44 protein-coding genes and 1 other RNA gene (2 of these 45 cut by a window edge) are annotated in these 57,671 nt (G+C 70.7%); 19 read left to right on the forward strand and 26 right to left on the reverse strand.

Annotated features, from left to right (window positions below; translation table 11 throughout):
- A protein-coding gene (locus ACFY16_RS03185; protein WP_390645337.1) for a DUF3039 domain-containing protein crosses the window boundary here: on the reverse strand, window positions 1-2 show a 2-nt sliver of it. Its footprint begins 271 nt before the window's first position; just 2 of its 273 coding nucleotides fall inside the window; its start codon straddles the left edge of the window (only 2 of its three bases are visible, at window positions 1-2); the stop codon falls past the left edge of the window.
- Between the two features lie 29 nt (window positions 3-31).
- Complete coding sequence (locus ACFY16_RS03190; RefSeq protein WP_390645338.1) at window positions 32-604, reverse strand: YqgE/AlgH family protein; 573 nt, start codon at window positions 602-604, stop codon at window positions 32-34.
- A 249-nt stretch (window positions 605-853) separates the two neighbouring features.
- On the opposite strand from ACFY16_RS03190, the gene murA reads away from it, so the two are divergent.
- On the forward strand, window positions 854-2,194 hold the full coding sequence (murA, locus tag ACFY16_RS03195) for a UDP-N-acetylglucosamine 1-carboxyvinyltransferase (protein ID WP_390645339.1): 1,341 nt from the start codon (window positions 854-856) through the stop codon (window positions 2,192-2,194).
- Window positions 2,195-2,307: 113 nt separating this feature from the next.
- Here the strand turns inward: murA and ACFY16_RS03200 are convergent, their stop codons facing one another.
- The 14 genes from ACFY16_RS03200 to ACFY16_RS03265 all read right to left on the reverse strand — a co-directional run bounded on the left by ACFY16_RS03200 (window position 2,308) and on the right by ACFY16_RS03265 (window position 20,090).
- Complete coding sequence (locus tag ACFY16_RS03200; RefSeq protein ID WP_004000874.1) at window positions 2,308-2,589, reverse strand: HU family DNA-binding protein; 282 nt, start codon at window positions 2,587-2,589, stop codon at window positions 2,308-2,310.
- A 355-nt stretch (window positions 2,590-2,944) separates the two neighbouring features.
- Window positions 2,945-4,363 (reverse strand): NAD-dependent malic enzyme, encoded by a 1,419-nt coding sequence (locus ACFY16_RS03205; RefSeq protein WP_390645340.1) that lies wholly within the window; start codon window positions 4,361-4,363, stop codon window positions 2,945-2,947.
- A gap of 407 nt (window positions 4,364-4,770) precedes the next feature.
- On the reverse strand, window positions 4,771-7,119 hold the full coding sequence (locus ACFY16_RS03210; RefSeq protein ID WP_390645341.1) for a HelD family protein: 2,349 nt from the start codon (window positions 7,117-7,119) through the stop codon (window positions 4,771-4,773).
- Window positions 7,120-7,191: 72 nt separating this feature from the next.
- Window positions 7,192-7,998, reverse strand: a complete 807-nt coding sequence (locus tag ACFY16_RS03215) for an anti-sigma factor family protein (RefSeq protein ID WP_390645342.1) — start codon at window positions 7,996-7,998, stop codon at window positions 7,192-7,194.
- A complete protein-coding gene (locus ACFY16_RS03220; protein ID WP_010039908.1) occupies window positions 7,998-8,519 on the reverse strand; it encodes a sigma-70 family RNA polymerase sigma factor in 522 nt (173 codons plus the stop codon). The genes ACFY16_RS03215 and ACFY16_RS03220 overlap by 1 nt, the downstream gene beginning before the upstream one ends.
- Before the next feature lie 329 nt (window positions 8,520-8,848).
- Window positions 8,849-9,466 (reverse strand): CGNR zinc finger domain-containing protein, encoded by a 618-nt coding sequence (locus tag ACFY16_RS03225; protein ID WP_390645343.1) that lies wholly within the window; start codon window positions 9,464-9,466, stop codon window positions 8,849-8,851.
- 224 nt (window positions 9,467-9,690) lie between these two features.
- Window positions 9,691-10,842, reverse strand: a complete 1,152-nt coding sequence (locus ACFY16_RS03230; protein ID WP_390645344.1) for a uroporphyrinogen-III synthase — start codon at window positions 10,840-10,842, stop codon at window positions 9,691-9,693.
- Window positions 10,843-10,942: 100 nt separating this feature from the next.
- A complete protein-coding gene (locus ACFY16_RS03235) occupies window positions 10,943-12,322 on the reverse strand; it encodes a nitrate/nitrite transporter (protein WP_390645345.1) in 1,380 nt (459 codons plus the stop codon).
- A 309-nt stretch (window positions 12,323-12,631) separates the two neighbouring features.
- Window positions 12,632-13,678, reverse strand: coding sequence for a hypothetical protein (locus ACFY16_RS03240; RefSeq protein ID WP_390645346.1), 1,047 nt, complete (start codon window positions 13,676-13,678; stop codon window positions 12,632-12,634).
- Window positions 13,666-14,322, reverse strand: coding sequence for a hypothetical protein (locus ACFY16_RS03245; RefSeq protein WP_390645347.1), 657 nt, complete (start codon window positions 14,320-14,322; stop codon window positions 13,666-13,668). The genes ACFY16_RS03240 and ACFY16_RS03245 overlap by 13 nt, the downstream gene beginning before the upstream one ends.
- Window positions 14,323-14,434: 112 nt before the next feature.
- Complete coding sequence (locus ACFY16_RS03250; protein ID WP_390645348.1) at window positions 14,435-15,733, reverse strand: acyltransferase; 1,299 nt, start codon at window positions 15,731-15,733, stop codon at window positions 14,435-14,437.
- Window positions 15,730-17,913: a glycosyltransferase gene (locus ACFY16_RS03255; RefSeq protein ID WP_390645349.1), complete on the reverse strand. Its 2,184-nt coding sequence runs from the start codon at window positions 17,911-17,913 to the stop codon at window positions 15,730-15,732. Before ACFY16_RS03255 ends, ACFY16_RS03250 begins: the two co-directional genes overlap by 4 nt.
- Window positions 17,913-18,743, reverse strand: coding sequence for a hypothetical protein (locus ACFY16_RS03260; RefSeq protein WP_390645350.1), 831 nt, complete (start codon window positions 18,741-18,743; stop codon window positions 17,913-17,915). Before ACFY16_RS03260 ends, ACFY16_RS03255 begins: the two co-directional genes overlap by 1 nt.
- A 375-nt stretch (window positions 18,744-19,118) precedes the next feature.
- Window positions 19,119-20,090: a LysR family transcriptional regulator gene (locus ACFY16_RS03265; RefSeq protein ID WP_390645351.1), complete on the reverse strand. Its 972-nt coding sequence runs from the start codon at window positions 20,088-20,090 to the stop codon at window positions 19,119-19,121.
- A gap of 230 nt (window positions 20,091-20,320) precedes the next feature.
- Here ACFY16_RS03265 and ACFY16_RS03270 point away from each other — a divergent pair, with 230 nt between their 5' ends.
- From ACFY16_RS03270 to ACFY16_RS03290, 5 genes are read left to right on the forward strand one after another with little or no spacing between them, the layout of a single operon-like run.
- Complete coding sequence (locus ACFY16_RS03270) at window positions 20,321-21,613, forward strand: ABC transporter substrate-binding protein (protein ID WP_390645352.1); 1,293 nt, start codon at window positions 20,321-20,323, stop codon at window positions 21,611-21,613.
- The gene (locus ACFY16_RS03275; RefSeq protein WP_390645353.1) at window positions 21,610-22,578 is read left to right on the forward strand and encodes a carbohydrate ABC transporter permease; all 969 of its coding nucleotides are present in this window, start codon (window positions 21,610-21,612) and stop codon (window positions 22,576-22,578) included. Before ACFY16_RS03270 ends, ACFY16_RS03275 begins: the two co-directional genes overlap by 4 nt.
- Window positions 22,575-23,399 carry a carbohydrate ABC transporter permease gene (locus ACFY16_RS03280; protein ID WP_390645354.1) on the forward strand — a complete coding sequence of 275 codons (825 nt, stop codon included), beginning with the start codon at window positions 22,575-22,577 and terminating at the stop codon, window positions 23,397-23,399. The genes ACFY16_RS03275 and ACFY16_RS03280 overlap by 4 nt, the downstream gene beginning before the upstream one ends.
- A 10-nt stretch (window positions 23,400-23,409) precedes the next feature.
- On the forward strand, window positions 23,410-25,659 hold the full coding sequence (yicI, locus tag ACFY16_RS03285) for an alpha-xylosidase (RefSeq protein WP_390645355.1): 2,250 nt from the start codon (window positions 23,410-23,412) through the stop codon (window positions 25,657-25,659).
- On the forward strand, window positions 25,659-26,669 hold the full coding sequence (locus ACFY16_RS03290; protein WP_390645356.1) for a LacI family DNA-binding transcriptional regulator: 1,011 nt from the start codon (window positions 25,659-25,661) through the stop codon (window positions 26,667-26,669). The genes yicI and ACFY16_RS03290 overlap by 1 nt, the downstream gene beginning before the upstream one ends.
- Window positions 26,670-26,876: 207 nt before the next feature.
- Here the strand turns inward: ACFY16_RS03290 and ssrA are convergent.
- The 5 genes from ssrA to ftsE form a co-directional block, all read right to left on the reverse strand.
- Window positions 26,877-27,271: a transfer-messenger RNA gene (ssrA, locus tag ACFY16_RS03295) on the reverse strand.
- Between the two features lie 119 nt (window positions 27,272-27,390).
- Window positions 27,391-27,933, reverse strand: coding sequence for an SsrA-binding protein SmpB (gene smpB / locus ACFY16_RS03300; protein ID WP_351150346.1), 543 nt, complete (start codon window positions 27,931-27,933; stop codon window positions 27,391-27,393).
- Between the two features lie 68 nt (window positions 27,934-28,001).
- Window positions 28,002-29,216 (reverse strand): S41 family peptidase, encoded by a 1,215-nt coding sequence (locus ACFY16_RS03305; RefSeq protein ID WP_390645357.1) that lies wholly within the window; start codon window positions 29,214-29,216, stop codon window positions 28,002-28,004.
- A 67-nt stretch (window positions 29,217-29,283) separates the two neighbouring features.
- Window positions 29,284-30,204, reverse strand: coding sequence for a permease-like cell division protein FtsX (ftsX, locus tag ACFY16_RS03310; RefSeq protein ID WP_390645358.1), 921 nt, complete (start codon window positions 30,202-30,204; stop codon window positions 29,284-29,286).
- 36 nt (window positions 30,205-30,240) lie between these two features.
- Window positions 30,241-30,930, reverse strand: coding sequence for a cell division ATP-binding protein FtsE (ftsE, locus tag ACFY16_RS03315; RefSeq protein WP_130436517.1), 690 nt, complete (start codon window positions 30,928-30,930; stop codon window positions 30,241-30,243).
- A gap of 245 nt (window positions 30,931-31,175) precedes the next feature.
- Here ftsE and ACFY16_RS03320 point away from each other — a divergent pair, with 245 nt between their 5' ends.
- Window positions 31,176-31,367: a hypothetical protein gene (locus tag ACFY16_RS03320; protein ID WP_390645359.1), complete on the forward strand. Its 192-nt coding sequence runs from the start codon at window positions 31,176-31,178 to the stop codon at window positions 31,365-31,367.
- A gap of 86 nt (window positions 31,368-31,453) precedes the next feature.
- Here ACFY16_RS03320 and ACFY16_RS03325 read toward each other — a convergent pair whose 3' ends face one another.
- From ACFY16_RS03325 to ACFY16_RS03340, 4 genes are all read right to left on the reverse strand, one after another.
- Window positions 31,454-32,254, reverse strand: a complete 801-nt coding sequence (locus ACFY16_RS03325) for a hypothetical protein (RefSeq protein WP_390645360.1) — start codon at window positions 32,252-32,254, stop codon at window positions 31,454-31,456.
- Window positions 32,255-32,555: 301 nt separating this feature from the next.
- Window positions 32,556-33,662, reverse strand: a complete 1,107-nt coding sequence (gene prfB / locus ACFY16_RS03330) for a peptide chain release factor 2 (RefSeq protein WP_390645361.1) — start codon at window positions 33,660-33,662, stop codon at window positions 32,556-32,558.
- 105 nt (window positions 33,663-33,767) lie between these two features.
- Window positions 33,768-35,012, reverse strand: a complete 1,245-nt coding sequence (locus tag ACFY16_RS03335; protein WP_390645362.1) for a serine/threonine-protein kinase — start codon at window positions 35,010-35,012, stop codon at window positions 33,768-33,770.
- Between the two features lie 134 nt (window positions 35,013-35,146).
- Window positions 35,147-36,832 (reverse strand): protein kinase, encoded by a 1,686-nt coding sequence (locus ACFY16_RS03340; protein ID WP_390645363.1) that lies wholly within the window; start codon window positions 36,830-36,832, stop codon window positions 35,147-35,149.
- Between the two features lie 419 nt (window positions 36,833-37,251).
- Between ACFY16_RS03340 and ACFY16_RS03345 the strand changes: the two genes are divergently transcribed.
- The 9 genes from ACFY16_RS03345 (at window position 37,252) to ACFY16_RS03385 (ending at window position 54,828) form a co-directional block, all read left to right on the forward strand.
- Window positions 37,252-40,863, forward strand: coding sequence for an FHA domain-containing protein (locus ACFY16_RS03345; protein ID WP_390646085.1), 3,612 nt, complete (start codon window positions 37,252-37,254; stop codon window positions 40,861-40,863).
- Between the two features lie 272 nt (window positions 40,864-41,135).
- Window positions 41,136-42,530: an ABC transporter substrate-binding protein gene (locus ACFY16_RS03350; RefSeq protein WP_390645364.1), complete on the forward strand. Its 1,395-nt coding sequence runs from the start codon at window positions 41,136-41,138 to the stop codon at window positions 42,528-42,530.
- Between the two features lie 7 nt (window positions 42,531-42,537).
- Entirely contained in the window at window positions 42,538-43,881 is a 1,344-nt protein-coding gene (locus ACFY16_RS03355) for a carbohydrate ABC transporter permease (RefSeq protein WP_390645365.1), read from the forward strand.
- A complete protein-coding gene (locus ACFY16_RS03360; RefSeq protein ID WP_390645366.1) occupies window positions 43,878-44,786 on the forward strand; it encodes a carbohydrate ABC transporter permease in 909 nt (302 codons plus the stop codon). Before ACFY16_RS03355 ends, ACFY16_RS03360 begins: the two co-directional genes overlap by 4 nt.
- 213 nt (window positions 44,787-44,999) lie before the next feature.
- Entirely contained in the window at window positions 45,000-47,261 is a 2,262-nt protein-coding gene (locus ACFY16_RS03365) for a CDP-glycerol glycerophosphotransferase family protein (protein ID WP_390645367.1), read from the forward strand.
- Window positions 47,262-47,417: 156 nt separating this feature from the next.
- Window positions 47,418-49,616 (forward strand): CDP-glycerol glycerophosphotransferase family protein, encoded by a 2,199-nt coding sequence (locus ACFY16_RS03370; protein WP_390645368.1) that lies wholly within the window; start codon window positions 47,418-47,420, stop codon window positions 49,614-49,616.
- 7 nt (window positions 49,617-49,623) lie between these two features.
- Window positions 49,624-51,894, forward strand: a complete 2,271-nt coding sequence (locus ACFY16_RS03375; RefSeq protein ID WP_390645369.1) for a CDP-glycerol glycerophosphotransferase family protein — start codon at window positions 49,624-49,626, stop codon at window positions 51,892-51,894.
- Window positions 51,891-53,165: a hypothetical protein gene (locus ACFY16_RS03380; protein WP_390645370.1), complete on the forward strand. Its 1,275-nt coding sequence runs from the start codon at window positions 51,891-51,893 to the stop codon at window positions 53,163-53,165. Before ACFY16_RS03375 ends, ACFY16_RS03380 begins: the two co-directional genes overlap by 4 nt.
- A gap of 79 nt (window positions 53,166-53,244) precedes the next feature.
- A complete protein-coding gene (locus ACFY16_RS03385; RefSeq protein ID WP_390645371.1) occupies window positions 53,245-54,828 on the forward strand; it encodes a hypothetical protein in 1,584 nt (527 codons plus the stop codon).
- Between the two features lie 28 nt (window positions 54,829-54,856).
- Here the strand turns inward: ACFY16_RS03385 and ACFY16_RS03390 are convergent, their stop codons facing one another.
- Window positions 54,857-55,270: an organic hydroperoxide resistance protein gene (locus tag ACFY16_RS03390; protein WP_390645372.1), complete on the reverse strand. Its 414-nt coding sequence runs from the start codon at window positions 55,268-55,270 to the stop codon at window positions 54,857-54,859.
- A gap of 121 nt (window positions 55,271-55,391) precedes the next feature.
- Here ACFY16_RS03390 and ACFY16_RS03395 point away from each other — a divergent pair, with 121 nt between their 5' ends.
- The 3 genes from ACFY16_RS03395 to ACFY16_RS03405 form a co-directional block, all read left to right on the forward strand.
- On the forward strand, window positions 55,392-55,892 hold the full coding sequence (locus tag ACFY16_RS03395) for a MarR family winged helix-turn-helix transcriptional regulator (RefSeq protein WP_390645373.1): 501 nt from the start codon (window positions 55,392-55,394) through the stop codon (window positions 55,890-55,892).
- A gap of 171 nt (window positions 55,893-56,063) precedes the next feature.
- Window positions 56,064-57,365, forward strand: a complete 1,302-nt coding sequence (locus ACFY16_RS03400) for a glycosyltransferase family 87 protein (protein WP_390645374.1) — start codon at window positions 56,064-56,066, stop codon at window positions 57,363-57,365.
- Window positions 57,299-57,671, forward strand: partial view of a glycosyltransferase family 2 protein gene (locus ACFY16_RS03405; protein WP_390645375.1) — the start only. Its footprint extends 1,247 nt past the window's final position; only the first 373 of its 1,620 coding nucleotides appear in the window; it begins with the start codon at window positions 57,299-57,301; its stop codon lies off the right edge, out of view. Before ACFY16_RS03400 ends, ACFY16_RS03405 begins: the two co-directional genes overlap by 67 nt.

Below are 57,671 nucleotides of genomic sequence, written 5' to 3' on the forward strand. Positions count from 1 at the left end.
ATATCGCCAAGGGTACTGAAGCTCACACACATCAGTTGAGCGAAGGGTCGTCCGGATACGTGGCCACCATCGCCAGTTCACTGCGCTGGCGGCGCAGGACCTCACGCCAGAGTCTCTCGGGGGACGGGGAGGAGACATCACCCGGTTCGGACTCGACGACGTACCACGCGCCCTCGACCAGTTCGTCCTCCAACTGGCCGGGGCCCCAGCCGGCGTAACCGGCGAAGATCCGCAGGGAACCGAGGGCGGAGGCGAGCAGCTCCGGCGGGGCCTCCAGGTCCACGAGCCCGATCGCGCCGTGCACCCGGCGCCAGCCCAGCGGTGCCCGTTCGGACGAGCCGCCGCCCGGGATCACCGCGACGCCCAGCGCCGAGTCGAGGGAGACCGGCCCGCCCTGGAAGACCACGCCGGGCTCGCCGGTCAGATCCGCCCAGCCCTCCAGGATGTCGCGCACGCCCACCGGCGTAGGACGGTTGAGGACGACACCGAGGGAGCCCTCCTCGTCGTGGTCGAGAAGGAGCACCACCGCACGGTCGAAGTTCGGGTCCGCCAGGGCGGGCGTTGCCACGAGCAGCCGCCCTGTGAGCGAGGACACCTCGGTCATGCCAGACATGATCCCGCATCTGCCCGCCATGTGGGGAGCCAATCAGGCACGGGAGTGAAGGCGGCTCAGGGCGCACGGGCGCACCCCACGCGCATCCCCGCTTCGGTGACCCCATGTGTCCGATTGGGAACGGTTCGTGTTGTGACACAGCTATGACGTTGCTGGGCGGCACTTGGGCTTACGGGAGAGGGGTACGCGGCGATTACTCTGTCTCATCTCCCCTGCCCAACTCATCGGAACGCGAGATACATGACCGTCAACGACGATGTCCTGCTTGTCCACGGCGGAACCCCGCTGGAGGGCGAGATCCGTGTCCGCGGTGCGAAGAACCTCGTACCGAAGGCCATGGTCGCCGCCCTGCTGGGCAGCGCGCCAAGCCGGCTGCGCAACGTTCCCGACATCCGTGACGTGCGGGTCGTACGCGGTCTGCTCCAGCTGCACGGGGTGACGGTCCGTCCGGGTGAGGAGCCGGGCGAGCTGGTGATGGACCCGTCGCACGTGGAGAGCGCGAACGTCGCCGACATCGATGCCCACGCGGGTTCGAGCCGTATCCCGATCCTGTTCTGCGGCCCGCTGCTGCACCGCCTGGGCCACGCGTTCATCCCCGGCCTCGGCGGCTGCGACATCGGCGGCCGGCCCATCGACTTCCACTTCGAGGTGCTGCGGCAGTTCGGCGCGCGGATCGAGAAGCGGGCGGACGGTCAGTACCTGGAGGCACCGACGCGGCTGCGCGGCACGAAGATCCGGCTGCCGTACCCGTCCGTGGGCGCGACCGAGCAGGTGCTGTTGACGGCGGTCCTCGCGGAGGGCGTCACCGAGCTCTCGAACGCGGCGGTCGAGCCGGAGATCGAGGACCTGATCTGCGTCCTGCAGAAAATGGGCGCGATCATCGCGATGGACACCGACCGCACGATCCGCATCACCGGTGTCGACTCGCTCGGCGGCTACACCCACGCGGCCCTCCCGGACCGCCTGGAGGCCGCCTCGTGGGCGTCCGCGGCGCTGGCGACCGAGGGGAACATCTACGTCCGCGGCGCCCAGCAGCGCTCGATGATGACGTTCCTGAACACCTACCGGAAGGTGGGCGGTGCCTTCGAGATCGACGACGAGGGCATCCGCTTCTGGCACCCGGGCGGCCAGTTGAAGTCCATCGCCCTCGAAACGGACGTGCACCCGGGCTTCCAGACGGACTGGCAGCAGCCCCTGGTGGTCGCCCTGACCCAGGCCACGGGCCTGTCCATCATCCACGAGACGGTCTACGAGTCCCGTCTGGGCTTCACGTCCGCCCTCAACCAGATGGGCGCCCACATCCAGCTCTACCGCGAGTGCCTCGGCGGCTCCGACTGCCGCTTCGGCCAGCGCAACTTCCTGCACTCCGCGGTCGTGTCCGGCCCCACGAAGCTCCAGGGCGCCGACCTGGTCATCCCCGACCTCCGCGGCGGTTTCTCGTACCTCATCGCCGCCCTGGCCGCCCAGGGCACGTCCCGCGTCCACGGCATCGACCTGATCAACCGGGGCTACGAGAACTTCATGGAGAAGCTGGTGGAGCTGGGCGCGAAGGTGGAGCTGCCGGGCAAGGCGCTCGGTTAGCACCGGCAGCCGTAGCAGCCGTACACACGACGATGGGGCGGCCCCCGGTGAGGGGGGCCGCCCCATTGGCGTCGCTCGAGTCTCGTACGTCGTCCCGCGACGTACGCGGGGGCTTACTTGCCCTTGGCGGCTTCCTTGAGCTTGCTGCCCGCGGAGACCTTCACGCTGTAGCCGGCCGGGATCTGGATCGGGTCGCCGGTCTGCGGGTTGCGCGCGGTGCGAGCGGCACGGTGGGTGCGCTCGAAGGTCAGGAAGCCGGGGATGGTGACCTTCTCGTCGCCCTTGGAGACGATGTCGCCGACGACCTCGGCGAACGCGGCCAGCACGGCGTCGGCGTCCTTGCGGGTCACCTCGGCGCGGTCGGCCAGCGCGGCCACCAGCTCACTGCGGTTCATGTTGTTACTCCCGTGTTCTTCTTGCCGTTGAGGCGTGCCACGCGGCGGAGCCGCATATTGGGCACAGCGAAGTCGATGCTGCCAGGGGCCTCGGACAGTCCCCGGACCGGGTCCGTCCTCAGACCCTCGCGCCCAGAGACGCATCCTGCCCCCACCTGCGGCGGGAAAGCCAATCCGGCACCCGCAGGAGTCGTGAGAACACCCTTGGGAGTCACACGAAAAGAGGGGCCCGAGCCCGGCCGTCACGATAGAGGGCTGCCGGGTGCCCAGGTTCCGCGACGCGCCGGGGTGAAACCCGACCGTGGCAATCGTCACAGCGCCCGCACAGCGACCGGGTTTCCCGCACTCCCCGAGCCTACGAGGCCGATGCTCCCGCGGCCTTCGCCGCGTCCCGCACCGCACCCGCGACCGCGCCCGCGACCTTGTCGTTGAACACGCTCGGGATGATGTAGTTCGGGTTCAGCTCGTCCTCGGTCACCACGTCGGCGAGGGCCTTCGCGGCGGCCAGCATCATCTCCGTGTTGACGGTCCGGGACTGCGCGTCCAGCAGGCCGCGGAAGACACCCGGGAAGACCAGCACGTTGTTGATCTGGTTGGGGAAGTCGGAGCGGCCGGTGGCCACAACTGCCGCGGTCTGGCGGGCGATTGCGGGGTCCACCTCGGGGTCCGGGTTCGCGAGCGCGAACACGATCGCACCGTCGGCCATGGCGGCCACGTCGTCGCCGTCGAGGACGTTCGGGGCGGAGACGCCGATGAAGACGTCCGCGCCGCGCACGGCCTCCTTCAGCGTGCCGGTGAGGCCCTCGGGGTTGGTGTTGTCGGCGATCCAGCGCAGCGCCGAGTCCGGGGCGGCGTCCACCAGGTCGGCGCGGTCGGCGTGCACGACGCCGTGGATGTCGGCGACGACGGCGTTCTTCACGCCGGCCGCGAGCAGCAGCTTGAGGATGGCCGTGCCGGCCGCGCCGGCGCCGGACATGACGACGCGCACGTCGCCGATGCCCTTGGCCACGACACGCAGGGCGTTCGTCAGGGAGGCGAGGACGACGATCGCGGTGCCGTGCTGGTCGTCGTGGAAGACGGGGATGTCGAGGGCCTCACGCAGCCGGGCCTCGATCTCGAAGCAGCGGGGGGCGGAGATGTCCTCGAGGTTGATGCCGGCGAAGCCCGGGGCGATCGCCTTGACGATCTCGACGATCGCGTCGGTGTCCTGGGTGTCCAGGCACAGCGGCCAGGCGTCGATGCCGGCGAAGCGCTTGAAGAGGGCCGCCTTGCCCTCCATGACCGGCAGCGCGGCCTTCGGGCCGATGTTGCCCAGGCCCAGCACGGCCGAGCCGTCCGTCACGACCGCAACGGAGTTGCGCTTGATGGTGAGGCGGCGCGCGTCCTCGGGGTTCTCCGCGATCGCCATGCACACGCGGGCCACACCCGGCGTGTAGATCATGGACAGGTCGTCACGGTTGCGGATGGGGTGCTTGGACTGCATCTCGATCTTGCCGCCGAGGTGCATGAGGAACGTACGGTCCGAGACCTTGCCGAGGGTGACGCCCTCGATGCCGCGGAGCTTCTCGACGATCTCGTCGGCGTGCGCGGTCGAGGTGGCCGCGATCGTGACGTCGATCTGGAGCTTCTCGTGCCCGGATGCGGTGACGTCGAGGCCGGTCACCGAGCCTCCGGAGGACTCCACGACGTTGGTGAGCTGCGAGACGGCGGTTCCGCTCGCGGGCACCTCCAGCCGGATCGTCATCGAGTAGGAGACGCTGGGCGCCGTTGCCATGGCCGACTTCCTCTGCTTTCACCGGTTTCGCTGCGTTTCGCTGTGTGTAGCAGCGTTGTGCCGTCCGATCGTCGCACCTACCCCCGAGTACGCGGTAGCCACCCCGGATTGCGAACGTTTTGTTCGTAGGCGGGTATCGAGTTTCGGAAAACGTCTTTCACCATACGAGAGACGATCAGGCAAAGGAAGAGGCCCACGTCACACGGTGACGTGGGCCTCTTCGACGTTCATGACACCGACCCGCCATGCTCGCCTCGCGGCAAGTGGTCGCTCGTGGCGACGAAGGTTGGGCCCGGGGGCTTGGATCGAGCCGGTGTCACACCCAGGCTAACAAACAGATCCCGCGAGACCATTCCCGCCCGGAGAGTTCACAGGAAACCGTTCCGGAAACCGTGGCTTCACCGGGGTCAGTCCCTGAGGAGGTCGGGCACCCCCGTCGCGTCCGGCTCGTCCCGCTCGGCCGCGACCACCGTCAGCTGCTGGGTGGCCCGGGTCAGTGCGACGTACAGCACGCGCAGCCCCGCCGGTGACTCGTCCGCGATCTCCGCGGGCGACACGACGACCGTCGCGTCGTACTCCAGGCCCTTGGCCTCCAGGCTGCCGAGCGCCACCACACGGTCACCGAGTCCGGCGAGCCAGCGCCTGGCCTCCTCGCGGCGGTTCATGGCGACGACGACGCCGATCGTGCCGTCGACCCGGTCGAGGAGCCGGGCGGCCTCCGCACGGACGGTCCCGGCGAGCGAGCCCCGTTCGCCGGCGCCGCCCGCCTTGCCCGTACTGACGAAACGCGGCTCCACGCCCGTGGAACGGACGGCGGACGGGGACACGGAGCCCGGCATGGCGAGCGCGAGCACCTTGGCCGCCAGTTCGGCGATCTCGGCCGGGTTGCGGTAGTTCACCGTCAGCTGGAAGCGGCGGCGCGGACGGCTGCCCAGGGCCTCGTCGCGGGACTCGGCCGCCTCGTCGGGGTCGGACCACGACGACTGGGCCGGGTCGCCGACGATCGTCCAGGTGGCGTGCCGGCCGCGCCGGCCCACCATGCGCCACTGCATCGGCGTCAGGTCCTGCGCCTCGTCGACGATGACGTGCGCGTACTCGACGCGCTCCTGCGCCAGCCGCTCGGCCCGCTCGCGCTGCGACTCCTCGCGTACCGGCATCAGCTCCTCGAGACCGGTGAGCTGGTCGAGCGGGTCCAGCTCGCGCCGCTTCCGGGGGCGGGCCGGGGCGCCGAGGATGGCCTGGAGCTCGTCCAGCATGGCCACGTCGTGCACGGACAGGCCGTCCCGTCGGAGCGAGCGGGCGACCCTGCGTGCCTCGCCGGGGTTGAGGATCCGCCGGGACCAGCGCCCGAGCCGCCGCTCGTCGGCCATCGCCGCCAGCACGGCCCGCGGAGCCAGCTCGGGCCACCAGGCGTCGAGGAACTCGATGAAGCTGTCCTCGGAGGTGACGTCCTCGTCGAAGGAGGAGCGCAGCTCGGCGGCCAGCTCGGGGTCCGTGTGCCGGCCGGCCGCGCCGGACTGCTCCCACAGGGCGTCGAGCAGCAGCTTGCGGGCGCGCGGGCGCAGCAGGTTGACGGGTGCGGTGCCGCCGAGTGCGTTGTGCCGGATGCGGTCCAGCTGCCCGGCCTCCAGCTCGAGGCGGCGGCCGAAGGCGACGACGCGGAGACGGGTGGGCGAGTCGTTCGACTCCAGTGCCCCCCGCGCCGCCTTCCGCAGCACCTTCAGCATCCGGTAGGAGCCCTTGGCGCGGGCCACCGCCGGGGAGTCGTACAGGGTGGCCTCCGCGCCGTCGACCAGGGAGCCGATCGCGCGGATGGCGACCTGGCCCTCCTCGCCGAGGGACGGCAGGACGCCCTCGGTGTACGCGACCAGCAGCGGCGTGGGCGAGACGATCAGGATGCCGCCCGCGTACCGGCGCCGGTCCTGGTAGAGGAGGTAGGCCGCCCGGTGCAGGGCGACGGCCGTCTTGCCGGTGCCGGGGCCGCCCTCGACGTACGTCACGGAGGCGGCGGGGGCGCGGATCACCAGGTCCTGCTCGGCCTGGATGGAGGCGACGATGTCCCGCATGGTGTGGCTGCGGGCCTGGCCGAGGGCGGCCATCAGGGCGCCGTCGCCGATGACGGGCAGCTCCCGCCCGTCCAGCGACGCCTTCAGCTCGGGGCGCATCAGGTCGTCCTCGACGCCGAGGACGCGGCGGCCCTTGGAGCGGATGACCCGGCGGCGCACGACCCGGCCGGGGTCGACCGGGGTGGAACGGTAGAACGGCGCGGCCGCGGGAGCCCGCCAGTCGATGACCAGCGGGGAGTAGTCCTGGTCGAGGACGCCGATGCGGCCGATGTGGAGGGTCTCGGCGATGTCGGCCGTGTTGTCCTCGCGCACGGCCCCCTCGGCGGGTTCGACGGCGGTGTACGCGCCGTCGGGGCCCTTCTTGCCGTCCTTGCCGAGGAGCAGGTCGATACGACCGAAGAGGAAGTCCTCGAACTCGTTGTTCAGCCGGTTGAGGTGGACCCCCGCCCGGAAGACCTGCGCGTCCCGCTCGGCGAGCGCGCCGGGCGTGCCGACATGGCCGCGCTGGGCCGCGTCGTGCATGAGGAACTCGGCCTCATGGATCTTCTCCTCGAGCCTGCGGTACACCCGGTCCAGGTGTTCCTGCTCGATGCTGATCTCCCGGTCCCGTACGGAGTCTTGCACTGCGTCGTTTCGCACTGCGTCGTGAACCGAACCGACCGCGGTTTCCTGTTGAGCCTGAGCGGCCACCGGGCCCCCTTCTGACGTGCTGGGCAGCCGTCAACCGTACGCGAAGGGGGCCCGCCCGGGAAGCGACAGGTCCTAGGAGTCGACCTCCACCAACCGCTTCCCGTCGAAGGTCATGACTTCGAAGTGGTCGATCTCGTTGGGGGTGAAGGCGGCGCCGCCGTGGACGTAGAGCGGGTTCTTCGCCTCTTCGGTCTTGGCGTTGGGCAGGCCGTAGCCCCAGTTCGGCACGGACCAGGAGGTGACGGTCTCGCGCTCGCCGTTCTTGCCGACGGCGATGAGCGAGCACTTCTCCGGGCCGGTGACGTTCTTGAGCTGGAGGACGGCGTGGGTGCCCCAGTCCTTCTTCTCCATGGCCACGGTCGCGGTGACGTGCGTCGCCGGGTCCGTGGCGGACTTCTTGTCGGTCATGGTCTGGAAGGCGGTCTGCGCGGGGCCGGCCGCCATGTTGCCGCTGTCGTCCGAGCCGCCGGTCGTCGCGAGCACCGTCAGCGGGCCACCGATGATCAGCGCGGCCGCGGCCGCCACCAGGTAGAACCCGCGCCGGCGCTTGACGGCGCGGCGCTCGGAGACCTCGTCGACGAGCTTCTCCGCCAGCCGTGGGCTGGGCTTGGCGGACAGGGACTCACCGATCGCGGGTGTGCCGGAGCCCGGCAGGTCCGCGAGCGCGGCCAGCATCGGCTCCATCCCGGCGAGCTCGTCGAGCTGCTGGGCGCACCATTCACAGGTTGCGAGATGGGATTCAAAAGCGGTCGCCTCGGCGTCGTCGAGAATCCCGAGGGCGTAGGCGCCGACGGTCTCGTGCTCGTTCGGGGCCGGTGATCCCTGCATGGGGCCAGACATACCCGAACCACCCGTTCCGAACCCCCCGTAAACGCTCATCACGCCGTCACCCCCCGCTCCTCCAGTGCCAGCTTCATCGACCGCAGGGCGTAGAACACCCGGGAGCGCACCGTGCCGCTCGGGATGCCCAGCGTCTCGGCCGCCTCATTGACCGTACGCCCCTTGAAATACGTCTCGACGAGGACCTCCCGGTGAGCGGGGGTCAGGTCGTCCAGCGCGTCCGAAAGCGTCATCAACCAAAGCGCCTTGTCGATCTCGTCCTCCGCGGGGATGACCTCCAGCGGCGACGGATCGACCTCCTGCGGCCGGGCCTGCCGGCTGCGGTGGCCGTCGATGACGATGCGGCGTGCGACCGTCACCAGCCAGGGGCGTACCGATCCGGTCGCCCGGTTGAGCTGACCGGCGTTCTTCCAGGCACGGATGAGCGTCTCCTGCACGACGTCCTCGGCACGCTGCCGATCTCCGGCGACCAGCCGCAAGACATACGCAAGCAAGGGTCCGGCGTGCTCTCGGTAGAGAGCGCGCATCAGCTCCTCGTCAGGTTCCGAGGGCTGGGACATGCGATGTCGGGCCCTCGATCCACGTTCATTGGCCACGACGGAATCCTTGCGCACGCCCACCTCCGGTGTCCGGGGGTTCCCCCAGTCGGTCGCTCGTGCACGGGTACGGACGCGGGTCGCGTGATGTTCAAAGCGAGGCGACAGATTTCTTGAGCGTGACATGACGTGCCGGACATGGGCACACATTCTCACCGCACGATCTTTACATTTCCGTCACATCGACAAGATCGCTTCGGGTGCCCCTGTGGCACCGAGGGCAAACGGAGTGTTGTCGAAATCACTTCGACAATGTTTCGCCGCTTCCCTCACAGAAGCCGCGAAGCAGACACCTAGACTTGGCTGAGGGCCACGCGACGACGGTGCCGGGCCACCCTTTCGCGGTTCCCGCAGACCTCGCTGGAGCACCAGCGCCTCCGGCGCCCCCGGGATGTATCCAGATAGACGATCGGGCAGTTGTCCCCCTCGCACTGCCGCAGACCCGCCCGTGCGACAGGGTCCGTGAGCAGTTCCACGCAGTCCCGGGCGACGGCCGCGAGCAGCGCGGCGCACTCCGGCGGACCGTCCAACTCCCGTACGAGCCTGCCGTCCTCGCCGCGGATCGCGCGCGGGACGGGTGGCGCGGTACGGGCGAACTCGTTGACGCGGGCCAGGGCCAGGTCGTGGGGTCGCGCGTCGGTACTGCCGTACGGGCGGACCTGGGCGGCGAGGTGGCCCCGCACCAACCGTCCCGTCTGCGCGCGCAGTTCCCGGAATCCGGTGAGCCACGACGCGTCGGCGTGCGTGAGCGGGGTGCCCGGCGGGACCAGCCCGGACCGGGTGATCCAGGCGCACAACGGGGCGAGGGAATCGAGCCGTTCCCCGGGGTGGGTGGTCGCCAGGAGATCCAGGCAGATCCGCCCGGCGTCGAACCGCGTCTCGTACGGGGCCGTGGCCGTACCCAGTGCCATGTGCCTGTCACCGCCTAGGGGTTGCCCCGGTGGGATGCAGTAGGGAGGTCTGCGGGGAAGGTGTGCGGAAAGGTCTGTGCGGAAGGGCTGGAGAACCGTTCCCTCCCACAGTGCCTGCCCGCTCGCGCGGCCGGAACCCCTTGTACCGCCTCTCGGCGTTTCAGGCCGAAGCGGGGGCCCGGGGGCGGTCGGCCCCGGGCCCCGCAACAGCGCAGGGTGTCTTGCTACGCGTCGGCGTACTTCGCGTCCGCCGCCGGGTCCAGGGCCAGCCGGTATCCCCGCTTGACCACTGTCTGGATCAGCTTCGGCGCGCCCAGGGCCGTACGGAGGCGGGCCATCGCCGTCTCCACCGCGTGTTCGTCGCGGCCCGCGCCGGGCAGCGCGCGCAGGAGTTCGGCACGGGCGACCACCCAGCCGGGGCGCCGGGACAGTGCGCGCAGGAGGGACATACCGGCCGGCGGTACGGGCTTGAGGTCGCCGTCCACCAGCACCGCGTGCCCGCGGATCTCCACCCGGTGCCCGGCGACCGGCAACGATCGCGCCCGCCCGGGCAGTTCCTGGCAGAGCAGCTGGACGAGGGGACCGAGCCGGAAGCGTTCGGGCTGGACCGTGTCGACGCCATGGGCCTGCAGCGGCAGCGCGGTGACCGGGCCGACACAGGTCGGCAGCACGTCGTGGTGGAAGGCGGCGAGCAGCTCGGGCAGCAGACCGCGGTCCTCGGCGCGGGACAGCAGGGACACGGCGGCCGGGGCGCTGGTGAAGGTGACCGCGTCCAGTCCGCGCGAGACGGTGGCGTCCAGCAGCCGGTCCAGGGGCGCGATGTCCTCCGGCGGCATCCAGCGGTACACGGGGACACCCACCACCTCGGCGCCCGCGGCCCGCAACGCCTCCACGAACCCCGGCAGCGGCTCGCCGTGCAGCTGTACGGCGATACGGCGGCCCTCGACCCCCTCCTCCAGGAGCCGGTCGAGCACCTCCGCCATGGACTCGCTGGACGGCGACCACTCCTCGGTCAGCCCGGCGGCCCTTATGGCGCCCTTGACCTTGGGCCCGCGTGCCAGCAGTTCCACCTCGCGCAGCCGGTCGAGCAGGATCTCGCCGAGCCCCCAGCCGTCGGCGGCCTCGACCCAGCCGCGGAAGCCGATGGCGGTGGTGGCCACCACGATGTCCGGCGCCTGGTCGATCAGCTGCTTCGTCGCCGCCAGCAGCTCACCGTCGTCGGCGAGCGGCACGATGCGCAGCGCCGGCGCGTGCAGCACGGCGGCCCCGCGGCGCTGGAGCAGCGCTCCGAGCTCGTCGGCCCGCCGCGCGGCCGTCACGCCCACGGTGAACCCCGCGAGGGGACCGGGGACCGGTCGTTGCTCTTCGTCGTACATAGACTCTCGTCCCGCGCTGGAGTGGTTGCACCTACATGCCAACCGAGCCTGTCAACGGTGCGTGACAGGCTCGGTTCGGCTTCATGTCGCCAGTGTTACGTCACACCTCGGCGTAGCTGAGCTGCGGCTTCGTCTCGGAGGCAGCCTCTGCCCGGACCTGGGTGGCCGGGCGGCGAAGGTATACGGCCCAGGTCACCACGAAGCACAGCCCGTAGAAGGCGAGGAAGGCGACGAAAGCGCCGGTGCCGGAACCGTAGGACAGGAAGGACTGCCGGAAGGCGAGGTTGATGGCGACGCCGCCGAGCGCGCCGACCGCGCCGATGAGCCCCATGGAGGCCCCGGAGAGCCGCCGTCCGTAACGAGCGGCGTCCTCGCCCTCCAGTCCCTTGGCGAGGGCCTTGGTGTGGAAGATGCCGGGGATCATCTTGTACGTCGACCCGTTGCCGAGCCCGGTGAGCACGAACAGTACGACGAACACGGAGACGAACAGCGGCAGCGACTTCTGCATGGAGGCGACGACGAGGACCGCGGTGGCCGCCGCCATGCCGACGTAGTTGTAGAGGGTGATCTTCGCGCCGCCGTACCGGTCGGCGAGCCAGCCGCCCACGGGCCGGATCAGCGAGCCGAGCAGCGGGCCGATGAAGGTGAGGTACGCCGCCTGCAGGGGCGTACGCCCGAACTGGTTGGTCAGCACCTGACCGAAGGCGAAGCTGTAGCCGATGAACGAGCCGAAGGTGCCGATGTAGAGGAAGGACATGATCCAGGTGTGCGCGTCCTTCGCGGCGTCGATCGCGGCGCCGGTGTCGTTCTTCACGGACGCGAGGTTGTCCATGTAGATCGCGGCGAGCGAGGCGGCGACGACGATGAGCGGGATGTAGATCCCGAGCAGCACGCGCGGACCACCACTGGCGCCGATGACCGCGAGCGCCACGAGCTGGATGACCGGCACGCCGATGTTGCCGCCGCCGGCGTTGAGCCCGAGGGCCCACCCCTTCTTCCTCAGGGGGAAGAAGGCGTTGATGTTGGTCATGCTGGAGGCGAAGTTGCCGCCGCCGACGCCGGCGAGCAGACCGATGAGGAGGAAGGTGGAGAACGAGGTCCCCGGCTTCATCACGGTGAACGCGGCGATGGTGGGGATGAGGAGGAGGCTGGCCGAGATGATCGTCCAGTTCCGGCCGCCGAACACCGCCACGGCGAAGGTGTAGGGCACCCGCACCACGGCCCCCACCAGCGTGACCATGGATGTCAGCATGAACTTGTCGGCCGGGGTCAGCCCGTACTCCGGACCCATGAAGAGCACCAGCACGGACCACAGGGTCCAGATCGAGAAGCCGATGTGCTCGGAGAGGACGGAGAAGAGCAGGTTCCTGCGGGCGACCTTCTCTCCGGTCTCCTGCCAGAAGGCCTCGTCCTCCGGATCCCAGTGTTCGATCCAGCGGCCTCCCCTGCTCGCTGCGGGGGCTGTGCTAGGGGCTGTCATGACGCCTCCACGGTGCTCCGGGACTCAGGTGCTTCTTCGGGGTGACGAGCGGTGATAAGTCCCGAAGGTAGGGAGGGCGCGTTTCCGGCCTGTGGCTGTGGGTGACCGGAAGGGAACTTTGCTCTCACCCTGGGAGGAGGCCGGATGAGAGGTCGCCGCCGGATGAGAGGTCGCCGCCGGATGAGAGGTCGCCGCCGGATGAGAGGTCGGCTCACTCCACCCACACCAGGATGTCCCGCCCGCCGTCGTCCCATTTGACGGCGCACACCAAGGCGCCGGTGCGGTCGGCGTCGGACGGGAGGTGAGCTCTCAGCGGTTGACGGCCTGGATCTCCTGGACGACGACGTCCTGATCGGCGCCGAAGGTGCCGTCGGGGAGGTCGCCGCCGGTGTTGCCGGAGCCCTCCCAGTGGATCTTCCAGGTGACGGTGGCCTTGAGGTGGTACGAGCCGTTCCCGGAGGACCGCAGGTACTTCACCCCGCAAGGCGGGTCCTGGTTCGCCTTGCCGCCGGCGTACGGCTCGCCGATCTGCCCGTCGCTGATCGCGCAGACCCCGGACGCCGGATACGTCACCGCGTCCGTCGTACCGGGCTCGATCTTCAGCGAGACCGGTTCGGCGGTCGTGGTCGCGGAGATGCCGAGCACCGGGACGCTGGCGGTGACGGAAACGGGCTTGAAGTCGGCGCCGTCCAGCCAGGCCCAGGTCGGCAGGTTGACCTTGGTGGTTCCCTCGGGCTTCAGGGTCACCTTCTTGGTGGGGACGCGGACTTGGGCGTAGGCGAGCGCGGCGAGCACCTCGGGCGTCACGGCGTTCACCGCGTCGGCGGGCGGGGGGGCACCCTTGTCGACCCAGAAGATGTCCTTGGTGCACTTGTCCCACCCGGGCGGGTAGCTCTTGTCGACGTACGCGTCCCAGAAGTAACCCTCGCCGGTCTTGTCCTTGTTGAAGTCCTTGTACGGCTCGCCGTCGACGTACTTCTTGCGCTGTTCGAGATCCCACTGACTCCCGGTGGACTCCGCCTCCCAGATCGGCTCCAGAGTCTTCTGCAGCTGCTCGGGCGTGTACTTCGGCGCGTACCAGCAGGCGGGCGGGCTCCAGGAGGTGTTGGCGGAGGCGACGGGTCCTACGGACTCGCCGGCGCCGTTCTTGGAGGTGTCGAAGACGACGCCTCCGGCGGAGGCGGAGACGGTGTCGCCGTTCACGTCGCCGGAGGTATCCGTGTCCGTCGAGTTCTGGGTGTTGCCATCCAGCGTGTCATCGGCGTGCGCCACCCCGGAGAAGGGGAGGAGCGACAGACACATGCCCGCGGTGATCAGCGCTGGAAGGGTCCTCGACTTGCTCATCAGGGCTGGCACTCGGCACTCCCGCTCTGCGAAATGATCTTCTGGATCACCCAAACGCCCTTGCTGTTCTTCTTCAGCGACGTGTGATAAACGACGTAGCTCTTGGCAGTGACCTCGGTCTTCTTGACCTTCTTCGACTCGAGGTACTTGACGTACGCCTTGCCCTGGTCCTCGCAGTAACTGAGGGAGGCCGTTCCGTCCTTGTCGACGGCCACGTCGGGGTCGTAGAAGCGGTAGGCGCCGGTGATGCTGGCCTTGTTGTCGACGTAGTTCTGGATGAACTTCTGCGTACCGGCGGCGGCTTCACCCTCGTAGTAGTACAGATAAGCCTTGTCCAGCGCGTTCTGGTTCGCGATCGCGAGGTCCACCGCCTTGATGGACTGCTCGCTGTCGGCCAGGACCGCGTCCTTGTCCGTGTTGCCCGTCTTCGGCCAGTCGAAGGTGTACGTCAGGTCCGACGGCAGCTCGATCTTCGGCCGGTCCGCCGATGCCGAAGCAGAAGCCGACGCACTCGGCGAAGCCGATGTCTCCGTGTCCGCGCCCGCGATCTTGTCGTTGTCCTTCGAACCTCCGTCGCCGCCACCACAACCGGTGAGGAGAAGCAGTGCTGTTGCTCCGGCGGCGGCTGTCGTGAGGAGGCGAGGACGGCGGGTCACGGGGGGCTCCTGTGTCGTAGTGGCGAAGCCCCGCTACGGTAGCGGGGCTTCGGGTCGTGACACCAGTGCGGTCAAAGGGACTTGCGCACTTCACATAGCCGCACGGACCCTCTCAGGCCCGGTGCGCCCCCGCACGCGACGGCGACCCGTCCGGCCACAGCCGGGGCCTCCGCTTCGCCGCCAGGTCCTCCATCCAGCCGAAGCAGAGGATGCAGCAGGCCGTGAGGGCCCAGACCACGACCAGCAGGGGCCAGGAACTCTCCAGGAACCAGGGGGCGTGTTCCTCCAGCAGCGAGACGTTCCACAGGTGGTCCCACAGGGTTTGCGCGGCGACGATGCACACGTTGTGCCAGAGATAGATCGTCACCGCACGGGAGTTGAAGAGGGTGACCAGCCGGTCCCAGCGGCGCAGCGGGCGGGGCCACTCGGACCACGAGGGGCTGATGTGCAGGAGCAGCAGCACGGTGGCGAAGGACCACAGCGACTGGGCGAAGGGCATGTCGTCCAGGTCGTGGCCCGGTGCGAAGCCGTGCGTGAGCGCGTACCAGAGGCCGATGCCGGCCACGGCCGGTGCCAGGGACGGCACGACGTAGCGGGGCAGGCGTTTCAGGACGCCCTCGTGGTGGGCCATGCCCAGCAGCCAGCAGGCGCCGAATGCGCCGAAGTCGCTGAGGTTGGAGTCGAGGCGCGAGCTGGGCACGCTGATCCAGCCGAACTCGAGCGCCGCCGACAGGGCGATCGGCGCGAGGATCGTCGTCCAGGGCAGCTTGCGCAGGGCGCGCAGGAGGAGCGGGGACAGCAGGACGAACCAGAGGTAGGCGCGGATGTACCAGAGCGGTACGGCCAGCTCCACGGCCCAGTCGTCGCCGATCAGGCCGTGGATGCCGGGCAGGCCCTCACCGAACGGCGGGTCGCTCAGCGGCAGGATCCAGAAGCCGAGGTGGAGCCACCACCAGCCGGGGTGGCCCTCGGAGTCGGGGCCCCAGCCACCCAGCAGCATGCCCGTCACGCCGACCGCGCCCAGCAGCCACAGCGGCGGCAGCAGGCGCCGCATACGGCTGCGCACGACCTGTCCGGCCGGGCGTTTGCCGAGGGAGCCGGCCATGAGGTTGCCGGCCAGGGCGAACATCACGCCCATGGAGGGGAACACCACCGGCAGCCAGGCCCAGCCGAACAGGTGGTAGAAGACGACCCTGAAGAGCGCGATCGCCCGGAGCAGGTCGAAGTACCGGTCGCGTCCGGAGGCGCGACGGGGCTCCTTCGCGGACGTCGGCGCGGATGGCGGTACCTGCCCGGACGCCTGCGCCCGTGCCTGCCCGGGCACCTGCCCCGATGCCTGCTCCGGTACCGGTCCCTGTCCAGGCGTCGGCGCCTGCGTCGTCGTAGCGGAGTCGTGGTCTCGCATGCTCATGCGACCGGCCTTCCGTCCATGACGCGCCGGTCCGGCGGGGTCGCGGTCGGCGGTGCCGACACCCCGCCCTTGCGGCGCAGTTTCTGCCAGCGCAGCCGGCCCCCGGTGAGTGCGGTGATCCAGGACTGGAGCAGCACGACGTACATGAGCTGGCGGTAGAGGATCTGCTGAAGGGGCAGCGAGATGAGCGGGGTCAGGCGTTCGCGGTCGAGGATGAAGGCGTACGTCGCGCAGACCACCTGGACGGCCAGGACGCCGAACCAGGCCACGATCGTCTTCTCGGTCGGGCCGAAGAGCAGGCCGTAGACGAGGAACATGTCGATCAGCGGGGCCAGCAGCGGGGCCACGACCATGAAGAGGGAGACCAGGGGCAGGCCGACGCGGCCGAAGCGGCCCGAGGGGCCCCGTTCGACGATCGCGCGGCGGTGTTTCCAGATCGCCTGCATGGTGCCGTACGACCAGCGGTAGCGCTGGGACCACAGCTGCTGGACCGACTCCGGGGCCTCGGTCCAGGCGCGGGCCTTCTCCGCGTACACCACCCGCCAGCCGTCGCGGTGGATGGCCATCGTGATGTCGGTGTCCTCGGCGAGGGTGTCGTCGCTCATGCCGCCGACGCGCTCCAGGGCGGATCGGCGGAAGGCGCCGACCGCGCCGGGGATGGTGGGCATGCACTGCAGGACGTCGTACATACGGCGGTCGAGGTTGAAGCCCATCACGTACTCGATGTGCTGCCAGGCACCGATGAGGGTGTCCTTGTTGCCGACCTTGGCATTGCCGGCGACGGCGCCGACGCGCGGGTCGGCGAAGGGCTGGACCAGTTCGCGGACGGTGGCCGGTTCGAAGACGGTGTCGCCGTCCATCATCACGATCAGGTCGTGACGGGCGTTGGCCAGGCCGCGGTTGAGGGCGGCCGGCTTGCCCGCGTTGAGCTGGCGGATCACCCGGACGTTCGGCAGTCCCAGGGACTCCACGATCCGTGCCGTGCCGTCGCTGGAGCCGTCGTCGATGACGAGGATCTCGATGGGGTGTTCGCTGCGCATCAGGGAACGCACGGTGTTCTCGATGCACTTGGCCTCGTTGTACGCGGGCACCAGCACCGACACCGGTTCGGTGACCGGCCGCGGGCCCCAGCGGAAGCTGCGGCGGCGGGTACGGCGGGCGTGGATCCCGGACAGCAGCAGCATCAGGCCGAAGCGCGCGAAGACCAGGACGCCGATGGCCGCGAGGCCGACGACCAGCACACCGGTGATGTCGTCGGAGGCCTGCACGAGGAAGACCCAGGCCCTGCCCTTCCACAGCTCGGCGCCGGTGACCGGGGTGTCCGCGTTCGGGGCCTTGAGGGCTTCGGTGAGGTTCTGGAACTGGTAGCCCTTGCCCTGGAGTCGGGGAATGAGCCGGTCGAGTGCCCGCACCGTCTGGTGGCGGTCGCCACCGGAGTCGTGCATCAGGACGATCGCGCCCTTGCCGCTGTGCGGGGTGGCGTTGCGGACGATGCGGTCGACGCCCGGCCTGCGCCAGTCCTCGCTGTCGGTGTCGTTGACGACGGTGAGGTAGCCGCGGCTGCCGACGTACTCGGTGACCGGCCAGGACATGTTGTCCATGGCGTCGGCGGAGGAGGAGTACGGCGGCCGGAACAAGGAGCTGCGGATGCCGGCGGCGCCCGCGAGCGCGAGCTGGTTCTGCGACAGCTCCCAGTCGATGCGCTCCTTGGACTGGTAGGAGAGGTCGGGGTGGTTGAAGGTGTGCAGGCCGACCTCGTGGCCCTCGTCGACCATGCGTCTGACCAGGTCCGGGTAGCGGGAGGCCATGGTGCCGGTGACGAAGAAGACGGCGTGCGCGTGGTGCTTCTTCAGGATGTCGAGGACTTTCGGCGTCCAGGTCGGGTCGGGGCCGTCGTCGAAGGTGAGGACGATGCGGTGGTCCGGCACCTCCAGGCTGGTGGCCTTGCCGCCCCGGGTGTCGATGACGGGCCCGCCGTCGAGGATCTTCTGCGGGACCTTGTCGGAGGACGCCTCGGGCCGTACCCGGAAGTCGGCGAGGATCTCGCTGTGCACATAGCCGCGCAGCATGAGCATGGCGAGCATCGCGAACAGGATCAGGAGTGGGAGCAGGTGGCGCAGCGGCAGCCATCGCCGCCGGTCGGCCCGTCCCGTGGAGCGGCGGCTGGAGCGGGATGCCATCAGAGGACGTTCTCCGTGGACGAGGACGAGGGCGCGGCGGGCTCGGCGGGCGCGGCGGACGAGGCCGAGCCGGCGGGGCTCGACTGGACGGGGGCCGGGTCGGCGGGTCCGTCGGCGACGGGGCCCGTGCCGCCGCCCGGGGTCACCGAGGGCGCGGCCGAGCCGCCGGCGTCCGTCGAGGACGGAGGCGGGGACGGCGACTGGACGACCGGTGGTGACGACACCGGCACCGGGTCCTTGGTGGTGCCGCTCGGGCTGGGCTGCGCGGATGTGCCGGCCGACGGCCCGGGGTCGGCGGAGGCGCTCGGCCTGCCGCTGTCGGCGGACTGGCTGGGCAGCGGGGCCGGCACCCCCGGCGTGGCGGTCGTGCCGCCGGGCACGGACAGGGCCGGCACCGGCGCGACGCCGCTGCCGACGCCGGCCGGATTGGAGGAGAGCCGCGGCGTCGGGGAGACGTCGACCTGGCCGGCCGGCTTGTCGTCGCCCTGGCCGGGGACCGGAAGCCAGGGCGCGCTGGAGTTGCCCGACAGCAGGGCGACGACGATGACGCCGGCGTAGGCCGCGCAGGAGATGCCCACGGCGATGCCGATACGCCGGAAGGTGCGGCTGCGCCGCCCCGACTCGTCCACGAACACCGGTGCGTCGGAGGCGTCCTGGCCGCCGCCCGGTCCACTGCCCGGTCTGCCGCCGGGTCCGCCGCCCTTGGCCTGCCGCAGGACCGACGCGCCGAACTGGACGGAGTCGAGCTGGATCGTCACCTCGTGCGGATCATGGGCGTTCTCGCTCTCCGGTGCCGCCGCTCCTGACTCGTCCCAGGGATCGCGGAGCACGGCGGCCTGGGCCCCGCCCGGCGACGACGACAGGATCTCGGTCCCGGGCTCGGGCTCGGTCCCGGCGAGACGCGCTGGGCCACCTCTGCCGTCGCGTCGCCGACCGGTTCGTCCGGTTTCTGGAAAGCTCTGAGTTCTTTCCCCCGTCAACGGCAGGTCCTGAGTCGCTGATGCGGCCTCGGGCCATTCCGGTTGGGCGTCTTCCCGCCACTTTTTCACGTGCGCTCTTCCCCCCACGGGACAGTTCCGGAAGCGCGTACGACGCCGAGCACCCGCCGCCGAACCGGGCCCCCACCCAATTCGAACGCCCCCCATTACCACACTGTGCTCAGACCTCGAATGTAGCGCACAGAGAGGGCCCGTGCGCGCAACGTGTCAATCGGGGGTGCGCATCATGCTCACGTCAGTGGCTGGAATCCATCCATCGGCAGGCCGCCGCAGCCACCCTTCCTCGGCGGAGATCTCGGCCGCAGCCCGCCGAAGAGCATCGAATCCTGGATGGACCAGCCCCTTTCGCCACACCAGTGACACAGGCGACAAGGGGATGGGGTCGACGAGGGGGCGCAGCACCGTCCCAGGCATGGCCGGAAAGCCCACCACGGCGAGGATGGGGTTCCGCATCTTGGCCATGATCCGCCGGAACTCCTCGTCACCCACGGCAAGCGGTACGGGGGCCGCGATCCCGATCCCCCGCTGTTCGAACAGACGGTGAGCCAGGTCCGTCCACTCCGTCGTCCGCGGGTTCCCCGCACCCGCGTACACCGTCTCGCCCGCCAGCGCGGCCAAGGGAACCGCCTCGAGCGCCGCCAGCCGGTGGTCCTCGGGCAGTACGACGGCCATGGGCTCGTATCGCACGGGCTGGTGGTCCAACTGGGCGCGCAGCGTGGGTTCCAGACCGGCGAACCGTCCGAACGACACGTCGAGCCGACCCGCCACCAGCTCGCCCGCCGCCCCCGCCAGGCCGCTCTCGTAGCGGGCCATCAGCTCCTGCCCGGGGGCGAGTTCGCGGGCTCGGTGCAGGATGCGGCGGGCGGTGGCCTGGTCGGGGAAGTTGAGGTCGACCAGCAGGGGCCGGGCCTGCCCGAAGGCGGCCAGCAGGTCGTCCTGCGCCTGCAGCGCCCGGCGCGCCAGGGGCACCAGCCGCCGGCCGTCGCCGGTCAGCGTCACCTGCCGGGTGGACCGCACGAACAGTTCCGTGCCGAGCTCCCGTTCCAGCCGCCGCACATCCCGGCTGAGCGCCTGCTGGGCGACGTGGAGGCGGGCCGCGGCACGTGTGAAGTGCAGTTCCTCGGCGACGGCGAGGAAGGCGCGCAGGAGGCGGGGGTCGAGGTGACGGGGGGCGGACATCCGGCGAACTTACAACGGGAGTGCGTGAATCGGTACGCAGAAGGTGTCGGACCCGTTGATCGCCCTGGCGCACCGGGCCCTCACCGAGTAATTCGCGCGCACCCCATTGACGCGATCACAGCCGCCACCTACCTTCGCCCGTCGAAGCGCTTCGACGTCACGCGTCGAATCCATTCGACGACCGTCGCGTGACGCCCCCGATACCCATCCGACTCCCCTGGAGGCACTGGATGTTGACGGCACGAAGGCGTGTGGTGGCGAGCGCGGTGATCCTTGCCGGATCCCTGCTCCTGACCTCCTGCGGCGGCTCGGACGGCGGCTCCTCCGACGGCAAGACCCTGAAGCTGTGGCATTACGAGGGCCCGACCAGCGCGATGGGCGTCGCCTGGAACGAGGCCATCAAGGAGTTCGAGGCGACCCATCCGGGCGTGAAGGTCAAGTACGAGGAGAAGGGCTTCGAGCAGATCCAGAAGACGGCGCCCATGATCCTGAACTCCTCGGACGCGCCCGACCTCATGGAGTACAACAAGGGCAACGCGACCGCGGGCCAGCTCTCCAAGCAGGGCCTGCTGACCGATCTGACCGCCGAGGCGACCAAGCGCGGCTGGGACAAGAAGCTCAGCGCGGGTGTGGCCACGACCAGCATGTACGACACGAACGGGGTCATGGGCTCCGGCAAGTGGTACGGCGTGCCCAACTACGCCGAGTACACGATGGTCTATTACAACAAGGACCTCTTCGAGAAGTACGGGATCGCCGAGCCGAAGACGTTCGACGAGCTGACCACCGCCATGGACGCCTTCGCCGAGAAGGGCGTCACCCCGCTCGCCAACGCCGGCGCCGAGTACGTCGCCCAGCAGTACCTCTACCAGCTCGCCCTCTCCAAGGCCGACCGCTCCTGGGTCGACAAGTACGAGCTGTACAAGGGAAGGACCGACTTCCACGACGCGGCCTGGACGTACGCGGCGGACACCTTCGCCGACTGGGTGAAGAAGGGCTACATCAGCAAGAAGTCCACCAGCACCAAGGCCGAGGAAGCGGGCGTGTCCTGGATCCAGGGCAAGGCGCCGATCCTGTTCTCCGGCAGCTGGTGGTACGGCCGCTTCCAGTCGGAGGCGAAGTTCGACTGGGACACCACCCTGTGGCCCGGCTCCGACCTGACCCTGGGCTCCGGCGGCAACCTCTGGGTGGTCCCCAAGAACGCCAAGAACAAGGACCTCGCCTACGACTTCATCGACATCACCATGTCGAAGAAGATCCAGAACCTGCTCGGCAACAAGGGCGGCGTCCCGGTCGCCGCCGACACGAGCGCCATCACGGACCCCAAGTCCAAGGAACTGATCTCCAACTTCAACACCCTCAGCCAGAAGGACGGGCTCGCCTTCTACCCGGACTGGCCGGTGACCGGCTTCTACGACGTCCTCGTCTCCGAGACCCAGAAGCTGATCACGGGCGGTGAGAAACCGGACGCCTACCTCTCCGCCCTGCAGCAGGCGTACGACAAGGGCGCGCCGAAGCAATGACGGTCACCGTCGAACGGGGCGCGCGGGCCGTCGGCAAGCACCCGCACGCCGGTCCGCGCCGCCCCCGTACCCGCGATTCGTACGCCCTGTTCCTGCTCCCCGGCGTCCTCGCCTTCACGGCGGTCATCATCGTCCCGTTCCTGATGAACACGGGCGTGAGCTTCACCGAGTGGCAGGGCATCGGCAGCCCCAAGTGGACCGGGCTCGCCAACTACCGCGAGCTGATGGACGACTCCGAGTTCTGGGCGTCCTTCCGGCACAGCCTGTTCATGGTCGTCGCCATGGCCGCCGTACCGACGATGATCGGTCTCGTCCTGGCCGCCGCCCTGTTCGACTACATCGGCAAGCACTTCGGGTCGAAGTGGGCCGCGGTGCTGCGCGCCTGCTTCTACCTCCCGCAGGTGCTGCCGATCGCGGTCGCGGGCATCGTCTGGAGCTGGATCCTCGCGCCCGACAACGGCTCGCTCAACGAGCTGCTGAAGGCCATGGGGCTCTCCTCCTGGCAGCAGGACTGGCTCGGCGACCCCGACCTCGCCCTGTACAGCGTGATGGGCGTGATGGTGTGGGTCCAGATCGGCTTCCCGCTGGTCATCTTCATGGCCGGGCTGCAACGCGTCGACCCGCAGCTGTACGAGGCGGCCGAGCTGGACGGCGCCGGCTGGTGGCGCCGCTTCTGGCACATCACGCTGCCGCAGATCCGCCCGGAGATCTACGTCGTCCTGACCTGGTGCACGATCGCCGCGCTCAAGGTGTTCGGCGCGGTGTACGTGCTGACCAAGGGCGGCCCCGGCGGGGCGACGGACGTGCCCTCCTACTTCTCCTTCACCACGTTCTTCGAGAAGACCCAGGTCGGCTACGGCGCCGCGATCTCCACGATCCTCACCGTGATCATCCTGGTCCTCTCCCTGATCGGCCTGAAACTCCAGACCCGCGCCGAGGACGCCGAGGAAGGGGCACGGACATGACCACCGCACTACGCCGTTACCCGGTGCTGATCGCCCTGTGCATCGCGGCCCTTTTCATGGTCGTCCCGTTCCTGATCGTCGCGATCAACGCGGTCAAGTCGCCGGCCGAGTACTCCGAACACGGCCCCCTCAGCCTCCCCCAGGGCCTCTATCTGGACGGCCTCAAGGACTTCTGGCAGCGGGTCGACTACGGCCAGAAGCTGTTCAACTCCGTGCTGGTCAGCGGCTCGGTGGCGGTGCTCGCGGCGATCCTCTCGGTGCTCAACGCGTACGCGATCGGGATCGGCCGCATCAAGGGCCGCACCTGGGTCCTGGCCTTCTTCGTCCTCGCGAACATGCTGCCGCAGGAGGCGCTGGTCTACCCCGTCTACTACCTGAGCAAGCAGGCGGGCCTGTACGACACCCGGCTGAGCGTGATCATCGTCTTCACGGTGATCCAGGCGGCCTTCGGCACGTATCTGCTCTCGTCCGTGCTCGGCCAGTTCCCGCGCGAGATCATCGAGGCGGCCCGCATCGACGGCGCGACCAAGTGGCAGGTCCTGTGGCGGATCGTCGTCCCGGTCAGCCGGCCGACGATCGGGGTCCTCCTGGTCTTCTTCTTCATCTGGACCTGGAACGAGTTCCTGCTCCCCCTGGTCATGCTGATCTCCAACGACAACCAGACCGTGTCGGTGGCTCTCGGCGTCCTCCAGGGCCAGCGGCTGATGGACGCCACGATGACCAACGCGGCGGCCCTGCTCGGCGTCCTCCCCGCGATCGTGTTCTTCCTCGTCTTCCAACGGACCCTCACCCGCGGCATCGCCGTCGGTGCTGTGAAGTAAGGACCCCCACGTGAAGTTCACCGACGGCTACTGGCTGCTGCGCGAGGGCGTCACCGCGGCCCACCCGGTCGAGGTCCTCGATGTCACCGCCCCGGACGGCACGCTGGAGATCCACGCGCCGACCCAGCCCATCCGCCACCGCGGCGACCTGCTGAAGGGACCGGTCGTGACGATCAGCGCGCACGCCCCGCTGCCCGACGTCATCGGCGTCACCTTCACCCACTTCTCGGGCGAGCAGCCGCGGGGGCCGGAGTTCGAGGTCCGGAAAGAGGAGCGCAGTGCCCAGGTCTCCTACGACGACGAGCACGCGACCCTGACCTCCGGCGCGCTGTCCGTACGGGTGGCCCGCACCGGCCCCTGGCACGTCGACTTCGTCGCCCACGGCCGCACGCTCACCAGCAGCGGCCCCAGGAGCATGGGCATCATGCGGGACGCGACGGGAGCGCACTACCTTCGGGAGCAGCTGGGACTGGGGGTGGGGACGAGTGTCTACGGCCTCGGTGAACGCTTCGGGCCGCTCGTCAAGAACGGCCAGGTCGTCGACGTCTGGAACGCCGACGGCGGCACGGCGACCGAGCAGGCCTACAAGAACATCCCCTTCTATCTGACGGACGCGGGCTACGGCGTCTTCGTCGACCACCCGGGCAAGGTGTCCTTCGAGGTCGGCTCGGAGGCGGTGTCGAGGGTCCAGTTCAGCGTCGAGTCACAGCAGTTGACGTACTACGTCATCTACGGCCCGACCCCCAAGGACATCCTGCGCAAGTACACGGCCCTGACCGGACGCCCGGCCCTGCCGCCCGCCTGGTCGTTCGGGCTGTGGCTGTCGACGTCGTTCACGACCTCCTACGACGAGGAGACGGTGACGTCGTTCATCGAGGGGATGCGGGAGCGCGAACTGCCGCTGTCCGTGTTCCACTTCGACTGCTTCTGGATGCGCGAGTTCAACTGGTGCGACTTCCAGTGGGATCCGCGGGTGTTCCCCGACCCCGAGGGCATGCTGGCCCGGCTGAAGGAGCGCGGGCTGCACATCAGCGTCTGGATCAACCCCTACATCGCCCAGCGTTCACCGCTGTTCGCGGAGGGCAAGGCGCTCGGGCATCTGCTGCGACGGCCGGACGGCAGTGTCTGGCAGTGGGACCTGTGGCAGCCGGGGATGGCGCTGGTCGACTTCACCAGCCCCGCGGCCCGCGACTGGTACGCGGGCAAGCTGGAGGCGCTGCTCGCGCAGGGCGTCGACTGCTTCAAGACCGACTTCGGTGAGCGGGTGCCGGTCGACGTGGCGTGGGCCGACGGCTCAGATCCGGAGCGGATGCACAACTACTACTCGTACCTCTACAACCGGACCGTCTTCGACGTGCTGCGCAAACACCGCGGCGAGGGCGAGGCCGTCGTCTTCGCGCGGTCGGCGACGGCGGGCAGCCAGCGGTTCCCGGTGCACTGGGGCGGCGACTGCGAGGCGACGTACGAGTCGATGGCCGAGTCGCTGCGGGGCGGGCTGTCGCTCGGGCTGTCCGGGTTCGGGTACTGGAGCCATGACATCGGCGGCTTCGAGGGAACGCCCACACCGGCGCTGTTCAAGCGGTGGCTGGCCTTCGGGCTGCTGTCCTCGCACAGCCGGCTGCACGGCAGCTCCTCCTACCGCGTGCCGTGGCTGTTCGACGAGGAGTCGGTGGACGCGCTGCGGCTGTTCACCCGGCTGAAGCTGCGGCTCATGCCCTATCTGTACGGGGCCGCCCGCACCGCCCACACCGAGGGGTCGCCGGTGATGCGGGCCATGGTCCTGGAGTTCCCCGACGACCCGGGGTGCGCGCACCTGGAACGGCAGTACATGCTCGGCCACGATCTGCTGGTCGCGCCGGTGTTCAGCGACGAGGGGGACGTGGCGTACTACGTGCCCGAGGGCACCTGGACGCACTTCCTGACCGGACGGACGGTGACCGGGCCGCGCTGGGTGCGCGAGAGACACGACTTCCTGAGCGTGCCCCTCCTGGTCCGACCGGGCGCGGTGATCCCGGTCGGGGCGGTGGACGACCGGCCCGACTACGACCACGCCGACGGCGTCACCCTGCGGGCGTACGGCCTGGCGCGGGGCGCCCAGGTGACCGTGCCGGTCGGTGAGGTGACCTTCACCGTCGTACGGGAAGGGGACACGCTCCGGGCGTCGTGCAGCGATCCCTCGGCGCCGTGGGCGCTGGCGGTCGGGGAGCGGGTGGGGCGGGCGCCGGCCGGGACCGGGTTCCTGACCCTGGAGCTGAGCTGATGGTGAAGATCACGGATGTGGCGCGGCACGCCGGGGTCTCCCCGAGCACCGTGTCGTACGCGCTCAGCGGCAAGCGCCCGATCTCCGAGGAGACCCGGCAGCGCGTCGAGGCCGCCATCCGCGAGCTGGGCTACCGGCCGCACGCCGGCGCCCGCGCGCTGGCCAGCAGCAAGTCGAACGTGCTGGCGCTGGTGGTGCCGCTGCGCGCCGGAATCCATGTGCCGGTGGTGATGCAGTTCGCGGTGTCGGTGGTGACCACGGCCCGGCGCTACGACCACGACGTGCTCCTGCTGACCCAGGAGGAGGGCGATGACGGGCTGCGCAGGGTCGCGGACACGGCGCTGGTGGACGCGCTGATCGTGATGGACGTGCAGCTCCAGGACCCCCGGTTGCCGCTGCTGCGCTCTCTCGACCGGCCGTCCGTGATGATCGGGTTCCCCTCCGAACCGGCTGGGCTGACCTGCATCGACCTGGACTTCAAGACGGCCGGCGCGGTGTGCGTGGAGCATCTGGCCCGGCTCGGGCACCGGGTGGTGGCGCTGGTCGGGTCGCCGCCGGAGGTGTACGTACGCGGTACGGCGTTCGCGCAGCGCGTGGTCCAGGGGTTCACGGCCGCCGCCGACCGGGCCGGCCTCGCCTCCTCGGTCCATCCGTGCGAGTCCGCGCCGGGTGCCGCCCGCGCGGTCGCCGAGCGACTGCTGCGTGAACAGCCCGCGCTGACCGGTGTCGTCGTGCACAACGAACCCCTGCTGGAGCCGCTGATCGACGCGTTCGAGCAGCTCGGGCTGCGTGTCCCGGCCGACCTGTCGGTGACCGCGATCTGCCCCGAGGAGACCGCCGCCGGCCTGCGCGTCCCCATCACCTCGGTCGCCCTGCCCTCCGCGGAACTCGGTGAGCGGGCGGTGGAGCTGCTGATGCGCAAGCTGGCCGGCACCGACGTACCGGAGGCGACCCTGCTGCCACCCCGCCTGACGGAACGCGCGAGCACGGCGCCGCGCGAGGCGCCCTGACACCACACGCGAAACGGCGTTCCCCGCCGGGAGTGGCTCCGGAGAGGAACGCCGTTCACCGGCCACCGTCGGCAAGCGTGACACATTCCCGAAAAGTGTCACGCTGCGCGAACCTGTGGGTGGGGCGCGGAAGTTCGAGGATGCGAGGCGCGAGTACGACAAAGGCCCCGCCGCTCGAAAGCGACAGGGCCTTTGTCCACATGGGATGAGTGGAGATGGCGGGAATCGAACCCGCGTCCAACGGTGCAGAACCAGGGCTTCTCCGTGTGCAGTTCGCTGTGATTTTCTCGGCCCCGGCGATCACGCGAACAAGTCGCCGACGGGCCCAGTCACTGTTGGATTTCCCTCTTCACCCCGTGACCGGGATCAAGGTTTAGTCCCCTAGCTGATGCCAGGATCCGGGTCGGGAACAGCCCCGGGCTGACACTCCCATTAAGGAGCTATTCGATCACTACCTGATCAGGCAGCGAGAGCGAAAAGCTCGGGAGAATCGCTCTTGGAATTGGCGATTATTTGTTTCGGCCTGTGGTTTACGAGATCATGGCCGCTTTCTCGACACGCTTCCCCTGCCTCGACAGCCGCTGTCGAAACCGATCATCCCCATGTTGTTTTTTCAATCCCTCCGGAGAGGGCCCCTCCGAAGAGGGCGCGCACCCGCTGTGAGGTGCAGTGCCATCGTACGTGACCAACGCACGCCGATGCCACCGTATTCCCCCGGCTGCTACGCGCCCCGCTGCTTGCGCTTCGCCGCCGCGATCGCGCGGTCGCTCTCCCGGCGGTCCTGCTGCTCACGCAGCGTCTGCCGCTTGTCGTACTCCTTCTTGCCTCGCGCGAGGGCGATCTCGGCCTTGGCCCGGCCGTCCTTGAAGTACAGCGCGAGGGGCACGATCGTGTGACCCGTCTCCTGGGACTTCGCCTCCAGCTTGTCGATCTCCTCGCGGTGCAGCAGCAGCTTGCGCTTGCGGCGCACGGAGTGGTTGGTCCACGTCCCCTGGCTGTACTCGGGGATGTGGGCGTTGTGCAGCCACGCCTCGTGCCCGTCGATCTGGACGAAGCCGTCGACGAGTGAGGCCCGGCCCTGCCGCAGCGACTTCACCTCGGTGCCGGACAGGACGAGGCCCGCCTCGTAGGTGTCGATGATCGCGTAGTCGTGGCGCGCCTTCTTGTTCTGCGCGACGATCTTGCGCTTGCCGCCCTTCTCGCCGTCCCTGGACTTGGCGGCCGTCCCCTGCTGCTTCTGCTGGGACTCTTTCGGTACGTACATTGCCTTGGACATAGTGCTTGCATTTTCGCACTACCGGGGGGTCGGAGGGAAAGCCGATTCCCATGGGATCACGAGGTGTCGCCCAGGCCGCTCAGCACGGTCTCCGCCCGCGCCAGCGCCGCGTCGCCGGCCGTGCCGCCTGCCGTGCCGTTCGCCGGGTCGTCGGCCTCGAGGTCGGGCGTGATTCCCGTCCCGTCGACGCCGCGGCCCGACGGAGTGCGGTAGTGCCCGACGGTCAGCTCGGCGACGGAGCCGTCGGGCAGTCTGCTCGGCATCTGGACCGAGCCCTTGCCAAAGGTCCTGGAGCCCATCACGACCGCACGGCCCCGGTCCTTGAGGGCGCCGGTGAGGAGCTCGGCCGCGCTCATGGTGCCGCCGTCGACGAGCGCGACCAACGGTCTGGCGGTGTCACCGCCGGGATCGGCGTGCAGGGCACGCTGGGCGCCGTCCACGTCGTACGTGGCGACGAGGCCGCCGTCGAGGAAGGCGGACGCGGCGGTGACGGCCTCGGTGACGAGACCGCCGGAGTTGCCGCGCAGGTCGAGGATGATCCCGGCGCCGGCCGGGGCCTGACGTACGGCGGTGCGCACGTCGTCGCCCACGCCCTTGGTGAACGCGGCGACCTTGATGACGGTGACGCCGTCGGCGAGCTTCTGGACGGCCACGGAGTCGGTGGACAGCGTGGCCCGGCGCAGGGTCCGGGTCCAGGCGCGCGTGCCGCGCTCCAGACCGAGGGTGACGGCGGTGCCGGCGGCCGCGTCGGTGGCGTCCCCGCGCAGCAAGGAGACGACCTCGGTGACGGGCCGTCCGTCGACCTTCACGCCGTCGACGCTGCGCAGCCGGTCGCCCTTACGGATCCCGGCGGCGGACGCGGGCGATCCGGCGGCCACCCTGGTCACCTCGATACGGCCGTCGCGCTCGCGCCGCGCCCACAGACCGACGCCGGTGTACTGGCCGTCGAGGGCCTCCTCGAACTCCTCGTACTCCCCCTGCGAGTACACCGCGCCCCAGCGGTCCCCGCTGCGGCTGACGGCGCGCTCGGCGGCCTCCGTGGGGGACTTGCCGGCGGCCATCGCCTCGGCGGCGGCCCTGGCGATGTCCTCGTGGTGGCCTGCGGGGACGGCCGGGTCGGCCGAACTGGCCGCCCCCGCGGCGGCCTTCCGGTCGAGGTCGGGGAAGGAGCCCGTCGCGGCACCGGCGACGAGCAGGCTCGCGAACACCAATGTCAGGGCGGCCCCGCGGCCTGTGCGGCGGGGCTGACAGAACGGGTCACGGCCTGACATGGCGGTGAGTCTAGGACAACGCGAAGGGCCGTACGGGCGGTTGCCCGTACGGCCCTCTTGGCATGCGTCACACCTTCAAGTACTTGCGCAGCGCGAAGAACGCGGCCAGCGCGGGCATCAGCAGGCTCGTCGCGAGGATCAGCGGCAGCTTCGTCAGGACCGCGTCCCAGCCGATGAAGTTGATCAGATTCAGCTTCTGCGACAGGGCCAGACCATGATCGATGATCAAGTACCGCGCGACCACCAGGAATCCGCAGGCGACCCCGCCTCCGATGAGCCCGGCGACAGCCGCCTCCATGATGAACGGCGCCTGGATGTAGAAGCCGGAGGCGCCGACGAGCCGCATGATCCCGGTCTCACGCCGACGGCTGAACGCCGAGACGCGCACGGTGTTGACGATCAGCATCAGCGCGACGACGAGCATCAGCGCCATCACGGCCCGTGCGGCCCAGTTCATACCGTTGAGCAGCCCGAACAGGTTGTCCAAGATGCCCTTTTGGTCCTGAACGGACTGCACGCCGTCGCGCCCGTCGAAGGCGGTCGCGATGACCTGGTACTTCTCCGGGTCCTTCAGCTTGATCCGGTACGACTCCTGCATCTGGTCCGGCGTGAGGGAGCTGGCCAGCGGGGAGTCGCCGAACTGCTCCTTGTAGTGCTTGTACGCCTCGTCCTGCGACTCGTAGGTGACCTTCTGCACGACCGAGGTCATCTTGTTCAGGTCGGCGAGGATCTGCTTCTTCTGGTCCGAGGTGACCGCGCCCTTGGCGCAGTTGGGGTCGGACTCGGCGTCGCTCTTGTTGCAGAGGAAGACCGAGACGTTGACCTTGTCGTACCAGTAGCCCTTCATGGTGCTCACCTGGTCGCTCATGAGGAGCGACCCGCCGAACAGGGCGAGCGACAGGGCGACGGAGACGACAACCGCGAAGGTCATCGTCAGATTGCGGCGGAGACCGACACCGATCTCCGACAGAACGAACTGGGCGCGCATGGCGTCTGGTTGGGCCTTTCGGGGTGGACGGTGCGGTCAGTGCTGGTAGCCGTAGACGCCGCGCGCCTGGTCGCGGACGAGGCGGCCCTTCTCCAGCTCGATGACGCGCTTGCGCATCTGGTCCACGATGTTCTGGTCGTGCGTGGCCATCACCACGGTGGTGCCCGTCCGGTTGATCCGGTCGAGCAACTTCATGATGCCGACGGAGGTCTGCGGGTCGAGGTTGCCGGTGGGCTCGTCGGCGATCAGCAGCTTGGGCCGGTTGACGAAGGCCCGCGCGATGGCGACGCGCTGCTGCTCACCACCGGACAGCTCGCCCGGCATCCGCTCCTCCTTGCCGCCGAGCCCGACCAGGTCGAGCACCTGGGGCACGGACTTGCGGATCTCGCCGCGTGACTTGCCGATGACCTCCTGCGCGAAGGCCACGTTCTCGGCGACCGTCTTGTTGGGCAGGAGACGGAAGTCCTGGAAGACGGTCCCCAGCTGGCGGCGCATCTGCGGCACCTTCCAGTTGGAGAGGCGCGCGAGGTCCTTGCCCAGGACGTGCACCTGACCGTGGCTGCACCGCTCCTCGCGGAGGACCAGCCGCAGGAAGGTGGACTTTCCGGAGCCGGAGGACCCCACGAGGAACACGAACTCGCCCTTCTCCACCTCGAGGGAGACATCCCTGAGTGCGGGGCGGGTCTGCTTGGGGTAGACCTTGGAGACGTTGTCGAATCGGATCACGGATGCACCACGGGTCGCCGGGGGTAGATGAGCGTGACCATACGCGACCCGGGTACGCAAGCGCAGGTGCCGGTCACGGTTGCGTGAGGGTTGTGCGGTTTTGTACGGGGCTTTCCGCGGGGATGACGTCGGGGCACGATAGGGCGAACCGCGCTGAAATCCGCGGAACCTGGCACAGTGGAAGGGGAACGTTCTCGTTTCCGAGAGCGTTGTCTACGTGGAACCGGTGCAAGGAGGGCGAGCGCATGACGTACGACCGGCTGGTGTGCGCGAACTGCGCGGCGCCCGTGAGCGAGGGCCGATGCCCCGTGTGCCGTGCGAACCGCGAGCGGCTGCAGCAGGAGAGCTTCCTCACGAACCTGAACCCGATGGCGCTGATCGCCCTGCTCGCGGTGCTGATCGCGGCGGTGGCCCTGCTGGCGCACCAGACCGCGTAACGCGCGCGAAGGGCCCGGAGCGATGGCTTCACTCCGGGCCCTTTCACATATACGTGCGCGTACGCTGCGTACGGAAGCGGCAACCGTCAGGCAGCCGCACCGCCGCGGCCGCCCATGAGGCGCGGCAGCACGCGGAAGCCGACGCCACCGGCGATCATCGTGGCAGCACCGACCAGCAGGAACGCGGTCTGCCCGGCACCGGTCTCGGCGAGCTGGTCACCGCTGCCCTGGGCCGAGGTGTTGGACGACGTCTCCGAGGTGTCGGTGAGGGCGGAGGAACCCTCCTCCTGAGCGGAGTTGTCGTTGCCGCTGCTGTTGGTGTCGGTGTTGTCGTTGCCACCGGTGCCGTTGTTGCCACCGGAGGTGCTGTTGTCGTTGCCACCGGTGCCGTTGTTGCCACCGGAGGTGCTGTTGTCGCCGCCCGTGGTGCTGTTGTCGCCACCGGTCGTGCTGTTGTCGCCACCCGTGGTGCTGTTGTCACCGCCGGTCGTGCTGTTGTCGCCACCGGTCGTGCTGTTGTCGCCGCCCGTGGTGCTGTTGTCACCGCCGGTCGTGCTGTTGTCGCCGCCCGTGGTGCTGTTGTCACCGCCGGTCGTGCTGTTGTCGCCACCCGTGGTGCTGTTGTCACCGCCGGTCGTGCTGTTGTCGCCACCCGTGGTGCTGTTGTCGCCACCGGTCGTGCTGTTGTCGGTGCACGAAGGGTCGGTGGGGAACAGGTCGCAGAGGTCACCGTCGCCGTTGCCGCCGTCGTCGTCGCCGACGGACGCCGAAATACCGACGTTGAGGTCGAGAGCCGAGGCGGCGCCCGCCGCCGTCAGCGAGGCACCGGCGGCGATCACGGCGCCGGCGGCTATCCGCGCGACGCGGATGCGCGTCTTCTTGGTCATATGGTTGCTACCCCCAGTAGCCGATCGTCAATGAGGGCCGCGCTCGGGGCGGTGATCGACGGGTGCAGCTGAGATGTGTAGCGCCCCCGGTTCACATGCGCCCCAGAGATACGCATGCCGCGCTTTACCCTTCCCATTTTTCAAAGCAACGTCAAGGCCGTTGCGTACGCGTTGTCCGCGTACGGGGCCTTTGCCGGATGCTTAAGGTGTGACTGTGATGTAAAGCCCAGACATCCGGGCACGCAAAAGGCAACTGCCGCCCACTGGGCGGCAGTTGCCTTGTCGACAAATCAGCTGTCGGTTACTTCTCCTGCTGCTTGCGCCAGCGAATTCCGGCCTCGAGGAAGCCGTCGATCTCACCGTTGAACACGGCCTCGGGGTTGCCGACTTCGTACTCGGTGCGCAGGTCCTTGACCATCTGGTAGGGGTGCAGCACGTACGAACGCATCTGGTTGCCCCAGGAATTGCCGCCGTCGCCCTTGAGGGCGTTCATCTTCGCCTGCTCCTCCTGACGGCGCCGCTCGAGCAGCTTGGCCTGGAGGACGTTCATCGCGGTCGCCTTGTTCTGGATCTGCGAGCGCTCGTTCTGGCAGGAGACGACGATGCCGGTGGGAAGGTGGGTGAGCCGGACCGCCGAGTCGGTCGTGTTGACTCCCTGGCCGCCGGGTCCGGAGGACCGGTACACGTCCACGCGCAGTTCGGACTCGTCGATCTCGATGTGATCGGTCTGCTCGACGACGGGCAGGATCTCCACACCCGCGAAGGAGGTCTGGCGGCGCCCCTGGTTGTCGAAGGGGGAGATGCGCACGAGGCGGTGCGTGCCCTGCTCGACGGAGAGTGTGCCGTAGGCGTACGGAACCTGCACGGCGAAGGTGGTCGACTTGATGCCGGCCTCTTCCGCGTACGAGGTCTCGTAGACCTCGGTCTTGTAGCCCTTCTGCTCCGCCCACCGCAGATACATCCGCTGCAGCTTCTCGGCGAAGTCGGCGGCGTCGACGCCACCGGCCTCGGCGCGGATGTTGACGAGCGCTTCGCGGGCGTCGTACTCGCCGGAGAGGAGCGTGCGGACCTCCATCTCGTCCAGCGCCTTCTTGACGGCGGCGAGCTCGGACTCGGCCTCGGCACGGGTGTCCGGGTCGTCCTCCTCCTCGGCCATCTCGAAGAGCACGGAGAGATCATCGATCCGCCCGCGCAGCGCCTCCGCCTTCCTGACCTCGGCCTGGAGGTGGGAGAGCTTGCTGGTGATCTTCTGCGCCTCGTCCGGGTTGTCCCACAGTGACGGCGCGGCCGCCTGCTCCTCGAGCACGGCGACATCTGCCCTCAGCTTGTCGAGGTCCAGAACGGCCTCGATCGACTCCATGGTCGAGGAGAGGGACTTGAGCTCTTCGGATACATCGACGACTGCCACGCCTCCAGCGTAACGGCTCCGCCAAGCGGCGAGCGCCGGGGCGACAGGGCCGGCGTCCGGCAGGGAGACAGGTGGCTGGGCGAGTGACTCAGTGAGTGGGCGAGGTCACGGCGATTGTGGCGCCGAGTGCTTCGTGTCCTGCGGCGTCGCCCCGGGGTCGTCCCCTGCCGTCGCCCACCACGCCCCGACCCCCACCGCGGCCATCAGCACCAGCGAGGCCACCCCCAGCGTCACCCGACGCCTGCGCGCCGACGCCCGATGCCGCGCGGACCCGGGCCGCGGCGCGCCCGCGGCCCGCGGCACCCGCGCCGTCCCCCGAGCCCCACCCGCGAGCTCGTCCGGCCCCGGCACCCTCATCGACGTATGCGTGTCCCGGTTGGAGTCCGGCCTGGCGCCCGGCACCAGCGGTACCGCTCCCCGCCGCCGTACCCCCGGCTCGCCCCGGGGCGCGGCCGCCTCCTCGGCCTCGGCGGCCGCGTCCTCCCCCGGCTCCACGTCCGGTTCGTCCACGTCCAGCGGCGGCATCCCCGCCAGCGTCGGCAACTGCTCCCGCAGCCGTGCCGCCAGCTCCGACGCCCGCAGCCGCGACGCCGGCGCCTTCGCCAGACACTGCACGATCAGCTGCCACAGCTCGTCGGGGATCCCCGGCAGCGGCGCCACCGTCTCCGTCACATGCCGTCGCAGCACGGCGCCCGGGTGCCCGCCCCCGAAGGGCGTGAACCCGGCCAGCAGCTCGTACAGCACGGTCGCGAGCGCGTAGATGTCCACCGCGGCCCGCGGCGGCAGCCCCTCCACGATCTCCGGCGCCAGATAGTCCGGCGTCCCGATGATCTTCGTGGCGCGCGTCCGCTTCGGTGAGTCGATCAGCTTCGCGACCCCGAAGTCCGTCAGCAGCGCCGGATGGGCACCGCCCGGCCCCAGCGGGCCCTGCATGTCCAGCAGTACGTTCTCCGGCTTGACGTCCCGGTGCACGACCCCGGCCGCATGCGCCGCCGCCAGGCCCTCCGCGACGTCCGCCACGATCGCCACCGCCGCCTCGGGCGCGAGCCGCCGCTCCCGGTCCAGGCGGGTGCGCAGATCCGTACCACGGACGAGGTCCATGACCAGCGCCAGATCGTTCCCGTCGACGACGAGGTCCCGCACGGACACCACATGCGGATGCTCGAGGCCCAGCAGTGCCGTGCGCTCCTGCACGAAGCGGCCCACGAGTTCCTCGTCGGACGCGAGGTCCTCGCGCAGCAGCTTGATGGCGACGGGCCCCTCAGGGCCCTCGCCCAGCCACACCGTGCCGGCGCTGCCACGCCCCAGGATCTGGTGGGCGGTGTACCGGCTGCCGATCTTCCGTGCCAAGACTGCTCCTACAGACGCGTGTTGTCGCTAAAACTACGCGTCCGACAAGCCAACCTTCACCGCGGAGACGGAAATCACCCGCCAGGTGTCGACAAATCCCCAGACAAGCGATCGGGCAACGCCCGGCCCCGGCGTCAGTTGCCGCTGCCGCTCGACGATCCGGCGCCGCCCAGATCCCCGATCCAGCCCGACACCTGGTCGTACATGTGGGTGAGCTGCCCCCAGAAACTCCTGGTCGTGCCGATCCACTCCTGCAGCGGGCTCAGCTCCCAGATCAGCCACCCCGCGACGAACAGGATGACGATCGTGAACAGGCACCCCTTCAGGCACCCCAGTCCCGGGACCTTCATCGGATTGGCACTGCGCTGCCGGGGCTCCCGCGGCTCCCGCACGGGTCGCTGAGGCTGCTGCGGCTGCTGGGGCGGCGCGTACTGCTGCGGCTGCCGCGGCTGCTGTTGCGGCTGCTGATACCCGTAGCCCTGCTGGTACCCCTGCTGAGAACGCTGCGGCGGCCGCTGCTGCGCCGGCCTCGGTGCGGGCTGCTGCTGTTGCTGCGGCCGGGCGACCTGCCGCTGCGGGCGGCGGCGCAGCGGGTCCTCGCCGGGGTCGAGGTACTGGACCTGCGTCTGCTCGTTGCGGTCGCGGGCGGCCCGCAGCTGCGACTGCCACGGATGTGGCTCCGCCGGGTTCGCCGGGTGCTGGCCAGGACCGTGGGGCGGCACCGGCGGCATGACGGCGGTCGGATCCGCCGCACCGGTGTTCGGCAGCACGGCGGTGGGGTCGGCGGCGCCCGCCGGTCCCCCGGTGTGGGGCAGAACGCTGGTCGCGCCGTTCGGGTCGTACATCCCGGGGGCCTGGCCCGTGGGCAGCACCTGCGTCGGGTCGGCGGACCCGGGCACCGCGGCGGGCCGCGGATCGGGCGCCAGCAGCGTGCCGACGGCCTCCGCGGCGGCGATCTGCGCGGAGTTCGCGTGTACGCCGATGCCCTCGGCGACGACCCGCAGACCGCGCGCGAGGTTCTCGGCGCTGGGCCGTTCCTCCGGGTTCTTGCGCAGACAGCGCTCTATGACCGTCCACAGCGGGTCGGGAACCGTGGACGGCCGACGGGGCTCGGCGCTCAGGTGCTGGTGCAGCACCTCCAGCGCGGACCCGCCGGAGAACGGCGGACGCCCCGTGACCAGCTCGTACAGCAGGATTCCGGCGCCGTAGACGTCGACGGCGGACGTCTGCGGACGGCCCTCCGCGGACTCGGGAGCGACGTACGCGGGCGTGCCGACGAACTCATGGGTCCGGGTGAGGCCCGGCGAGTCGGCGAGGCGCGCGATGCCGAAGTCGGTCAGCATCGGGTGCATCTGGCCGCCGTTCTGCTGAAGCAGGACGTTCGCCGGCTTCAGGTCGCGGTGCACTACGCCGTCGGAGTGGCTGGCGGCGAGCGCGTCGGCGATCTGAGCGGTGAGCAGGGCGGCGGCGACGGGCGTGAAGGGCCCGTTCTCGCGCAGGTAGCGGTGCAGGTCGGGGCCGTCGACGAGGTCCATGACCAGCGCCAGCAGATCGCCCTCCACGACCAGGTCGCGGACCCGGACGATGTTCGGGTGGGTCAGGCGGAGCAGGACGGAGCGCTCCCGCAGGAACCGCATCACGATGTCCGCGTCGTTCGCGAGCTCCTCCTTGAGGACCTTGATCGCGACGGTCTCACCGGGCTGGCCGGGCACGGCCGCCTCGGCGCCCGCGGTCTCGCGCTGGCGGGCTCGCCAGACGGTGCCCGTGGCGCCGCGTCCGAGCGGCTCCTCGAGCAGGTACTTGCTGCCTACCGGCCGCACGTCATGCGCTCCCTGCTGCTTGCTTGCCTGGTGTTCCGGCCCGCTGTCCGATGTTCCGACCCACTGTAGTGCCGCCGTGCCCGGCACCGGGCTGTCGTCTTTCTGTGGGTCTTACGTACCCGTTCCCGTACATGTTCGAAGGAAAGACGCTCGCCCAGGCCTCCGTGGTTGCCGGAGCCGAACGTGACCGATCTCAATCGGTCACCCGCGTGGTCCTGGTCAGGCACTTTTGCGGGCAGAGCCGACCAATCAAGATCACTTGCCGGTGGGCGGCGGGCGCGTTGTCAGTGGCAGGTGCGAGGATGCCTCCAGTACTGGCCGACGTGCTCGTGTGCGGTGGGGGAAGTCCGTGGTGGGGGGACCGCGGCGCAGCTCCGTCCTCGCCCGGCGGGCCCGCGCAGAAGGGACCGCTGACGGCGATGCAGATCCGGCTGACCGTCGTAGACCCGCTGGGCCCGCCCTCCGATGCGCGGGGCCGCGCCACGACCCGCGACGTACTGGTCACGGCGCCCGCGGGGACGGCCCTGGCGGCGGTGGCGTCGGCGCTGGCCTCGGCGGTCTCCGGCGACGCGGGCACCTCCTCCCCGCACGAGCGCGGCCGGGAGCCCGGAGGCGGCCCCGTGGTGTTGTACGCCGGTGCGGAGCGGCTGGACGCCCAGCGCTGCACGCTGGGCGAGCCCCCCTTGGTCGACGGCGCCGTGCTGTCCCTGGGCGCGCCCGCCGAGCCCGAGCCGCACCCCGAGTTCGACGACGCTCCGGCCCAGTTGCACGTGGTGGCCGGCCCGGACGCGGGCGGGGTCCATCTGCTGCACGGCGGCCAGGTGACCATAGGCCGCTCCGCCGACGCCGATGTCCCGCTCGACGACCCCGACGTCTCCCGGCTGCACTGCGCGGTCACCCTCGCCCCCGACGGCCGCGTCTCGGTCTCCGACCTCGGCTCCACGAACGGCACCGCCCTGGACGGCACGCGCGTGCACACCCGCCCGGTGCGGTTCGCGCCGGGCGCCCTTCTGCGCATCGGCGAGTCGGCCCTGCGCCTCGCCCCGGCCGGGGGACCCGGAGCGCGGGTGGCGACGACGCCCGACGGAGAGGGGCACGTGCGCGTGACGCGCGGCGACGGGACGGGATCCTCCGCAGGGGGTTCCGGGGGCCGCGGTGACACGGCGACGGCCCCGGGTGCGGCCCGCAGGCGCGCGACGGGCAGCGACAACGACGCGGCCGGGTCCGCCGCAAACACCGGTCACCACGGGGGAACCGGCTCCTCCGGAAGCGCCGGGGACCGCACAGGGACCGGCTCGTCCCGGGGCGCGGGGGACCGCGGTGCCACGAGTGCTGCACCCACGCACGTGGGTGCAGTGGACGGCGAGGACAGCGCGGACGACCCCGCCCCGAGCACCGGCCACGCCTACGGCTCGGTGAGCTGGGGCGCGTCCGGAACCGCCCCGGGTGCCCGCCCGCACGGCCCGGTGGAGCCGCCCGTCGTGCCGGTCCAGGGTGGGGCACCTCATATCGAAAGCCACGGCGCCGCCCCGAACCCGGTGCGCGACGGGGGCAGGGAAACCCACGCGGGACGGTTCGGGGTCGGCGGTCCCGGCGGGACAGACGCCGGACACGCGCCCACGCACCCGTCGTCTTCACCCGCCCCGCACCCCACCGACGAACCACAGACCGCGCGCAGGCGCGCCGGCGGACTCACCGCCTGGGCCCGACGGCTGGCCGGGGGGCGCGGCGCGCCGGGCGTGGGCGGACGCGGGGCGCACGACGAGGTGCCGGAGGGCGCGGCCGCGGAGCCGTCGGCCGTCCCGCCCCGGGTTCCGGAGACCTGGCCGGACCCGGCCGCCCTGCTGCTGACGGCGCTGGGCCCCGGCCCCCGGCTGTGGGAGCGCGGCCCGGGGCACCCGGAGACGCTCACGGTGCGGCTCGGCACCACCGACCGCACCGCGCCCGACGGCTCCGGACCGCTCCCGGCGGTATCGGTGACCGCGGACCTCCGCGAGGCCGGGGCGCTGGGGCTCGCGGGACCGCGCCCCCGGCTGTCCGGGCTGGCGCGCGCGGTCGTGGCCCAGCTCACGGCGCTGCACTCCCCCGACACCCTGGAGATCGTCCTGGTCAGCACGGACCGCTCCCGCTCCCTGGAAGAGCGCACCGCGGAATGGTCCTGGCTCGGCTGGCTCCCCCATGTGCGTCCCGGACACGGCCAGGACTGCCGTCTCCTCCTCGCCTACGACCGCGAGCAGGCCGCGGCCCGCACCGACGAACTCCTGCGCCGGCTGGAGGACCATCTGGGGGGCACGGGCGGCGCGCCCCGGCCGGCGTTGCCACGCAGCCGACCGTCCTCCGTGTCGTCCTCCTCCCCCTCGCCTTCCCCACGACGGCCCTCCTGGGCCCGGGACGCCGACGACACGGGGGACCCGGCCGACCACCCGGGGCCGTACACCGTGGTCGTCGTGGACGGCGACCCCGGCGGTGCGGACCTGCGCGAGGCGGTGGCGCGGCTGGCGCTGGAGGGGCCGCGCGCCGGGATACACGTGGTGTGCCTGGCCGAGACGGCCCCGGCGTCGCCCACGTCACCGGTGACGGATACGTACGAGGCGGCCTGTGCCGTGGCGCCGGTGTTCCAGGAGTGCGGTGCCGTGGCGCTGCTCGGCGGGGACGTGGCGACGGCGCTGCACCTGATGCGGGTCGGCCGGATCACCGCGGATCCACCCCGCCACGGCCCGGTGGGCCACGGCACGGTCGCCGCCGTGGACGCCGTCTCCCTCGCCTGGGCCGAGCGGTTCGGGCGGGCGCTGGCCCCGCTGCGTCCGGACGGCGCCCCCGGCGAACGGCACGCGCGTGTGTCGGTGCCGTTGCCCCAGGCGGCGCGGCTCCTCGACGAGCTGGGGCTGGCCCGGGCGACCCCCGCGTCCCTGATGGCACGCTGGGCGGACGCGGCCGACGACGCGGAGGCACTCGGCGGCCGGGCATCGGCCGTGCTGGGGGCCGGGCCGCGCGGGCCGGTCGGCGTGGACCTCGTCGCCGAGGGCCCGCATCTGCTGATCGAGGGACCGGCGGGCAGCGGACGTACGGAGCTGCTGCGTGCCGTCGTCGCCTCGCTCGCCGCCGCCGAGCGCCCCGACCGCCTGGGCATCGTCCTGATGGACGGCCGGGACAGCACAGGCGGCACGGGCAGCGCGGGCGGCGGTCACGGCGACGGCCTGCGGGTCTGCACGGACGTACCGCATGTCACCACCCATCTGACCGCCAACGACCCGGTGCGGATGCGGGAGTTCGCGCAGTCCCTGAGCGCCGAGCTGAAGCGCCGGGCCGAGCTGCTCGGCCGCTCCGACTTCGCCACCTGGCACACGCATCGCGAGGTGTCGGGCCGTATCGTCGCCCAGCGCACGGCGTCGGCGCGCGGCACGTCCAGGACCGGGACGGGGTCCGTGGCGGACGGGGCGGGCGATCTCGACGCTCCGCCCAGTACGACGATCCGGTTGCGCCCGGGAGCGGCCGGCCGGCAGACCCAGGCCGCGCCGCCGATGCCCCGGCTGGTGGTGGTCGTGGACGACCTGGACGCGCTGGTCTCCCCCGCGCTGGGTTCGCCGGGGCGGCCCGCCGCGGGTTCCGTGATGCGGGCGCTGGAGGCCGTGGCCCGCGAGGGCGAGCGGCTCGGCGTCCATCTGGTGGCGGCCACCGGCCCCGGTGGCCGTACGGCGGAGACGGAGCCGGCCCGCCGGGCCGTGCTGCGGGTGACGCTCGAGGCGCCGGCCTCCGGGACGGACGAACCGGCACCGGGCCGCGGGCACCTGACCGGCGCGGACGGACACCCGATCCCCTTCCAGGGCGGCCGCGTCACGGGCCGCATCCCCCGCACGGCGACCCTGCGCCCCACGGTCGTGCCCCTGGACTGGCACCGCATGGGCGACCCGCCGGCCCGCCGCCCGGTACGTGAGCTGGGCAACGGTCCGACGGACCTGGCCCTGCTGGCCAGCGCGCTGGAGCGGGCGGCACGGGAGGTGTCGGCGGCGGAGGTGCCGTCACTTCTCTAGCAAGGCCCCACGCGTCTTCGACAAGTCCCCACGCGTCCCCAGCAGTTCCCCGCGCGTCCTCAGCAATTCCCCGCGCGTTCCCAGCAATTCCCCACGCGTCTCCGGCAAGTCCCCACGAACCCGAAGCAAGGTCACCCACACCCCATCACGACGCGGTCACGATCGCCCACTTGACACCGTATGCGCTCTTGCCGACCCCAGGGACCCGGCGTAGACCAGAGCGCACGGGGCAGACGCTCGACGTTCGACGACGAACGAAGAACGGGGCAGTGATGCGGAGCACGAGCAGAACACACCGGACAAGCAGGGCAAGCAGGGCCGCTAAAACCGCGGCGGCCGTCGTCGCGGGCGCACTGGCGCTCTCGCTCACCGCCTGCGGCGGCAGCGACGACAAGAAGAGCGGCAACAGCGACGAAAGCACCAAGGACGCCGGCACCACCGTCACCCTCCCCAAACTCGACGGCACCACCCTGGAGGTCGCCGCCGTCTGGACCGGCGCCGAACAGGCCAACTTCAAGAAGGTCCTGGCGGAGTTCGAGAAGCGCACGGGCGCGAAGATCACCTTCGTGCCCGCGCAGGACCCGATCATCAACTTCCTCGGTTCCAAGATCGCCGGCGGACAGCCCCCGGACATCGCGATGCTCCCGCAGCCCGGCGCGATCAAGCAGGCCGTGGACAAGAAGTGGGCCAAGCCACTGGGCGCCGAGGCCAAGGCCGAGCTCGCCAAGAACTACGCGCAGGGCTGGCAGGACATCGGCGCGGTGAACGGCACCCAGTACGGCGTCTACTACAAGGCCGCCAACAAGTCGCTGGTCTGGTACAACGCCAAGGTCTTCGAGAACGCGGGCGCCAGTGAGCCGAAGACGTGGCAGGACCTGCTGACGGCCGCGCAGACGGTCTACGACTCCGGCGTCACCCCGTTCTCCGTCGCGGGCGCCGACGGCTGGCCGCTGACCGACTGGTTCGAGAACATCTATCTCTCCCAGGCGGGCCCGGAGAAGTACGACCAGCTGGCCAAGCACGAGATCAAGTGGACGGACCCCTCCGTGAAGGAGGCGCTGACCACGCTCGCCCAGATCTGGGGCAAGAAGGACTATGTCGCGGGCGGCGCGAAGGGTGCCCTGCAGACGTCGTTCACCAGCTCGGTCACGCAGACCTTCACCGGCGGCGACCAGCCGAAGTCGGCGATGGTCTACGAGGGCGACTTCGTGCAGGTCAACATCGGGCAGACGAAGTCGAAGGTCGGTACGGACGCGAAGGTGTTCCCGTTCCCGAAGGTCGGCGACACCGCGCCCGTGGTCTCCGGTGGCGACGCGGCCGTCATCCTGAAGGACTCCAAGGGCGCGCAGGCGCTGGCGACCTTCCTGGCCTCGCCGGACGCGGCGACCATCCAGGCGAAGCTGGGCGGCTATCTCTCGCCCAACAAGAACGTCGACTTCTCCGCGTACCCGAACGACGTCCAGCGCAAGATCGCCCAGTCGCTGATCGCGGCGGGCGACGACTTCCGCTTCGACATGTCCGACCAGGCCCCGCAGGCCTTCGGCGGCACGCCCGGCAAGGGCGAGTGGAAGGACCTCCAGGACTTCCTGAAGAACCCGACGGACGTCGCGGGCACCCAGGCGAAGCTGGAGAAGGACGCGGCGGCGGCCTACGGGAGCGGGAGCTGATCCGGCGATGACGTCGGCCACGGCGGCAGGGGCCCCTCCGACCCCTGCCGCGCCGAAGAGCCGCAAGAGCGTGACCGGCACCCGCAGGACCGTGGCAGCGCTGTTCCTGCTGCCCGCCCTGGTGCTGCTCGGCGCGCTCGTGGTCTACCCGATCGGGTACTCGGTCGTGCGCAGTTTCTACGACCAGTCCGGCGACGGTTTCGCCGGCGTAGACAACTACAAGGCCCTCTTCACGGACGACGGCATCCGCACCGCGCTGAAGAACAACGTGATCTGGGTGGTGTTCGCGCCGACGGTCGCGACCGCACTCGGTCTGATCTTCGCGGTGCTCACCGAACGGGTGCGCTGGGGCACGGCGTTCAAGCTGGTCGTCTTCATGCCGATGGCCATCTCGATGCTCGCCTCCGGCATCATCTTCCGCCTGGTCTACGACCAGGACCCGGACAAGGGCGTCGCCAACGCGGTGTGGGTGGGCGTCCACGACACGTTCGCCCAGTCGTCGGCGTTCCCGAAGGCCCACCCGGGCCGTGATTCGCCGCTGCAAGCCGCACAAGGCGGCTTCATCACCAAGGTCCCCGTCCACACCGGCGACACCGTCACCCTCCCCCTCGTCGGCGTGGCCCCCGACCAGATGCCCGACAGCGCCGAGCCGGCGGTGGCGCCGAAGGCCGACCCGGGGAAGATCACCGGCACCACCTGGCAGGACTTCACCCGGGGCAAGGGCGTGGGCACCCTCGGCGCCCCGGACCCGTCCGAGGTGGGCTACGCGGGGATGCGGATCGAGGCGGTGAAGGACGGCAAGGTGGTGGCGTCGGCGAAGGCCGCCGCCGACGGCACGTTCACGCTTCCGGCGAGCGCGGACGGGGCCCGACTCCAGCTGCCCGCGAGCAACTTCACAGAGCCGTACAACGGCCTGGACTGGCTCGGCCCGTCGCTGGTCACCCCGGCCATCATCGGCTCGTACATCTGGATGTGGGCGGGCTTCGCGATGGTGCTGATCGCGGCCGGGCTCGCGGGCATGCCCCGTGAACTCCTGGAGGCCGCCCGGGTCGACGGCGCCAACGAGTGGCAGGTGTTCCGGAGGGTCACGGTGCCTCTCCTCGCGCCCGTCCTCGCGGTCGTCGTCGTCACGCTGATGATCAACGTGCTGAAGGTCTTCGACCTGGTCTTCATCATCGCCCCGGGCTCCTCCCAGGACGACGCGAACGTCCTCGCCCTGGAGCTGTACCGCAAGGGCTTCTCCGAGGACCAGCCGGGCATCGCCAGCGCGATCGCGGTGTTCCTGCTGCTGCTGGTGATCCCGGTGATGTGGTTCAACGTCCGTCGGCTCAGGCGGGAGGTGCGGCGATGACGACACATGCCGAAGGGCTCACCGAGGTGGCCCCCGTCGGGACCGTGAAGGCGAGGCGCTCGCTCGCCTCACGGATCGTGGAGAAGCTCGGCGGCGGCCTGGTCCGGGTGTTCCTGATCGTCGTCGGCCTGTTCTGGCTGGTGCCGACGATCGGTCTGCTCATCTCCTCGCTGCGCACGCCGACGGACATGAGCGCGAGCGGCTGGTGGAAGGTCTTCAGCGAGCCCTCGCAACTCACCTTCGACAGCTACCAGAAGCTGCTCGAGAACAGCGACATCACCAGCTCCCTGGTGAACACGGTTCTGATCACCGTCCCGGCGACGCTCCTGGTCGTGGTCATCGGCTCCCTCGCGGGGTACGCGTTCGCCTGGATGGAGTTCCCGGGCCGCGACTGGTGGTTCCTGGGCGTGGTCGGCCTGCTGGTCGTGCCGGTCCAGGTGGCGCTGATCCCGATCGCCGAACTGTTCGGCAAGATCGGCCTGTTCGGCACGGTCCTCGGTGTCGTCCTGTTCCACACGGGCTTCGGCCTGCCCTTCGCGGTGTTCCTGCTGCGGAACTTCTTCGCGGAGATCCCCCGCGAGCTGCTGGAGGCGGCCCGCCTCGACGGGGCAGGTGAGCTGCGGCTGTTCGCGCGGGTCGTGATGCCGCTGGGCGGACCGGCGATCGCCAGCCTGGGCATCTTCCAGTTCCTGTGGGTGTGGAACGACATGCTGGTCGCGCTGGTGTTCACCAAGTCCGGCACGCAGCCGATCACGGTCGCGTTGCAGACCCAGGTACGCCAGTTCGGCAACAACATCGACGTGCTGGCGCCCGGCGCGTTCATCTCCATGGTGATCCCGCTGGCCGTGTTCTTCGCGTTCCAGCGGCAGTTCGTTTCCGGGGTGATGGCGGGCGCGGTGAAGTAGCCCGCGAACAAACCCACTTGGCGGGGCGGCCCGGCACGGGGCCGCCCCGTCCCGTTCACCGCGCGTCCCCCGTATGCCGTACGCGCCGTAACCAAGTCACTCCATCGGCCGTTCCCGGGCAAGGCCCTGCAGTCGCATTTCCGTCGTCCGCTCGTAGGGCGGGCGGGAAGGCGACGACAGGGCCTACCGCCCGCGCCGACCCATGGATGTCCCTTGCCCAGGTTCAGTGTCATCGTCCCCGCGTACAAGGTTCAGGCGTACCTGCACGAGTGCCTGGAATCGGTACTCTCCCAGTCGTATCCCGATCTCGAACTGATCGCCGTCGACGACTGCTCGCCGGACGCCTGCGGATCGATCATCGACGAGTTCGCGGCACGTGATCCGCGCGTACGAGCGCTGCACCTGCCGGAGAACCGGGGCCTGGGCCGGGCCCGCAACGCCGGGATGGAGGAGGCGACCGGCGACTACCTGGTCTTCCTGGACTCCGACGACACGCTCACCCCGGACGCGCTGCGCGCGATCGCCGACCGAGTCAAGGAGACCGGCGAACCGGACGTCCTGGTCTACGACTACGCGCGCACGTACTGGTCCGGCGAGGCCGTCCGCAACAAGGTCGCCGCCCAGCTCACCGAGAAGGGCCCGGCCCCCTTCCGGCTGGCGGACCGCCCCGGCCTGCTCAAGGTGCTGATGGTGGCCTGGAACAAGGCGTACCGGCGGGAGTTCGTGGCGCGCGAGGGCCTCACCTTCCCGCCCGGCTACTACGAGGACACGCCCTGGACGTACCCGGTCCTGATGGCGGCGGAGACGATCGCGACCCTCGACCGGGTGTGCGTGCACTACCGGCAGCGCCGGCAGGGCAACATCCTCGGCACCACCAGCCGCAGGCACTTCGACGTGTTCGAGCAGTACGACCGGGTCTTCGCGTTCATCGAGAGGCGCCCCGAACTGGCCTGCTGGCGGCCGCTGTTGTTCCGCCGCATGGTCGACCACCTCTCGACGGTGTTCACCAAGCCGGGCCGGCTGCCGCGCGCCGCCCGCGCCGAGTTCCTGCGCAAGGCCCGCACCTACTACCGCCGTTACCGCGCCCCCGGCGCCCCCGTCCCGCTCCGCTCCCGTCTGCGCCACACCATGGTCCACCTCGGCCTGCACCGCACCTACCGCGTGCTGCAACGGGCGATGACCCTGCGCCGCCGTACCGCCAAGCTCACCAGCCGCCTGCTCAAGGCCGTGCGGGCCGCGGCGCTCCAGTTGCACTACCGCGTCCAGCTCCGCCTCCCGCTGCACGCCGACCAAGCCGTCTTCGCCGCCTACTGGGGCCGTGGCCACGGCTGCAACCCGGGCGCGCTGGAGGCCGCCTTCCGCACCTATGCCCCGCACATCCGCACGGCGTGGATCGCCCGCCCCGAGCACCACCCCACGATCCCGCCGGGCCCCCGCCGGCTGAGCCCCGGCACCGCCGCCTACTGGACGGCGCTCGCCCGCTCCAAGTACCTCGTCAACAACGTCAACTTCGACCGCCGTCTGGTCAAGCGCCCCGGCCAGGTCTTCGTCCAGACCCAGCACGGCACCCCGCTCAAGCACATGGGCCTCGACCTCCAGGAGCATCCCGCGGCCGCCCGCGACATGGACTTCACGGAGCTCCTCAAGGGTGTCGACAAGTGGGACTACGTCCTGTCCGCCAACCGCCACACCACGCTGACCTGGCAGCGCGTCTACCCCGGCGGCTACGCCACGCTCGAGTACGGATACCCCCGCAACGACGTCCTCCAGCAGGCGACCTCGGCGGACGTGACCCGGCTGCGCGCGCTGCTCGGCATCCCCGAGGGCACGGTGGCGATCCTGTACGCCCCCACCCACCGCGACCACCACCGCACCCAGCGCAGCACCCTCGACCTGGAGCGCGTCCTGCGCCGCCTGGGCCCGCGCTTCGTGATCCTGGCCCGCGCCCACTACTGGCACGACGGCCCCCTGGCCGGGGGCGGCCGCGTCATCGACGTCACCGGCCACCCGAGCGTGGAGTCCCTGTGCCTCGCCTCGGACGTGCTGCTCACCGACTACTCGTCGATCATGTTCGACTACGCCAACCTCGACCGGCCGATCGTGATCCACGCCGACGACTGGGAGGCGTACGAGGCGGCCCGCGGCACCTACTTCGACCTGCGCTCCTTCCCGCCGGGCGCGGTCGCGCGCAGCGAGGACGAGCTGATCGACATCTTCGCGACCGGCCACTGGCGCGGCTCGCGCTCCACCCAGCTGCGCACGGCCTTCCGGGAGCGCTTCTGCCCGTACGACGACGGACACGCCGCCGAACGCGTCGTACGCCATGTGGTGCTCGGCGAGACGGCGGGGCTGCCGCCGTTCGTGCCGCTCGGCGAGCGCTGTCCCGCACCGTCGGCGGCAAGCGCGCTCGCCCGCTCCCCGCTCGCAACCGTGCCGCAACCTTCCGGGCCTCGCCCCGTCACCGAGAGCCACTGAACGCCGTTTGCCTTTCCGGGAGTTCGTATGCGCCCCAGCACCTCGCGGCCCACCCCGACCCGGCCGTCCACCTGGCGACCGACCGGGCGGCCGGGCCGTATCCGTACGGCCTGAGCGGCAGGACCGCGACCAGGTCACCGACAGAGAAAGAGCAGAATGCCCCGCTTCAGCATCATCGTCCCGTCCCAGGGGGTCGCCGGCCGGCTGTCCCTGGCGCTGGACTCCGTCCTCGCCCAGTCCTTCGGCGACTTCGAGCTGATCCCGGTCTGCGACGCGCCCGACGCCCCCGCGGCGGACGTCGCCGCCGGGTACGCCGAACGGGACTCGCGGGTGACCCCGGTGCACTCGCCGCCGTCCGCCGGTCCGAGCGGGGCGCGCAACACGGGGATGCGGGCGGCGACCGGCGCGTATCTGCTGTTCCTCGACGGCGACGACGTGCTCGTGCCGGGCGCGCTGGCCGCGCTGGCCGACCGCCTCGACGCCACCGGTGATGTCGACGTCCTGTATTTCGAGCACGAGCGGACGCCCTGGTGGGAGGGCGAGCCGACCAATCCGGCCGCACCGCTGCTGGCGAAGGCACCGGCGGGGGCCTTCGCCCCCGAGCGGGCGCCCGAGGTGACCGGCGTGCAGCTGCCCGCGTGGAGCGCGGCCTACCGCAGCACGTTCGTCACGGACCGCGGGCTCACCTTCCCCGACGGGCACTTCACGGACCTGGGCTTCGGCGGCCTGGTCACGATCGCGGCCGAGCGGATGGCGGTGCTGCGCGGTGTCGTCGTACGGCATCTGGTGCGTCGGCAGGGCAGCCGGCTCAACCAGCCGGGCGCGCACCACTTCGAGCTGCTCGACCAGACCGACCTGGTGCTCACGCGGGCAGCCGAGCAAGGGCTGTCCGGCGCACGCTCGGAGCGGCTGTTCGAGCAGCTGTTCGCGACGGTGCTGAAGACGGCCGCCCATCCTCGGCGGCTGCCGTCCAGGAGGCGCGCGTTCTTCCGCCGGGCCGGCAAGCTCTACCGCCGTCACCGCCCGGCCGGTTTCCGCAGGCCCGGCGGCCGCCTGGGCGTGCAGCACCGGCTGCTGGCGGCCGGGGCGTACACGGCGTTCCGCGCGCTGCGCGGCGCCAACCAGTGCGCGGCGAGGGCCGCCCAGATCGTCCCGCGCCCCCGCATGCTGCGCACCAGCCTGCTGTACCGGAGGCAGCTGCGCCGCCCGCTCGAACCCGACCTGGCCGTGTACTGCGCCTACTGGGGCCGCGGCTACGCCTGCAACCCGGCCGCGATCCACGCCAAGGCCCGTGAACTCGCCCCGCACATCCGCTCGGTGTTCCTGGTGGAGGCGGACCAGGCGCACGCGATGCCGAAGGGCATCGACCACGCGGTGATCGGCAGCCGCCGCTACTGGGAGGTCCTGGCCCGCGCCAAGTACCTCGTCAACAACGCCAACTTCGCCGAGGGCGTGGTCAAGCGCGAGGGCAGTGTGCACGTGCAGACCCAGCACGGCACCCCGCTGAAGAAGATGGGCGTCGACCAGTCGACGTACCCCGTGGTGGCGGCCGCGACCGGCAGCTTCGCCAAGCTGCTGGGCCGCGTCGACCGCTGGGACTACAACCTCTCCTCCAACCGCCACTCCACCCAGATGTGGGAGCGCGCCTTCCCCGGCTCGTACGAGTCCCTGGAGTACGGCTATCCGCGCAACGACGTCTACTGCACGGCGACCGCCGACGACGTAGCCCGCGTCCGCCGCGAACTGGGCGTCCCGGAGGGCAGCACGGCCGTCCTCTACGCCCCCACCCACCGCGACCACCACACCGGCTTCGAGGCGGGCCTGGACCTGGAGGCGTTCTGCGAGGAGGCCGGCGAGGACGTCGTGGTCCTGCTGCGCGCCCATTACTTCTACGACCGGGGGCTGCGGAACACCACCGGCCGGATCATCGACGTCACCTCGCACCGCTCCTCCGAGGACGTCTGCCTGGCCGCCGACGCACTGGTCACCGACTACTCGTCGATCATGTTCGACTACGCCAACCTGGACCGGCCGATCGTCGTGTACGCCGACGACTGGGAGGTCTACCAGGAGACGCGGGGCGTCTACTTCGACCTGATGGAGGCACCGCCGGGCCCGGTCGCCCGCACGCCGGAGGAGCTGGCCGGGGTCTTCCGCGACGGCTCGTACGCGGGACCGGAGTCACGCGCGCTGCGGGCCGCCTTCCGGGAGCGCTTCTGCCAGTTCGACGACGGCCGGGCCGCCGAGCGGGTCGTACGCCGGGTGCTGCTCGGCGAGCCGCCGGAGGCGATCCCTCCCGTACTGCCGCTCGCGGAGCGCGTCCCGGCCCCCGCCGCCACCCTCGTAAGGAGCTGACCCCGCCGTGCCCCGCTTCAGCGTCATCATTCCCTGTTTCAAGGTGCAGGGCTTCCTGCGCGAGTGCCTCGACTCGGTCCTGGAGCAGTCGTACCGGGACATCGAGGTGATCGCCGTCGACGACTGCTCCCCGGACGGCTGCGGCGCGATCCTCGACGAGTACGCGGCCCGCGATGCGCGCGTCACGGTGCTGCACCTGCCGGAGAACGTCGGCCTGGGCCGCGCCCGCAACGCCGGGATCCCGCACGCCACCGGCGACTTCCTCTTCTTCCTCGACAGCGACGACACCCTCACCCCGGGTGCGCTGCGCGCGATGGCCGACCGGCTCGACGAGACGGCCGACCCGGACGTCCTGGTCTTCGACTACGCCCGCACCTACTGGTGGGGCGGTACGCGACGCAACGTCCTCGCCCATGTGCTGGCGGGTGGGGGTCCCCCCCGGTCGAGCGAAGCCGAGAACCTGAGGGCGGGCGACGGCACCTTCACGGTCGCCGAACGCCCGGAGATCCTCGATCTGTTGATGGTGGTCTGGAACAAGGTCTACCGCCGGGAGTTCGTGGCGAAGAACGGCTTCGAGTTCCCGCCCGGCTACTACGAGGACACGCCCTGGACGTTCCCGGTCATGCTCAGCGCGGGGCGGATCGCCACACTGGACCGGATCTGCCTGAACTACCGCCAGCGCCGCCAGGGCAACATCCTGTCCACCACCAGCCGCAAGCACTTCGACATCCACGAGCAGTACGAGCGGGTCTTCGCTTTCGTCGACTCCCGTCCTGAGCTCGCCACTTGGCGCCCCTACCTGCACCGCAAGATGGGCGAGCACTGCCTCGACATCCTCGCCAAGCCGGACCGGCTGCCGTCGTCGGACAAGGCCGAGTTCTTCCGGCTCACGGCGAAGATGTTCCGCAGGCTCAAGCCGGCGGGCGCGTCGGTGGAGGGCGAACTGCGGCTGCTGGAAGGCGGTTACCCCGCCTACCTGCTGAAGCGGCAGGCCGGGCGCGCGGGCCGGGAGATCGTGCGGCGGGCGCTGCCCGCGCGCAAGGCGGCGGCCGGGCGGGTCAAGCAGGGCTGGTCGGCGCTCCACGCCCGCCGTCCGCTCGACCCGAACCTCGCCGTGTACTCGGCGTTCTCGCACCGGGGCGTGCTCGGCGACCCGGCGGCCGTCTACCGCAAGGCCCTGGAGATCGCCCCGCACATCCGCGGGGTGTGGGTGGTGCGCAGCGAGGAGGAGGCGGCGGACGCGTCGCTGCTGCCGGCGGGCGTGGAACACGTGATCCTCGACTCCCTGCGCTACCACGAGATCACCTCGCGGGCGACGTACTTCGTCAACAACGTCAACTGGCCGGGCACGCTGGTCAAACGCCCGGGCAGCGTGCACATCCACACCCACCAGGGCACCCCGCTGAAGTACATGGCGGCCGACCTGCTGGACAAGCCCGGCGCCCGGCACGGCTTCGACGTGCCGCAGATGCTGCGCCGCGCCGACCGCTGGGACCACAGCCTGGTCGCCAACCGGCACTCCGAGCTGGTGTGGGAGCGGGCGTACCCGTGCCACTTCACGTCCGCGCGCACGGGCAGCCCCCGCAACGACGTCCTGGTCGGCGCCGGACCGGCGGACGGCGCGGCGGTCCGGGCCCGGCTGGGTGTCCCGCAGGACCACACGGTGGTGCTGTACGCGCCGACCCGCCGCGACTATCGGCGCGGCGGCCACGTCGACCGCCTCGACCTGGCCCGGTTCGCCGAGGACCTGGGCGAGGGCCACACCCTCGTCGTACGGCTGCACCCCTCCCTCGCCACCGGCCCGGCGCGCGGACTGGGCCTTGCGGACCTGCACCGGCGCGGGGTGCTGGTCGACGCGACGGACGAACCGCACGTCGAGGACGTCATGCTCGCCTCCGATGTGCTGGTCACCGACTACTCGGCCCTGATGTTCGACTACGCCAACCTGGACCGGCCGATCGTCGTCCACGCCGACGACTGGGCCGCGTACACGGCGAGCCGGGGCGCCTACTTCGACATCACCGCCGAACCCCCCGGCCATGTCTCGCGCACCTACCGGGAACTGGCCTGGCTGCTGGCCTCCGGCAGTTGGCGGGACGAGGAGTCGACGCGGCTGCGGGCCGGCTTCCGGGAGCGGTTCTGCGAGTACGACGACGGGCACGCCGCCGAACGCGTCGTACGGACCCTGATGCTGGGCGAGTCCATGCCACCGGCGTCCGCCACGGCCCGGGTGCCCGAACCGGCCGCCGCCGGGCACGACCTGCTCGCGTCCTCATGAGGCCCCGCACCTGGGTACTCGTCCTGGCCGCGGTCTTCGCCCTGCTCCAGCTCGCGAACGTCACCGGCCGGGACACCCCCGACACCAAGAACTACCTGTCGTACGCGCTGAGCCTGCGCGGTGAGGGCAAGCACGCGGCGGCGGCCGCGACCATCGACTACGCCTGCTCGGGCAAGGCGTCGATCGCCCGCCGCAACCAGAACGTGGACGTGATCCGCTTCCACCGGGCGGACCCCACCGCACGGGTCATGGCAGCGTGCCGGGCCCGGGAGTGGCGGGCTGTCGGGGCGCGGCTGGCGGCCGGGCAGACCGGCGGGCACACCGTGCCGTACATGCCCGAACGGTTCATGCGGATCTTCGAGGTGCGGCCCGGCTACCCGGTGTTCCTGCTGCCGTACATCACGGTGTTCGGCGTGACGTGGGGCCTGTGGGCGGCGAGCGTCGTGGTCACGGTCCTGGGCGGTGTCCTCGCCTTCCTGATCCTGCGCACGGTGCGGACTCCGACGCCCTTGTGCCTGACCGGGCAGGCCCTGTTCTACGTCCTGCCGTGCGGCGCCACCGCCATGCGCCCGATGACCGAGGGACTGCTGCTGACGCTGACCCTGGCGGCCGTGTGGGGCTGCGCGCTGGCACTGGACGGCCGGGTGCGGGCGGGGACTCTGCTCGTCTGCGGTGCGCTGGCCGCGCTGTTCGCCGTGAAGCACTCCCAGGCGCTGTTCCTCGGGCTGTGCCTGGCGGGGGCGGGTGCGGCGATCGGGGTACGGCGATGGCGGGCGGGTGCTTCGTACGGGCGCGGCCTCGTGGCGGTGACGGCGGCCGGGTGCTGCGGTGTGCTCGCAACGTTGCTGCTGGCGAAGGTGCTGCACTATCCGTCCGAGTCGGAGAGCCTCCAGGACCTGCTCACCGGCCACTTCTCGCGGCCCGACCGGACCCGTCCCTGGTCGGACTTCTTCCACCTCCAGCTCAACTTCTGGGTGGAGTGGCTGCGGCGGCAGCTGTGGGAGCCGTTCTTCGTGGCCGCGCTGGCCGCCGGGGCGTGGGGGGCGCTGCGGCGGCGCCGGGCGTTCGGCTGCTTCCTGCTGGCGGCCGCGTTCACCGGGATCCTCACCCAGGCCGGGCACCCCGACATCAACATCTGGGGCAACCGGCTGATCGTGCTGGCGTGGCTGCTGCCGGTGGTGGGAGTGCCGCTGCTGCTGGAGCCCGTCATGCGGGGTCGGGTCGTCGTGCCCGTGCAGGACCGGGTCAAGCAGGCTCACTCGTTGAGGTGACAATCGGTAGGGCCGTTGATCCTGGCGGGAAGATACGGCCAATGCCCCTGATGTCCCTTTCCGCCCCCGTGTCGGTCCGGTGAGCACCGGTGCCCTCGTCCGACGGTCGGTGCGCGGAGCCACGGCGCTGCGCGGCGGCCGTGCCTGGCGTCCGACCCCGTACCAGGTCTTCGGCTTCCTGTTCTGGCTGGTGATGTCGCTGGCGTACTGGCGGGTCCCGCTGTGCTGCGACGCGGGCCAGCACGCGGCGGTCGTCGAACGCCTCAAGGCGCATCTCCTCCACCCGCGCCACCCGATGGCGGACCTGCCGGGCGCGGGCAGCCCGTACTACTCGCCGTACGCGGTCGCGCAGGGCGCGTTCGCCCGGCTGACGGGGCTGTCCGGCTGGGCGGTGGTGAAGCTCGCCGGGCCGGTGAACCTGCTGGTGCTGCTGACCGGCATCGGCCGCTTCGTGCGTGTGCTGACGCCCCGGCCGTGGGCGCCGGTGCTGGCGCTGGCCTCGATGACGCTGCTGTGGGGTACCGAGCGGGCCTGGTGGAGCGGCTACCTCGGGCTGATGTCGATGACCGGCACCCTCGCCTACCCGTCCGCGTTCGCGATCGGGCTCGCCTTCTGGGCCTGGTCCCGGACGGGCACGCGGGCACGGGACACGCGGCAGGTGCGGTACGTGGGACCGAGCGGACTGCGCGGCTTCACCGGGTATGCGGGGCTCGGCGCGCTGTACGGGCTGATCCTGCTCGTCCATCCGATCACGTCGGTGGCGGCGGTGCTGGGGGCGGTGGCCTGCGTCGCCGGGTGGCAACGGGCCTGGCGGCCGGCGGTGGTGCTGCGATGGGCGGTGGCGGGCGCGGTGGCACTGGCCGTCGCGGCGAGCTGGCCGTACTTCGACGTGTTCGCCCTGGCCGGTGACGGCAGCGTGGACGCGATGCACCAGCGGCTGTACGTGGGTCTCGGCGGACACTTCTGGCTGGCGCTGCTGGGGGTGCCGGTGCTGTGGCTGCGGGTGCGCAGATCGTCATGGCGGGATCCGCTGGCGCTGATGTTCGTACTCGACTGCCTGGTGGTGGCGTACGGCTGGCTCAGCGGTCACTACACCTACGGCCGGATCCTCGGGCTGACGCTCGTGGGGCCGCAGTTCGCGCTGGCGGTGGAGCTGGCGGCGGCGCGGCCGTGGCCGGTGTGGCGGCGGGCACTGAGCGCGGTGGCGGCGACCGGGGCCTGCCTGGGCTTCCTGACCGTGCAGGCGGGGGCCGTGATCCCCCGCTCACTGGACCCGGTCGGCTTCAAGCAGCCGCCGGACTGGCCGTCGTACTACTGGGCCGCGCGGCACATCGGGCCCGGCGAGGTCGTGATCACCGACGGGTACTACGCCGTCCACGCGATCGCGGGCTACGGCCCGAACCTCGCCGCGCCCGCCTGGCCGGACGCGGCCCTGGACGAACGGGTCCGGCTTCGCCGACTCGCCGACGTCCAGGCCTACCTCTCCCCGTCCGCGACCCGCGCCGAGCGCACCTCCATCGCCCGCCGCTACCACGTGCGCTGGCTGCTGCTGACGCGCTGGCGCAAGGTGCCCGAGGAGGCGGTGGTGGTGGCGTGGAGCCGGCGGACGGGGGAGGTGCTGGCGCGGGTCGGCGACGGTTCCGGCTCCGGCTCCGGCCGGTGAACTACTCGGTCTGCTCGGTCTGCTCGATCTACTCGATGACGAGCTCGACGGGGATGTTGCCGCGGGTGGCGTTGGAGTAGGGGCAGACCTGGTGGGCCTGCTCGACCAGCTTGCGGCCGGTGGCCTGGTCCACCGTGTCGGGGAGTTCGACGCGGAGGGTGACCGCGAGGCCGAAGCCCTCGCCCTGCTTGCCGATGCCGACCTCGCCGGTGACGGCGGCTTCGCTGACGTCCACCTTGGCGGCGCGGCCGACCAGGCCCAGGGCGCTGGCGAAACAGGCCGCGTAGCCGGCGGCGAACAGCTGCTCCGGGTTGGTGCCCTGGCCGTTACCGCCCATCTCCACCGGGATGGCCAGCTGGAGGTCCAGCTTGCCGTCCGAGGAGACGGCACGGCCGTCGCGGCCGTGGGTGGCGGTGGCGACAGCGGTGTAGAGCGCGTCCATGGATGAACCATCCCTCTCGAATCACGTTCCGGCGACCCGTCCGGCCGCCCTCACGACCACAAGTAGAGCACACGATTCAATTGCACACAACTAAATGGCCCACTAGAGCTATCCTGAGGCCATGACGCCGACCCAGACGCCCATCACCGAGGCCGGGGAGACCGGGGAGAACTGGCTCCGCCTCGACCGCCAGATCTGCTTCTCCCTGCACGCCGCCTCGCGCGCCTTCAACGGCGTCTACCGCGTGATCCTCAAGGACCTCGGACTCACCTACCCCCAGTACCTCGTGATGCTGGTCCTGTGGGAGCAGGGCGAGCTGCCCGTGAAGAAGCTGGGCGAGCACCTGCGTCTCGACTCCGGCACACTGTCACCGCTGCTCAAGCGGCTGGAGGCGGCCGGCCTGGTCACGCGGGAGCGCAGCGCGCGCGACGAACGCTCGGTGGAGGTGCGGCTGACCGGGCAAGGGGTCGCGCTGCGGGAGCGGGCGCTTCAGGTGCCGCGCCGGATCGCCGCCGCGACCGGCTTCGACCTCGACGAGATCCGCGAGCTGCGCGAGCGGCTCGACCAGCTCACCACGACACTGGACGCGGCGGCGCTGGAGGAGACGCCGGGCTGCGAGTAGGCGGGCGGCCACCGCCCTGCCTCCGGGCGCGTCGCGCGGAGCGTGTCGTCGGCGCGCACCTCGGCCCCCCCTCTCAAGACGCGACCGATTTGTGCGATTAATCTGCGCTTCCTGATTATTGGCGGCGTATCAGCACTGATGCGCCACTCGCGCGGCTTACGATCCGCGGTGATGACACGTCGCCGCCGCCTCCTGCCGCTCGCCGCCGCCTGGCTCGCCACCCGAGCCGTGATGCTGTGGCTGCTCGCCCACGACTCCCTGCCGTGGCTGGGAGGCCGCGTCGCCAGGGAGGTGTGGCGCCTGTACCACCACTGGTACGTCGTCCTCTCGCACGGCGCCTTCCCCGCACACGACAGGCTGTGGCAGTACCCGCCGGGCGCCGGGCCGGTACTGCTGGCGCCGGGACTGCTGCCGTGGCTGACGTACCTCCAGGCCTTCGTCGTCCTCACCCTCGTGTCGGACGCGGTCGTCGCGGTCACGCTGGCCCGCGTCGGCCTGCGGCCCGGCCGCAGCCTGTGCGGGGCCGTGCTGTGGGTGGGCGCGCTGCCGCTGTTGCTGCGCCTCCCGCTCGCGCGCTACGACGTCCAGGTCACGGCGCTTGCCGTCGTCTCGCTGCTGGCGCTGTCGCGCTCCACGCGTGTGTGCGGGGCGTTCGCGGCGCTCGCCGCGCTGGTGAAGGTGTGGCCGCTGCTGTTGCTGGTGGGGGTGGCGAAGGGGCGGGCGACTCGGTCGGTGTGGACGTGGGCGGCGGTGACGGGCGGCGCGGTCCTCATTCCTCTCGTGGTTTCGTTCAACAATTCCCTTGCCTTCTTGCGCCAACAGGGCGGAAGGGGCGTGCAGATCGAGTCCCTCGGCGGCACGGTCCTCGGCCTCGCGACGCACGCCGGGTGGCCGGGCAAGGTGCGGTACCAGTACGGCGCGATGGAGTTCACCGGCCCGCACGTCTCCGCCGTCGCGCACGCCTGTCTCGCCCTGACGGCCGTCTCCTTCGGGCTCCTGCTGCTGTGGCGGTTGAGGGCCAGGCGGTGGACCGAGGCGACGCCGTACGACGCCGCGCTGACCGCCCTGCTCCTGTTCGTCGTCACCAGCCGGGTGATCAGTCCGCAGTACATGATCTGGCTGCTGGGCCTGGCCGCCGTGTGCCTGACCTCGCGGCACACCACCCAGCGTCCGGTGGCCGTGCTGGTCGTGGTGGCCACCGGGGTGAGCACCGCCGTGTTCCCCACCCTCTACCCCGACGTCATCGCCTCCACCTGGACCGGCTGCGCGCTGATGCTCGTCCGCAACGGGCTGCTGGCCACGGCCGCCGGGCTGTCCTTCGTCCGCCTGTGGCGGTCCGGACGCCCCACCCACCTCACTTCCGACTCCGAATCCGAATCCGACCCCGAATCCGGCACGTGGACCTCATGCCCCACCGTCAGCTCCCCCAGGCTGCGGTCGTCGTCATCGGCTACAACGACGCCGCACATGTGACCGACGCGGTGCGCTCGGCGCTCGCGCAAGGTCCCGCCGTGCGTGAGGTCGTCGCCGTCGACGACTGCTCGACGGACGGCAGCGCCGAGCTGCTCACCCGCCTCGCCGGGACCGAACCGCGGCTGCGCGTGGTGCGGCGCGCGGTCAACAGCGGCGGCTGCGGCGCCCCGCGCAACACCGGGCTCGACGCGGTGACGGCGCCGTACGTGATGTTCCTCGACAGCGACGACGTACTGCCGCCGGGTGCGGTGGACGCGTTGCTCACGGCGGCGACGGAGGAGCACGCGGAGGTGGCGGGCGGCCTGT

Source organism: Streptomyces sp. NPDC001315 (assembly GCF_042896175.1).
Lineage (GTDB): Bacteria > Actinomycetota > Actinomycetes > Streptomycetales > Streptomycetaceae > Streptomyces.

Coding starts and splice junctions, on each gene's coding strand:
- ACFY16_RS03190 (WP_390645338.1), bottom strand. CDS start 604: ATGACCGAGGTGTCCTCGCTCACAGGGCGGCTGCTCGTGGCAACGCCC.
- murA (WP_390645339.1), top strand. CDS start 854: ATGACCGTCAACGACGATGTCCTGCTTGTCCACGGCGGAACCCCGCTG.
- ACFY16_RS03200 (WP_004000874.1), bottom strand. CDS start 2,589: ATGAACCGCAGTGAGCTGGTGGCCGCGCTGGCCGACCGCGCCGAGGTG.
- ACFY16_RS03205 (WP_390645340.1), bottom strand. CDS start 4,363: ATGGCAACGGCGCCCAGCGTCTCCTACTCGATGACGATCCGGCTGGAG.
- ACFY16_RS03215 (WP_390645342.1), bottom strand. CDS start 7,998: ATGAGCGTTTACGGGGGGTTCGGAACGGGTGGTTCGGGTATGTCTGGC.
- ACFY16_RS03220 (WP_010039908.1), bottom strand. CDS start 8,519: ATGTCCCAGCCCTCGGAACCTGACGAGGAGCTGATGCGCGCTCTCTAC.
- ACFY16_RS03225 (WP_390645343.1), bottom strand. CDS start 9,466: ATGGCACTGGGTACGGCCACGGCCCCGTACGAGACGCGGTTCGACGCC.
- ACFY16_RS03230 (WP_390645344.1), bottom strand. CDS start 10,842: ATGTACGACGAAGAGCAACGACCGGTCCCCGGTCCCCTCGCGGGGTTC.
- ACFY16_RS03235 (WP_390645345.1), bottom strand. CDS start 12,322: ATGACAGCCCCTAGCACAGCCCCCGCAGCGAGCAGGGGAGGCCGCTGG.
- ACFY16_RS03250 (WP_390645348.1), bottom strand. CDS start 15,733: ATGAGCATGCGAGACCACGACTCCGCTACGACGACGCAGGCGCCGACG.
- ACFY16_RS03255 (WP_390645349.1), bottom strand. CDS start 17,913: ATGGCATCCCGCTCCAGCCGCCGCTCCACGGGACGGGCCGACCGGCGG.
- ACFY16_RS03265 (WP_390645351.1), bottom strand. CDS start 20,090: ATGTCCGCCCCCCGTCACCTCGACCCCCGCCTCCTGCGCGCCTTCCTC.
- ACFY16_RS03270 (WP_390645352.1), top strand. CDS start 20,321: ATGTTGACGGCACGAAGGCGTGTGGTGGCGAGCGCGGTGATCCTTGCC.
- ACFY16_RS03275 (WP_390645353.1), top strand. CDS start 21,610: ATGACGGTCACCGTCGAACGGGGCGCGCGGGCCGTCGGCAAGCACCCG.
- ACFY16_RS03280 (WP_390645354.1), top strand. CDS start 22,575: ATGACCACCGCACTACGCCGTTACCCGGTGCTGATCGCCCTGTGCATC.
- ACFY16_RS03290 (WP_390645356.1), top strand. CDS start 25,659: ATGGTGAAGATCACGGATGTGGCGCGGCACGCCGGGGTCTCCCCGAGC.
- smpB (WP_351150346.1), bottom strand. CDS start 27,933: ATGTACGTACCGAAAGAGTCCCAGCAGAAGCAGCAGGGGACGGCCGCC.
- ACFY16_RS03305 (WP_390645357.1), bottom strand. CDS start 29,216: ATGTCAGGCCGTGACCCGTTCTGTCAGCCCCGCCGCACAGGCCGCGGG.
- ftsX (WP_390645358.1), bottom strand. CDS start 30,204: ATGCGCGCCCAGTTCGTTCTGTCGGAGATCGGTGTCGGTCTCCGCCGC.
- ACFY16_RS03320 (WP_390645359.1), top strand. CDS start 31,176: ATGACGTACGACCGGCTGGTGTGCGCGAACTGCGCGGCGCCCGTGAGC.
- ACFY16_RS03325 (WP_390645360.1), bottom strand. CDS start 32,254: ATGACCAAGAAGACGCGCATCCGCGTCGCGCGGATAGCCGCCGGCGCC.
- ACFY16_RS03345 (WP_390646085.1), top strand. CDS start 37,252: ATGCAGATCCGGCTGACCGTCGTAGACCCGCTGGGCCCGCCCTCCGAT.
- ACFY16_RS03350 (WP_390645364.1), top strand. CDS start 41,136: ATGCGGAGCACGAGCAGAACACACCGGACAAGCAGGGCAAGCAGGGCC.
- ACFY16_RS03355 (WP_390645365.1), top strand. CDS start 42,538: ATGACGTCGGCCACGGCGGCAGGGGCCCCTCCGACCCCTGCCGCGCCG.
- ACFY16_RS03360 (WP_390645366.1), top strand. CDS start 43,878: ATGACGACACATGCCGAAGGGCTCACCGAGGTGGCCCCCGTCGGGACC.
- ACFY16_RS03370 (WP_390645368.1), top strand. CDS start 47,418: ATGCCCCGCTTCAGCATCATCGTCCCGTCCCAGGGGGTCGCCGGCCGG.
- ACFY16_RS03380 (WP_390645370.1), top strand. CDS start 51,891: ATGAGGCCCCGCACCTGGGTACTCGTCCTGGCCGCGGTCTTCGCCCTG.
- ACFY16_RS03390 (WP_390645372.1), bottom strand. CDS start 55,270: ATGGACGCGCTCTACACCGCTGTCGCCACCGCCACCCACGGCCGCGAC.
- ACFY16_RS03395 (WP_390645373.1), top strand. CDS start 55,392: ATGACGCCGACCCAGACGCCCATCACCGAGGCCGGGGAGACCGGGGAG.
- ACFY16_RS03400 (WP_390645374.1), top strand. CDS start 56,064: ATGACACGTCGCCGCCGCCTCCTGCCGCTCGCCGCCGCCTGGCTCGCC.